A 57,671-nucleotide genomic window follows, 5' to 3' on the forward strand; every position below is an offset into this window, starting at 1 on the left:
AAACCACAACTAGCGGTGGAAATAATACAAGAGTTACAAGAGTGGGATTTTAACATTAAGTTGGTATTAGCAGATAGCTTGTATGGAGAGAGTGGAGATGTAATCAAGGTATTAGAGCAGCTAAAACTAGAATTTATCGTATGCTAGTTAATCTTCTCTCTATTTTTTCTTTACCTAAAGTAACAAAAGAGGGATTAGGCCAATCCTCGGGCGGAAAATGTCGGTGCCCTCGCGTTCCCACGTGGACACCGACATTTTATTTTCACCGAGATCCCAAAAAGAGCTTGGGTAACTACTCAATCACTTCAGCATTCATCCTTGAGCAAATTTAGCCCAGTTTGCAATGCTGCCGAAGACGTGTAATAAATCTTCTGCTCACCAAATATTCCACCTGTGCGGCTGATCATCCGAAACTGCCAGCATTGCCCAGGCGTGTAAAAAACTATTAAGATACTGCCCCCAACACAAATAACTTCATCTATTTTGATTTGCGACATTTGCTTCGATATCGTCTACCACCAAAACAAATAAGTCAATCATAATCTCAAACACTTGAAGTGGCGATCGCAATCCTCATCGATGACTCAATACAGCTATTCTAGGCAATGACAACAGGTGATAAGCGATCGCTCCTGCTGGCAGTAATGAGGCTGGATGCCTGAGTCTGCTGTTTTCCAATATACCCAATTTTGTCTGACTATTTACTGAAATTGCGATTACCAAATATACAGATATCAACTACGCTTGCTTTGCCCAGATGAAGACCAGCGTACAGGCAGCACCTTACTCACACTAGAGACTACAACTAACCCACCCATACCAAACACTATCCAAGATACCAACCCTTCAAACTGATTCACTACACGCGCGGTAGTTTTCGGTTGCTTAGGGTCGTAGCGCACAGTCAATATTTTGCCGTTGCTCAGGCGCGAAGACCCATAACTACCTGTAATACGAGTCCGTTCACCGTTGGCTACAAACTCAATTACTGGCGCATAAGTTTCTGTTTGTTTATCCTGACTATCGCGTTCACGACGACGGATGATATCAACCACCGTTCCCCGTGTTTCTGTTAGCGCTTCACGCTCATATGCCACTTGTTTTTGTACCACAAAACCACTCCCTATCAAAACTAGTCCAATCACTAATCCTATGATTGCGCTCAGTTTCTCCTCAAAGGTGCTTTGATAAGCTTTGAAATTCATGAGTTTGATCACTTTAAGAAGTTTTTTTGCACTCGTTGTTGATGATCGCTTTGCCGGTTAGCGATAGGAGTTGTTTGTCGAATTCTGTCTACAATGTCTTTGACTATCCGACCACAAACAACTTTACCACTAACTGACTGTGCTGAAGAAGTTTACACAGCACACAAGCACAAAAGTCCGCACCTATACGGACAAATACAGTTGCTCGGCATTGTGATTTGCCGACCAATGGTCGGCAAACATTTTTCGATATCCCCAATCGCACAGTGATCGCTCTCAACTGGTGGCTCCCGTTTCTCACTCGTTCCCATCCCATAGGTTCAAAGCTACCCAACTCAGGGTAAGAAAAGGATAACGAGCGCCCATAATGTTGTTTTATACTAAAAACGATAGTCTATCAGCCCGCAAATTATTGGAGATGGCATTGATGAATTACGCCTCACCGAATAAATATATTTTGCTGGTCACAGAACGCGAAATGGCAGATGCAGGTGCAACGATTTTTGGATGCAATCTCAATCAGGCAAAATCCAAAAAACACGCTACTGCCTATCTACAAAAGATGGCTAAATATCGCAAGAGCATCCGCCAGAATAACAAAAATTGGGTTGACATATTTATCAAATCTAGGGGCAAATATAAATTTGTTGTTACTGCCGATTGCGTGGAAGGATTTTGCGAGAATAAATATATCTTCAGCCCCGTAAGTGTTAAGAAAATTCAAGAGTATTTATCACAAAAGGTTTATAAAACTGAGTGCTGTTTCGATGTCAAGCGAGGTAATGCGGTACTATATGCTCGATTCACCAATTGGGAAGATGCAACTGAATTTGCCAGTTCCGCAAGCACGACTAGACCTAGAGTGTTACATAGATGAGCGAACCAGACATACTGCATGAATCCACCTCAACACAGTGATACATGCTCTCGCCATCAATTGACGTTTGACCTAGAGGTTTTGCGAGTTTGTCGCTTAGTAGTTTTGCTAGCTTTTGTTTGATTGACTGCTGTAGATTCAGCAACTGGCTGTGTTGACTCACTTTTGGGTGTATGTGATTGTAAGTCTTGAGTTTGTTTGGCATCCTCACCACTACCACCATCAGGCTTTTGAGGAGATTCCGTAGACAGACTTTCTGTTGATGTTACTGAGGAAGGTTGTAAATTCTCATTATTTTTTTCATCTGTCTGTTTAACTTCTGTCTGCTTAATTTTTGAAGCAGACTTCACTTGTTTTGACTTTGTCCGTTGCTTCCTTAAGCGTTTTTCCTTCTCAATCTCCCTTAAGTATTGTTTGAGAGTCGCTTCTGAAATACTAATTTCTTGTTGTGCAAGTATTTCAGATAAATCTTTATAACTATACCCTTTCTTCAATGCCGATTGCAGTTGCTCACGCAGAAAATAAATACTTTCTCGCAGTGATAAATCTTCTTTTGCCTTTTGTTCTAATTTCTCTAACTGTGCTAAAGTCGCTTCTACTTTTTCCAAAGCAATCTTTTGTCCAGGCTTAGTGCGTATCATTTGTTATGAATCTATTGGCTCAAGATTTCATTCATCCTATCACTACATACAAAGCCTGCCAATCATAAATATCACACACCTTAACAATTACTTGTTCCTAATATTATCTAGACCAACTTAGCCCTAATATTCTTTTTTCTAATAGCTTGCTATAACGCATGTGAACTCTGGTGCAGTCCACGTTGTAGCTAATCAAACTCTCGCATGATCGCATTTTTAAGAAGACAAATACTGTCCAATATCTGATTGAGTACGGCGCAGAATTTTTATTGCTTGCTCCTGTATTTGACGAACTCGCGCTTTACTGATATTCAGCTTCTGAGCAATTTCGGCGCAAGATAGTTCTTGCTGACCTAACAGTCCAAAACGCAAAATTAATACTTGACGCTGCATCGGTTTAAGCGATGCCAACAAATTAGTTAAATCCTGGTACAACAGTTGTTGAGTGATTTGCTCGTCAGGTGAGATGCCCTCACTCGCCAAAAGTTCACTTAATTGTGTGTCTTGATCTGGAGCCACTTTCATATCCAAAGAAGCTGTTCTACGAGCAAGACTAAGATATTCTCGAATTTGGCTTGGCTTTAAATCTAATTTCTGTGCAACTTCTGTGAGCGTGGGACGACGACCCAGTGTTTGAGATAATTGCAGCTGTACCTTCTTTATTTGATTGAGTTTTTCAGTAATATGAACCGGCAGCCTGACTGTGCGGGATTTCTCGGCAACTGCTCTTGTGATTGCTTGACTAATCCACCAATATGCATATGTTGAAAACTTATAGCCACGATTAGGGTCGAACTTCTCCACGCCTCGTTGTAAACCTATTGCCCCTTCTTGAATCAAATCTAAAAACTCCAAATTCCGGTGCTGATACTTTTTGGCGATCGAAACTACCAATCGTAGGTTAGCTGTTACCATCTTTTGTTTAGCGAGTTTCCCTTGCTCTAATATCTGAGTGATTTCAGTTTCGCTTTTGTTTACGAAATTCGCTAATTCTAAGCGCGTTGGTTGCCGACGCAATTGTTGAGCTAGAGTAAGTTCGTGCTGCTCAATGGCAATAAGAAGTTGTACTTCTGTTGCATAAGCAATTTCTTGCTCTGCTGTTAACAAGGGAAACTGGGCTATTTCTTGTAAATAAACCCGAACCATGTCAGTACTCATGGACATACAACTTTATTACTTCTCCCTACTTAGACGAATTTAAAAGCATAAATCAAATAGGTCAATAGATTTTTCTCCCCCGATAGCAGCAAACATCAACACCAAACTACTTTGCCGACTTCTTCTGCTTTGATGCTATGCTGTTGCTGACTTTGAGTGTTTCTTTGTAGGAGGCTTTCGTTTCTTCTTCAAGGCTGCAATCACTTTATCAGGCTTTGTGCTTTTGGGTTTGGCTGGTCGGCAGCTAGAGCAATACAGGGGTAAACAGGGATAGCATATGCGCTCACTCACCCGATTACATTCTTTGCAAACGAAGCGATAAATTTTTTGCTTAATGGTGCGTGTGTGGGCTTTGACAAAAATTTCTTTAGTTTCCACCGAAAGTAATTCCTTCCAAAATCGTCTACTCAGATCAAGATTACTTACTATTTAAACGATTGTCCTCAACCAACACAACTCGAAAAGCAACTGACGCACTCATCCATAATATGGCAATTACTCTTAATCAAATCCATGCCAAGTACCAATTGCGCCACAACGCTTACAAACTCGCGCAAAAATAATATAAGTTGGTAATACATTAAAGAAAACAAGTATGCCAGTCGCTTTTCAGGTGAAGAAAACAAATGACTTTCGATGAGCATGAATTTAAAAATGAGGCAACCTGTCTTGAAAAGGTACTCTTTGAGGGAAACCCTCAAGACCGCACTTTTCGCTTTTTTAAATTATTCGACAAGCCTCGTGATTTATCTGGGTGGTAGGACAGCGCTTTTAAGAGCGCTGTCCAAGGTTGCCTCATTTTTAAAAGGAGAAAGCTGTGACCCAAAACCAACCCAATCGACTAGACCGCATTGAAGCCACGCAAGCAGTCCATAGCCAAATCCTTAATGAATTAGCGCTCGCACACCGTGAACTAGCCGAATTTAGCACTAGGCAAGCCCAGAGGCAGCAACAACAGCTTGATCGCTATGATGAAGTTCTTAGTAGGTTAGAAAATTCTGTCAATCGCCAACAAGAAACACTATCGCGGATAGAGCGGAGTATCGAAGTACTAACCACATCCACGACAGAAACAATACAACTTGTAGCACAACAAGCGATACAGTCAGAACGTGATCGCCAAGCGTGTCTTTCTGAGATACGTGAAATCTGGCGTTACCTACGCTATGAACCCCGTAATGGCAACGGTCGCAGTGAAGAATGAGTAATACTATCAGCCTCCGCTTCATTTCCAACTTTTAATTCGGAATTGATAAAAGGGGAGTAAACACATAGTCACAGTTTTGACATCGAAAACGTTGGTGCTTAAACCCATCAGCTAATACCTGAAAACCATTTTTTTGAAGTTTCTTTGATTTGCAGTTTGGGCATTTTAGATTCGATGGGGTCGCCTGCACTTTCTGAGTACGAGGTTGTTTTGGCTGTTTGTTTTGTCTAGCATCAATTGCTTGACTTGTGGTATCAAAAGTGGTTTTAGTTTGTACGTTCAGGTACAAGGCGCTGGAATCATCAGGGCGAGCATGAAGATATCTACTGGTGGTTGCCACAGAACTATGACCAAGGGTATTCTGCACTAAATGCAATGGCGCACCTCGATTGAGAGAATGGGTTGCATGAGCATGTCTCAACCAATGGGGAGACACTTTTTTGTCAATACCCGCAGCTAGTGCCGCAGCCGCCACAATTCGATTTACTTGAGATTGGTCAAGAGTTCTGCCAAGAGAATCTTTTTCCCTGGACACAAACACAGGGTCTGACCCAACAGCATTATTTTTCAACTTACACAACTTTTTCCAAACAGGCTCCGGCAGAAGCACGATTCTGGTTTTTCCACCTTTGCCGAAGATTGTTATTTGTCCACCTGGTTTTCTTGCAGATAAATCCTTCCAACGCAAGGCGCATAATTCATTCACCCGCAAGCCACCAGTATACAGCAACAGCAATATCGCCTGATTTCTGGGATTTTTCTGTGCTGAAATCATCGCAGCCACCTCTTCTTCAGATAGGATGCGTTCATTAAGAGTATCCTTAATTTTTGGCTGCCTTAAACCCATACTCACATTTGTCGGCAACATACCAATTTTATGACCAAAACTCAACAGTGACCTAACCGCAGCCATCTTTAACCTTTGTGTGTGGGGGGCATAGCCAAAAAAGGTATCCTGCCAGTTTTGAAGGTCAGCTAAAGTGACACTATCGAGTGGTTTTTTTACCCAACACAGAAACTCACTTACGCAACGTTTGTACCCCCGTTGTGTATCACCGGACAAACCGTGCAACCAAATTTCAATCAGGCGATGATCTGTATCATAGCTTGTGACATCAGGCGTTGACAATTGTGAGCGTACCTCCATGAGTGCAAAGAGATCAAGATTATCTTGCACTCGATTTTATCAGATAGGGTGACACATATAGCAATCACAACTGATGATTTTTATACAGTCATCACGTCACTCTAATTGGCGCTGATCAGAGTTTGGAAATGACGCATTAAGGGATCTCCAAAAAATAAAATGCCCTACCGTCGAAGCGCGCCCAAGAGGCGAAAGCGCGCTCGAAGGTGGGAAGGCGCCAAAATATTTTTTAATACGGCGCTTGCTTTTATTTCGAGGATTGGCCTTTGGATATTGGCTCGGGAAAAAGAGGTTTGGAATTTGCCTAAAGAAATAGGGCAGGCTTGTGGGTGATGTCGTTCACCTAATTACTTGTTCGCCCAAGTGTTGTTTGGTTTATACTAGGCAAATAGAAAGTTAAAGTAAGACATCTACCTCAAGAAAGCTTTAAAACTTTGATTGAAGCCTACTGGTCAACTTTTAACTTTTGATTTGTCACAAAGCAATAATTTCTAAGATGAATTCCCTTTTATTGAGATAATGGGGGAGATTTTTGGTGTTTTTTTGTATTAGAAATAAACGTGCTCAACCTAAACCAGACAAGGATTTTGTCAATTTGAAAATAAGTTTGTATAAGTTAGCAAAATTTATGCAAAAAATATTCAGCAATATCTCTTTTAAAAATAGCCAAAAAATGCTAACCTGATCCCAGTATCTCTGCAAACATAAAGCAGGTTAACTACAAGGAGGTAAAAAAGAAAACATTATTTAGCTAGTCAGAATGGGGAGGCGAGCCGTTAGACAACAGTGTTGGCAGAGACTTGGCGGTTAAAACCAACGAACTGTATGGGACTAGCGGCATCTCACGACTCAGCCACTGCAAGCAATCTTGCCTTCTTTTTGAAGACAATACAGAGTTTGGCAACAGCGATAATGCTTTTGCCCGTTTTTCATTGCCTTTGTACGCAATATTAACATACAAGGGCAAGGGAAGAACAGACTTTTTTTTCAAAAAATTTGCTCAATTTTGAAAAAGTGTCTAGCTCTACAATTTCTTGTCTACCCTGATTGTGAGAAAGGACTTAGGCCAATCCTCGAAATAAAAGCAAGCGCCGTTGCTACGGGCAGAAAGGCGAAAGCCCCTAAATCCTTGGGTTTGACCAAAATATTTTTAATACGGCGTTTGCTTTTATTTTTTGGAGATCCCTTAAATCACTGCCCTGTAAAAAGAAATCGGCTGGCTACTCACAGGCAGACACAAGACTGGCAATCGCCAAGCACATGGTTTGCTACTCAAGCAACCAACCACTAAATCTAACCAAATTTAATTTAACAATGTCTGTGTGATCCAGGCAAAGCTAGTTCGTACTGTAATCAAGTGGCATGAAATGACTAAAACCTTTACTACGAGATCCCAAAGATTTCAGAAAAATCTAGTTTTTGGCAGAAGTTGAGAGAAAGGGAAAATACATCCTTTACCCCCTTTCCAAACAACTGCTACGAAGTCAACTAATGCCGTAGTACTTGAAGGCGTTACAGCGCTAGTATTGCTGGAGATTGTGAGTAGCCCCGATGAACACACATCGGAGTTACAAAAATGGACTACACCAGCGAAAACAATGTGTTTAACCCATTAATCCAAAAACATTGGCAGGAATGGGTTATAGGTTCAGCAGTTGACAATCAGCTTGCACAATTAAATGTTCGTTCTGTGATTGGTCAGGAAGTTTATGAATATTTACTTTATGCCCTAGACCAGACAGCAAGACGTAATGATGGACGACTGCGAGACTACTATTTAAGAAAATATGCCCACATCGAATTTGGGGGATGGTGGGTAAGCGGACTAGATCCACTTAACAACTGGGACATAATGGAATGGGGACGGTTGAAGCCTGATAATCCCCGGATTGACTTTGAAAAAGACAATAAGGGTCTGTTTGGTACCAATATTGTCGGGGGTAATGCAAAACCCATCAAATACGAATCTCCACCTAAGACCCCCAACCGCGTCACCTATTTTAATGTCCCAGAACACTTATGGAAGAAAGTTGCCCAAAAGTACAACATCAAGCGCTATCTTTCTCCCCTGGCGCTGCGTCTATTTGATAGATTGCATCCACGCTTATTCTGGGAATGGGTGCAGTTACATCCAGAAATCCCCGTAATAATTTGTGAAGGCGAAAAGAAAGCCGCTTGTTTACTAAGTCTAGGATATGTAGCGATCGCCTTACCTGGAATTTGGAATGGGCGAGTTGGGAAAAAGGACTTCGATGAACGCCTGCATCCTGACTTAATGCCACTGGCGCAACCGGGACGAAAGTTTATCATCCTGTTCGACTACGAAACAAAACCAAAGACCCGTTGGTCAGTTTACAGTGCGATCGTTCGTACAGGCAAGGCAATTGAAGCAGTTGGTTGCACCTGTGAAGTTGCACAACTGCCCGGGCCAGAAAAAGGGATTGATGATTGGGTTGTAGCACTAGGCAAAAGAGGCAAGGGGGCAGGGGGTAGGGGGCATGGGGGAGAATCTATCCCCCTGCACCCCGCTCCCTGCTCCCTTGCCTCTTCTGCTGTGGCTACGCTGATTGATGATACTTTCACGCTCGCTGAATATCAAAAATCATTTTTTCTCAATCAAAACAGAGGACTACGCAAATATAAACCTGATATTAAGGTCAACAGTCGCTTTCTCACAGATGCCATCAAAAAACTCCCCTCAACAGGACTGGTATGTTTGCTTTCTGATATGGGTACGGGAAAAACCGAATTTTTAGCACGGTGGCGAAAACAGCACCCACAACTGCGATTTTTAAACAACGGGCATCGGGTCAACTTGCTCAAAAACTTGAGTGAGCGGCTAACTACACAGATGTATTCTCAGATCACATGTGGAAAGTTAAGTTCCGCTGATGCTCTGAGCATTACTGTCGATTCTCTCTACAAAATGGCTAGCGATTTGCAAAAATATGATTGCATATTTATAGATGAAGCCTGCCAATATGTAGCCCATCTGCTGAAATCGAAAACTTGTAAACAGCATCGCGCTCTGATTTTAGAAGTTTTAGAATCTCTAGTTTATCAGGCTTCTTTGGTAGTGCTGGCAGATGCCCACCTGGACGACATAACGATTGACTTTTTCCGGGCGATGCGGAGAGAGGGCGAGAAACCCTACATTATTTTAAATGAGTGGAAATCTTCAGGACGCCAAGTTTACTGGTATGAGGGTCAAAACAGCAGCGCCCTGGTCGCACAGATTCACGCCGCAGTCATGTCAGGACAAAAATGCTATGTCGCATCTGATAGTAAGCGGTTTATTAAGAAGCTTGAGCGAACGCTATTGGATGCAGGGGGAGCGGGGGAAGCAGAGGGAGCAGGGGGAGCAGAGGGAGCAGAGGGAGCAGAGGAAGAAAGAGTTAATGGACAATTATTTTTTTCCTCCCCTGCCTCCCCTGCTTCCCCTGCTTCCCTTGCCTCCCCTACTCTAGAAGAAGCCCCAGAACCAGAAGGCGATCGCAGACTGAGGATCTGGGCAATTCACTCAGAAAATTCTGGCAGCGAAGAGAATGTCATATTTATAAAAGAAATCAACACTGCAATCCAAAATGTTGATGCGCTCTTTACCACTCCTAGTTTAGGAACAGGAGTTGACATCAGTGCGAAACATTTTAACGTAATTTTTGGAGTATTTCATGCTGTGTCCCAATCGGCAACCGAATGCGCCCAGATGTTATGGCGTGTTCGTGATCATCTACCAATGCATATTTGGGTAGCTCCACGCCCTCCATTTGGCTACGTCGAAACCAATGCTAGACGGATTAAAGAAAAAATTCTCCAAAAAAATGAGATGACCGCTTTTTTGCTCCGCATCGACAGAGAAACTGGTAAACGGGGAGCAGAAAAAGATTGGGCGTTAGATGCCAGCTGTCAAATCGAAGCCCAAAGAAATTGGTCTATTAATAATCTAAGAACTGACTTGCGATCGCTGTTAGAACAGATGGGGAATACCATAATCCCAATGGGGGATGGGGTAGATGAGGACGCTGCGGTGTGGATGAAGGCAGCTTCTGTTGCAATCGATACATTCCATTGTACCAAAGTTGCCAATGCACTAGATATTGATCGCTTGACCTACGAAATTAGGCAACACCAGGACTACCTGAAACCAGAAGAAAATTATGAGTGTGAAAAATTCCGCATTAGAGACGCCTATGGAATGGAAGTCACACCAGAACTGGTAAAAAAAGATGATGGGGGGCGACTAATCCGCAAGCTGGTCGCCCTGGAAGCCATTTTAGCCCAACCAGGAGAAGCGATCGCAGACTCACAGGGACGATTGTTTCCTACTCCACCACCAATGGTTGCACAACGTGATATCTCTGAACGAGAGAGATTAACTATTTGTAGTGATTGGGCGAACCACTCTACTAATTGGCTGATGCGTTATCGGCTAGGGCTAAGGGAAGTACTAATTGACTTGTTTGCTGGTCAACAGCTAAGAGGCGATGAACCAAGAATGCAAGCAATAGCAGAGCGTTCTAATGACTTGTCGCCTCACATTAAAGCGATATTGAATCTTACTATCCCCTCCGATAAATCCCCGATGTGGATTTTAGGGAAGTACTTGGAGCAGTTGGGGCTATCTACTGTTCGCAAGCGGCTTGGTTCACGCTCAAATCGAGTGAGTTATTATACGCTAAATCCTCTGGATTTAGCTTTCGCCCAACAAGTATTAGCCTACCGTCAATTCAATCGAGAACAAAACGAGCGCAAACGCCAACTAGAACAGCAGGCTCAGTCCAGGCGAGAAGCTACAATTGCCGCACAGTACGGTATAGAGGGAGCAGGGGAAGCAGAGGGAGCAGAGGAAGAAAGAGTTAATGGACAATTATTTTTTTCCTCTCCTGCTTCAGAAGCTTCCCTTGCCTCCCCTGCCTCCCCTGCTCCCCCTGCCTCTTCTTCCGTGTCCACATCCCCCCCTAATTTAAATGGAGAACATTTTAGGGGGGATGTGGACACCAATTCCCAACAGTCAAAATCTTGGCTGGAGTTGATCAAAGGGTTTGCAACTCTTGTGGCTGAAGGACTGCAATACGGAGTTGAAACAGTACTAGAACTACTCAGTGGACTAACTCTCGATGAGCGTTGGGGTGTGATATTTGAGTTTGAATCGGCTTACCCAGATAAATTTGGTCAGTTGCTAGCGATTGCCCCGGATTGGGTGCAGCGCTTTGGACTATGAGCTTTTTAGCAACATATGTAGTTGCATCACGGCAACGCCTGTCCATTTAATAATTAATGTACACCTGCTGGCTTGTTAAATACACTTGTTGTGCGTAGGTGGATAAACTTGCATAAAAGTGGGACTGCTGTCTCCTTGTAGCCTCTTTTTGAGACGACAGAAGCTTACAGACAGGGAAAAATCTAGAACCAAAAAAACGCTTAAGAACACAATCGCCAGTCCGACGCTGATTGCGAAAACGGGAATTTGTTTTTTTTGCATAAGATTCCAATTAAGACTTGACTAGAAAAGACACGGCTACAGCGCCGTAAAAAGTATCCAAATTAAAATCACCCTGCTCATCAACCGCTTTCCCTTGTCCTTTGACTAGGCGAGCGACTCGAAAGCGATGGTAGTTTTTGAGGAGGAGTGGCAGTGTCAAGCAGTAATTTTCTCTACCAGTGAATAAGTCTTTATCTAATTCATGAAGGTTGTACCAAGGACATTTCATAAATGCATGGTGAGCATTATGATAGCCAAAGTTCAACAGTAGCAAGTTCAACCACCAATAACGCCGAGAAATCAAAGTAGTAAAAGTATTCGCTTGCTCGTAAGTGCGATCGCGTTTGGGAATCGGTGAATCAATGGGAAATGTCTCATAGGTATGTTGGAAGCAATCCACTATCCGTAGCACTGTAGTCAGGCCAATGTAGGCAAGGAAGTACAGCATCAGTGCTTTGAGCGAAACTAATCCCAACAGGATAAACAACTGTGAACGCACGATAAGCAGGATGATTGTGCGTAGCCGTTGATCATGACGTTGAGGATTCCAAAAAGGAGCGGTGATTGCCCTCCATTGGAGAATAAAAGAAATTGCTGGAAAATATAGCCACTCTAACACTAATATCGAGCTACGAATTGGTGTCGGCACAAGCCTGCCCAAAACTTCGAGCGAAGTGAGTGACCTTGTTTTAAGTTTCGTCTCGAAAGGTTGGAATCTCCTCTAACCAGTTACCAAAGCTCATGCCACTTTTGCCATCGCAGCGGGTGACGACGAGAAATTGGATAGTGCCAACATCCCCCTTAACCGAATCTATCCTGACAGGTTTACCACTGCATTTGTTACAGAAATCCATGCTGACTGTATTAGCGATCGCTATATCTCCTACTTTCCAACCCTGCTTGTAGCGGTCTGTTGATATACCAGGGGTGTAAGTAAGAATACTATCTAAGATATTATTATTAACCTCTGTATGTAAATCCTCTGCTTGAGTTGCAGCCATGTTGAATTCAGAGTGGGATTGCAAATTCGCAACCAATTCCTCGGCTATGGTTTGGCAGTTAGATCTACTCTTTGAATGCATAGATTCTTGATACGGTTGCCCAGAGAACTCACGTCTAGATGAAACACCAGATGTTTGCGCGCTCGCCAAATTGCTACCTGTGTGTGCTGTCTCCTCGTATATGTCAGATCCTTGGCGGTGTTGATTCATCTCATTCGCCTTGCAGGTATTATCGAGTTGCTGACCTGGCTTATCGTCGCTAGAGCTACCCGTGCCTGCCTCCATTTCTTCGATTCGCCCCGTTAGTGTTGTCTGTTTAACAGATTGTGGCAATTGCTGTTGGATATTTGGCTGCTGATGAAATTCAAAATCGTAACCCTCCAGTAAACAAAAAGGAATCGCCTCTTCTTTTTCACTAAGGCGGGTATACGCCTTAGTTGGCTGCTTGTGTTGCTGTTGTAAGTTACGATGCTCCTTGATTTTCTGGGCGACTGTGATTTGCGTATCGTCGTTTTGGATCGCCTCAAGGGCATCTCGATTCTTCGGTTGCCCCAATTGCAGTATTTGATGCAATGCTAATTGTTGAGCAACCACAGTTGGAATTTCATCGGCAACAGAAGCTGCTTTGATCAACTTATTGACCTGGGTTTTTTCCAGTCCGACAGTTGATAAAAGATTTGTAAACTTACGCTTGGTAATAGCCTTGACTTCTTGGAACAGCCTGCCTGCTGCTAGGATATTCTCGATGCCCTCAGACCATAATTGGAATGCTTTAGCAATATCACTTTCTGGTGAAACTGGAGAAATACTTAAAGAAATTGATGAATTAGTTTGTGTCAGCATGATAAATTGAGAGTACTTTTTATTAGATAGCGCCTCGTTTATCGAGTGCGCTTTTTCTTTTGAGAAATTAACTTTGCTCTAAAAAATTCAAAAGTTTTTCTTCCAAGGGAAGCAAATAAGGTCTTTGTATAAAACCCAACTGCTTCAAAACACTAATCGCGGCTTCTTCTAAATTGCCACGATCATAAAGCCTGTTCAAGCGTACGCACAATAGCTGCATCTGCGATCGCTCAGTGTCCGAATAATTGAGCGACTTAAGGTGGTCAACGCTTAAACTGCATAGTCCATAGATAGTAGCAACTGTGCAACTGCAAGTAGTAGCGTCAATTTCTTTAACAATACACCAGCAACCGTTTTTATCTTTCAATTGGGGATTATTCTTGGCGATGATCTGACAAACTTCTCCTATGGAACAGGAATTTTGCACTTGACCATGTTTGATTAGAACATGGAGCAGGGCTTCCTTAACCATGCGACTAGAGGGAGAACGCCCTACTGCTAAATCTATTGCAGTCTGCCATACTTCACGCTGTAGTGTAGGTTCTAGGTTATAGAGGTCGCGGATTTGCCTTTCAGTTGTAGGTAAGATAACTTGTTGATTTTCCCTATTAGAGAATTTTAAATTATCGTATGTAGATGCAGCGTAAATGTATCTGTACACCCGGCTACGACCCAGGCGAAATCTTTCGAGGCAATACTCGTCAAAACTTGAGTGAGATAAACGGTAGAGCTTTTGCTTAAATAGCTCACTCAGAGCTTGGCCGGCGTCATAGAAGTATAAGGGTGTGTTTTTTTCTAAAGCTTTTTTCAACTTTTGCTCTAAAAGCAGCTGCCGTAGTTCTTGCCGTGTGAGTTTTTGAAGCTCGCCGACAGTAGCAAATTGTTGAAAACTCCTAAATTCAGTTATTTTTGCAGTTGCCGTCATGAAAACCCCTGTCGAATCGTGAATTCGAGATACTGCACCCTGGAGTTTTCCTTTGTGAAACCCTTCCCACACAGCAATTAGGAGCAAGAAGGAGATGTTCGAGATTTGTAAGCGTTTCTTTTTATATACAACAATTGGGTAACGGGTAGCAATCAAGACCAAATTAAGAAATGTAACAGATTACAGAGAGAACTCTTGTCTCATTAGTATTCTTAAAAATCAACGTTGGTGTAGGAATAGGGATCTCCAAGTAAGGCACTTCCAAGTAATAAAAGCAAGCGCCTTCCCAAGTATGAGCAGCGCTTTCGCCCTTGGGGCGCGCTTCGACTTAAGCCTTTCCAAGTAATAAAATGTCGGTGCCCTCGCGTTGCGCCCCCAGGCGCAACGCCCACCAGTCCTTGGGTTGAGCCGAAATATATTTGATAGGGCACGCTCCTTTTTATTTTCTGGAGATCCCTTAAGGGCATTTTATTATTTGGAAAGGCCATATAGAGATTACGGATGAAGTATAGTAGTTTTGAAATTGGAGTAATAAAAGTAGTTGCTATGAATTTTACACAAGAGGATTCTATACTAACTGAAGCGATCAAAATAGTAGATGAACTTCTTGCTACTAAAAAAGGTAAGCATTTGCGGGAACCTGAAATCGTTGTGATTAAAGGGGCATGGCGGGATGAAACCTATGAACAAATGGCGCAACAATCCATTTATAAAGATAAGTACCTACAACACTCAGTAGCTTCTGATTTGTGGAAACTGCTGTCGGAGCTACTAGGAAATGAAGTATGCAAAAAGAATCTACGTATCTGTTTACAAGAGCTTGTAAAAAAAAGAGATAGAAGGCTATCTGTACGACTATTGGGAGAACCACCATTAATTTCCCGCTTTTTTGGACGTGAGGCAGAACTAAGGGAGTTAAAAGCAGAAATTGTCCAAAAGCGTTTAGTTTTTGTGTATGGGGAACCAGGAATCGGGAAATCAGCCTTAGTAGCAAGGGTAGTAGCTGACATTAGCCAAGAATTTGATTTATTGGTTTGGAAGTCCGTTGCCCATAGCCCATCGCTTGAGGACTTGGTAGCAAATTTGCATAGGATGTTGAATCTAGAAGGCCAGCCAAGCCCTTCATGTTTGATAAATCAACTACGCTCCCATAGTTGCTTGCTGGTATTGGATGGAGTGGAAGCGATTCTAAGTAATTATAGCCAACGGATAGAATATATAAGATTCTTCTTGCGTCTGATTGATGAATTAGATAGGATTCGCTTGATTTTAACTAGCCGAGAATCTTTTACTGAAATAAATATATTATCCAAAAGTTGTCCAATTTTTACAAAAAAAATAGAAGGACTAGATATCAGAGCAGGAATACAAATTTTTCGAGATAAAGGTTTGACAGTTGAGCAAGAATCAACGCAAATAGTTGAATTAATTAAACATTACCGAGGCAACCCTTTGGAACTTGAATCAGTAGCAGATAAAATTTACGATTTGTTTGGTGGAGATATAAATGCTTTTTGGGAATTCAAAACTACTTTTATTAGTGAAGAACTAGAAGTGGCTCTGAACGAAATATTTGCACAACGGGATTTAAAATCGCTGCAACGGGAGATTTTGATTTATTTAGCAGAGGAATTATCCAAAAAACCTAACGAGCCAATAAAAATTTCGGATATACTTAAATCCTTCGTGCAAAACTTTGGTGCGGAAAAATCAACTGTGATTGACGCACTAGGAGATTTGGTGCGACGGCAGATAATAGAAGTCATTAAAAATTCATCAAATTCTCAAGCTTGCTACATTTTAGCGCCAGGGGTAAAGAAGTATATATTGTCAGACCCATTAAAATTAGTTCGTCTTTAGTACATAGAAAAAGTTGTGAGTTACTGTATTAATCCGTTCTGTACTCAACGCCATAATTCTGACGATGCTGAACAGTGTGCAACGTGCGGAACTCCTTTATTAATGAATGGACGTATTCGCCTCATTAGACCTTTGCGTCCCCTAGATCGCGACCCAGATTGCTATACAGAAGTGTTTCTAGTAGACGATCTCGGTAGCCGATGGCATCCCGTAAGAGAGACACGGGTAATGAAAATACTCAAGTGGAAAGAACCCAAGATGATTGAGCTAATGCGAAGGGAAGTACTTGCATTGCAAGTTATAAATCATCCTGGCGTTCCCAATTCTACATGGGATGATTATTTTATTTTTCCTCTGGAGAATAGTTCTTTAGAATTGCATTGCCTAGTAATGCAATATTTTGAGGGAAAAAACTTAGAGTCATGGCTCAAAGATTATGGAAAAATATCTCAAAAATTGGCACTTGATTGGTTAAAGCAATTAGTATCCATTCTTGATACAGTCCATCGTTCCACTTTTTTTCATAGAGATATCAAGCCAGAAAATATTATTGTTCAGGACAATAGTAAGTTAGCATTAGTTGACTTTGGAGGAGCTAGACAAATTACAGATACCTTTTTATTAAAGGTTGGCATTAACGGTGGAACTTCTACAGGACTTGGGAGCGAGAGAAAATACAAGACGACAATTTTGGGAACACCAGGGTATTCTCCGCTAGAACAGATAAACGGACAAGCTGTTATCCAATCTGATTTTTATGCTTTGGGTAGAACATTTGTTTATCTGGTTACAGGAATATCTGTAATTAAATTCAAAACGGACGAATTTACAGGAAGACTAATCTGGAGACATAAAGCGCCCCACATAGATAAACCTTTTGCAAAACTTCTTGACGACATGATGGCCCCCTTTCCAGGGGAGCGCCCGCAGAACGCTCAAGCGATCTTGCAGCGCTTAGAGCGCTTACCTTTGCAATCGAAACTAAACCGTATAGTTAAATCAAAACCATTTCAATTTAGTGCATTTATATTAATTTTGTTGTGCAGTTTTGGCATTTATAATACGTCGTCCTTGCCTTGGGTATCAAAAGTTTGGTTATCAAATTATTTTTTGAGTCAGGGTAAAAAGGCAGAGTTTGAAAATCGGTTTACAGATGCTCAGAAAAACTTTACTACAGCAATCAAGCTCAATAAGAGTGTAACCTACCAAATCTCTGCTTTTTATTTTGAGCAAGCTTCTCGTAATCTGCCTCGCCCCGAAGTAGCTAAAAAGTATTACCAATTAACCATTAAATTCAATCCCCAAGATGCCGACTCATACAATAATTTAGCGTTAGTATGCCAGCAGTTAAGCGATTTGAAATGTGTTGAGCGTAGTTATTCTTCAGCCTTGAAATTAAAGCCTAATAGTTGGGAAATTCATTACTCCTTGGGAAGCTTTTATGATGATCAAGGCAAATACTCACTAGCCGTGCAGCAATACCAATTAGGTATAAAAAAAGGTGGGAATGCATCTGTGGGAGCTATCAATAACCTTTCAAGATTAGAGAATAGAAATGGTGAGTATATTAAGGCTGAACTTTTAGCGCAGCAAGGTTTGCAAAAAACTTCTGACACAATGATGCAAGCAGCTCTTTACAAAAATTTGGGCTGGTCGCTTTTTGAGCAGAAGCTGTATGTTGAAGCTAAAAACAATTTAGAGAAATCTATAGAACTTGATCCTCAAAGGGCAGATGGTTATTGTTTGCTGGCGCAAACCCAAGAAGTATTGGGTGAACTTGATTCGGCCAAGTTATCTTGGGAAACATGCTTAATATTAAATTCGAGTCAGCCGGAAGTTCAACAATGGCGGCAGCAAGTGTTACAACGTCTATCTAAAATTTGGTGATGCTGCCTTCTTCAAGCTAAAACAATTTTTATGTAATCAGAGATTATTCCTGATTTTGGCTGTTTTTGCAATATAATGCTTGCAAGAGTTTCCAAGACGGAATTCACATGTTTGTTGCGAGAATTTTGGCGAATACATCAGCAGTGCTTCTTGTACTACTAAGTTACAGCAATCTACTAGTCCAACAGCAAACACTAGCAAGCACTTCAAGGGAGCAAAACTGCGATCCGATTGGCAGAGTATTGAGTGGGGGCGATCGCACTCTCCCCAAGGGAAGTTTGCTGTGCAAGGGGGATCGCCTCAGCCCCAGCAGTGGAAAAATAGTAAAGATTTTATGCTATCAGAATCAAAAAGTATTGCAACTGGGAAAGGGTGCGGTTGATGATTCTGGGGATAAATGCGTACCACAAACAATAGGGATGCAGCAGTGTACACCACAAAGTCGGAGTAAGTGTCCCAAACCAAAGAATCCAGGTTCTGACGAGCCAACAATAATTAGTCCGTACTCTAGCTTAATTTTAAACCCTCGTCCATCAATACGTTGGAATCCAGTTGGTGGAGCAACTAGTTACGTTGTCATCTGGAGAGGCGAAGGGGTGAGTTGGTCAAAAGTAGTTAAGGCCACAGAACTTGCCTACTCAAGAGAAGAAAAGGCTTTGTCAGTTGGAACTACCTATAAGCTAACTATTATTGCCAACTCAGGTGATTCTCCGGTTAGCGCTAGTTATTCTGCCGTGAACATGTTGCCATCTTCTACGACGCAACAGATTACAAGTTTGATCAAGCAAATTCAAAGCCTTAAGTTGTCCCCGGATGAGGAAGCACGTGATCTTGACAGCGTGTATATGTCGCAAAAATTGCTCACTGATGCAATTGAAGTATTGAAGGCGCGAGTTGATGCAAATACGACCAACCCAACTATTTATCGATTGCTGGGCGATCGCTATCTAGAAGCAGGGTTGCCTGCTGATGCAGAGAAAATGTACATTGAAGCGTCTGCCCTGGCTCAATCGGCAGACAATGCCAACGAGTTAGCAGCTTCCCGTACCGGACTAGAACGGTCAAAATTGGCACAGCAACCATAATTTGCTGAACTTGCTGTAACGCATTTGGCTAAGGCACTTCCAAGTAATAAAAGCAAGCGCCGTATTAAATATATTTTGGCCAAGCCCAAGAATTTAGGCGCTTTCGCCTCTTAGGCGAAAGCGACGGCTGGGCATTTTATTATTTGGAGATCCCTAAAGAAAAAGGGGAGGCTTCTATTAGGAGATCCAATGGGCCCACAGATAAATCACTTTGCTTTAAGCCTCCCCTTTTTCTGAGATTCGCCCCCGTAACCAGACCCCCTTGCCCCCTGCTCCCCTGCATGGTTCGGTCATCTAGTTATTAGTATAAAAGGCGACCAGTAATAGGGATGATTGTACTTAGGATGTTTTAAAAGAGTTAGTTGCGCTTGTCGCAGTGCTTCTGCTGTGGAAAGCCTATTGTTCAGTCCTTTATAAAATTCCCCCATCAATTGAGCGGTTGAGTCAGCATCAACTAACCATAGACTTGCAAGCGTACTCAAGGCTCCTGCTTGCACTGCTACCCCAGCAATCCCTAACGCCGAGCGTTTATCTCCCTTTGCTGTTTGGCAAGCACTGAGGACGAGTAATTCAATTGCCTTTTGATTGTTTCTCAATAAAAAATCAAATTCCCTTACATTGATTGGCTTATCCCAAGCCAAAATGAAAGTCTGTTCTGGATCTGAACTGAACTGTCCGTGAGTCGAGATGTGAAGAATGGGAAAATTAGTTTTTTGAACCTGTTTTTTCAAGCGCTCGCTGGTAAATTCGGCATTGAGTAGTTCTAATGTAGAAGTGGCATTTTGTTTAATCTTTGTTAGCTCTGTTTCTACTTCTGGTAAGGGAGTCAAATTTTTGGGAATCAAAGGATCTTTGAGATTGGGATTGATTTGAGAAATTCCAGCTGCTAAAAGCTTTAAATACTCTGGACTCAAAGCTACAGGTTGTGAAAAATCGGAACTTAAAGCTATCGAAATGCTGTATGACTCTACCAAGTATTTTTTGCCATCATGCAGCAGCGCAAAAGGAAAATTCTGAAAGTAGGTATCTGGGACGAAGACCAAGGTTCCTGATGTTGGTAAATAGTTTTTGATTGGTGTAATCAATAACTGATAAAGAGATTTAGAAAGATTAACAAGAGTTTGTGTATCTACGTCAACAAAGCGATCTGATTGTAAATTTATTAGCAAGGAATTAAAAGCATCAGTAAATAACTCTAAATCAATTATGTGCTGATGGATGGAACCCTTAGATTTGACAATCACATCTACTCGCTTCCCAAAATTAAATAAATAAATAGTAGTCGGTGAATTTGTTGATGGTTGAATATTCTGTTTAGGAATCATTGGCAACTGGCTGCATTGTAAAAAATTCTTTAATTCAGCTAGTTGCAACTTTTCTTTTGTCTGAATCGCTAGTTTGAAATCAGGTTTATTCTTGGATATAAGCAATTCTAAATACTCTTGATATATAGGTTCAATCTTTGACTTAAAAGAAAATTGAAACTCAGGATTAACTGATAAAATGCTATTTTGAACTTGGTCAAGGCTAACAATAGCTTCTGCATATAACTGAGTTGCCGCCGTACTGTTACCTGTTTGTTTATATAAGCGCCCCAATTGTTGCTGCCACTGATAAGCAATATCAGCTGCTTGTACTGATTTAGCTATGCCTAAAGCTTTTTGAAAATAATTTTCTGCCTTTGAAATTTGATCCAAATCGCTATAAATGCCGGCGAGAATTCCTAGAGCGAAAGATTCTGCCCTTTGATTATTAATTTTTTGTGCCACCTGCCAAGCGTCAAGCGCAGTAGATAGTGCTACTTCTAGTAAATTCTCTTTATTAACAATCTGGCTTAGTTTTTGCTCACTATTAATTTCTTTTAAGCTAATTGCAAAATTAAGTTGGGCATAAATAGATTCAATTGCTGGTAATTGTCGAAATTGAGTAGCTAGCAATTGTGTTACTAATGTCTTGAGACTATCTTGAATATTTAGTCCTTTAATTTCAAAATTTAAATCCTCTGGAGAGGAATGCATCTCTAGCAACAAATTCAATTGATTTAGTTGTGCTGGCAATTGTGTACCAACTTGTTGGTAAAGTTCTAAAGCTTTTTGAAATTTGGATTGCGCGCTATAAAGAGCTTTCTGCTTGCCGATCTCATCATCTGTCGATAGATATTTATTTTTCGCCTCATGATAAAGAGTACGCTCTGTGTTGGCTAAATATAATAGAATCTGATTGTTGAAGTTCGATTTTAAATTAAGACTTTTAGCAAAATCTATTGCTTTTTCAAGTATAATTTCTGAAGTATCTGGTTTCCCAATTAACCGTAGTACATTACCCAGATTTTGTAATCCGAGGACTTGCACTTTTAGCATCGGTTGCTTTTGTAGGGCGTTCCTTAATTGCTTTTCTTGTTCAACAGTAGCAGTCTGTTGAGCAGGACTAGTACAAATCTGTTCAGTCAGCTTTAAAGCTTGAGTAAGAGTTTGGCAAGCTCTCGGATACAAGCCTAAAGTTTGAAGGGCTAAACTTTGGTTAATCAGGGAGCCGTTCATGCCTTCTGAGTTACCTGATTGGCGATAAATTTGGTAAGCCGCTGACCAACTTTGTAGTGCCGCTTGCGCTTGCCCCTGCTGTAGTTGCTCATGTCCTTTCTGGGTAAGCCGAATGGCACTTTGATCTGGGTTTGCAGATAATACTTTGCCGTAAAACGAGATTATTAGCAACAAACTAAGCCCAGCATGTAATAAGAATTTCAAAAGGGTTGGTATCGGACGGAAAAATATAATCCTTGCTCTTGCCATGTGTTTGATTCAGGTGTATCAAGTGGAATTAGAGGGATTCCCCAATCGAGGCGGGCGTTAAAGCGCTCTCCCAATTGGTACTGTAGACCTAGACCGACTGATGCCAATGTTCCTTCCCCTGAAGCGTTGGTTAGTTCATCTGGAGAGCCATTATTCCAAGTTGTGCCAAGATCAAAAAAAGGAATTACCTGCAATTGAGATGTTTGTTCATTCACTATTGGAATACGCACCTCAGCCGAAAATAAAAAACCGTTATCAGTTAGGAAGGCATCTTGTCGATATCCACGTACAGTTTTTGCACCTCCCAAGCCAAACTGCTCCAAAGGAACCAGTGGTCTATCCGCTAATTGCAAATCCGCTCGTAGCAATAAGGATGCGTCTCCAAATCGACGCAGCCATCCGGCTTGACCTTGCCAAGCAAAAAAACGACTATCAGGTGGAGAATCATTAATTGTGGCATCCAATGCTCCAATGCCTAAGCTAAACTGCGATCGCGCAAATACAAGTTCTTGATTGCCTCTAGTAGACCATTCTTGAAAAAACCGCAGAGCGGATATGCGAGTACGCCCCGCCTCATCCGCCCCTCTTGATAAAGCAAAGGGAGTACCGAGTAACTCTGAATCGCTTTCTTGCCTTGATGCAGTGATACCCAGAGCAAATTCAGAGATGGAATTTTCATTTATTTGCAGTAACAAGGGTTGTCGGAAGGTTAGGTTGTAGGCACGGGCATCGCCAATAATATCTAACCGATTGAAAGGTCGTTGGATAACGTTGCTATTAACGGTTGTGTATCCGAGGTGTATAGTTCCTCCATCCGAGTTAATAGGAACAGAGTAGCCAACCTCAAAAGCATTACTACCATCGGTGTTGCGATATCCGAAGCTGAGGCTATCGCCCAGACCAAACAGGTTAGCGTGTGTTAATTGCACTCCCCTCTGGAAGCTACCGATTGCTGGTGAGCGAGAGTTGTCTGCAAAAACCTCAACCCGAAATGGCGGACGTGCTTCGACTTTAACATCTAAAAAAGACTTGCCTAATTGAGAGCCTTGACTTAATTGTGCAGAAATTTTTTCAATTAAAGGGTCGGTTTGTAACAATTGCAAAGTTTTCGCTAATTGATTAGTGTTAACAACTCCTGATGCTACTTTATGCAATTTTGAGCGAACATAATTACGAATATGCTTGTCTCCTGAAATTTTTATATCCTCTAACTTGCCTTCAATGATTTGGATGGTAACTACTGCCCCTTGAGGTTGGATGAATTGGTTAGAAGGGATAAAAGCACCAGATGTTGTATATCCTTTATCAATATAAAATTGAGTGACATCCTTGCGAGCAGCAAGCAATTCGTCAAAAGAAATATCTCTTTCTAAGTAAGGAGCTACAATTTTCTGCAATTGTTGGGAGCTAAATACCGTATTTCCTTTGAATATAATTTTTTTAACTCTAATTTTTGTAGAAAATTGAGCTTCTGTTGTAATTAGTTGACTTTCTTGATTTGGAGTTAACGTTTGTGCTTGAACTGAATTAAAGAATAATTCAATCGAAAAAATACAAAAAATAAATACCCAACAAAAGCTATTTTGATTGTAAATATTTACCATTACTATTCAATTTTTAAGGTAAGTCCCGGGAAATTAAGTATGTTTAATGACCTTGTTATTTTTATTCTTGTTGACCAACTTGATTGCAAGTTGGTGTTGCCTGCGGGGTGTAACCAGTCGTTTCTGGAGTCGGTTCATTAACCAGTCTGAGTGTACCATCCGGATTCCAAACCCAGCCTTGTGCTTCTATATAGTTGTCTTCCGGCTGGACTGGCTGAGATTCTTCTTGGGATGCAGGAATTTTTGATTCATTCGGATCATGCCACCCGATATAACTATAAAGCGGATCGAAAGGGCTAGGCGGAATGCCGCCAGAGCCGATGATAAAAAATTCCCCTGGCGCTGCAATGCTATTTTTTCCGCAAAGGGCCCCAGGTTTTGGAATATTTTCCCCTTCAACAACAACAGCAGTAAGAGTGAAATTCGGCTCGGGGGCGTTGATCTCGACAGTGCCGTTGATTCCTCTTTCGGAACTTGCCGTAATTTTACTGTCAGGAGATAAGAACACACCGGTAGCATTGATTTTGATATTCCCACCTCTTCCCTCGAAGGCATTGGCTGTGATGCCGCTATTTTCTAAGGCAGCTAATGTGTTTGTGTTGATGGTGATGTTGCCGCCGTTGCCACTACCCCCAGCGCTTGTAGTAATGTTGCTGTTACGTAATCGCAAGTCACTAGATTGCAAGTAGATGTTGCCTCCTTCACCAGAGGCTGAAGCTGCTGTGATGCTACCAGTATTATTCAAATTGATAATGTCGGCATTAATTTGCAGAAACCCCGCATTCCCGGCACCTCTGCCCCTTACGGTAACTAAGGCACCATCTCTAACCGACAGCTTTCTAGCTTCAATTGTTAAATTTCCAGATTTTCCAACCCCCCTAGATTGAGATGACAAACCACCTTGACCAAATCTAGAAGAACCCCCGATAATATCTACTGAATCTGCTTTCAGCGATAAATTTCCACCCGAACCCTTTCCAGATGTACCAGTTGAGATGAATGCTCCATCTCGAACAGTTAACCTCTGAGTTGAGAGAGTTATATTGCCGCCAGACCCCGTGGCTCCTGGTTCGACTGAACCTCCTAAGCTACTAGGAAACTTATTCGGTGCTGTTCCAATCACTTCTATCGAATCGGTAGCTGAAACTTCCAAGTTGCCCGCCGAACCTTTACCAAGAGTACCCGTTGATATATGTCCCCCATCTCGGACAATTAACCGTCCAGTTTTAATGATCAAATTGCCGCTATTACCTACAGCTGGTGAGAAACTGGTAGTGTATAAGCCGCTATCAGTGACTTCTGTAGAACCACTCACCTCCACCAACTCATCAGCTAAAACTTCTAAAGAGCCTGCCGCACCCTCGCCTACTGTACCAAGACTTACCTGAGCTCCATCTTTAACTGTTAATCTTCCAGTTTTAATGGTTAATTTGCTTCCAGTACCGCTAGCTCCTGGATAAACTTGAGCGCCCAGAGTAGTAGGAACTCCTTTAGAAGAGACACCACTCAATTCCACCGATAGAGAACCAGCCACTACAAACGTACCCCCCGCTTTTGTTCCCAGAGTATTGTTTTCAATCCGGGAACCATTAGTGAGTATCAAACGCCTTCCGTATAATTGGATATCACCAGCACCGTTTCCACTTGCATCAACTATTGCTTGTTGGGAAAGGTTAATATCTTGAAAGTTTTGGACATCCTCATAGCCTAAAGTCCACCCCATATCTGTCCGAGTCAGGTTGACTAAACCCTCAGCCACGCTGCCCAATTCAATCCGTCCCCCTGCTGTTGACAACCTACCATTTTCTAAAGCTATATCACCGCCCACCAAAGCTAAAGTTTGGTTTGGCTGTACGCGCAGACCACCTTGATCATCTATGTCCACTTTTAGTATTCTTTGTGCATCCCGCTCTGCACGTACAGCATTTTGACCATTTGAGAGTACTTGTATCCTTCCAGGATTAGCCCCAAACCCCAGACCAGTAGGCACACTTACTGTCAGCAGTGGTGTGCTTTGGGGAGTTAGAGCATTGAATTGAGTACCATCAGCAAAATTTAGACTACTTGCTGTACTCCCTATAAACGAACCGCCAATATTTAGGGAGGCATTAGGGCCAAAAATAATTCCATTGGGATTTATTAGAAACAGGTTAGCTGTGCCGTTGGTACGGATTAACCCATCAACGTTTGATACTGAACCACCCGTGACTCGACTAATAATGTTTTGAATGGCAGCAGCATTGTTAAAGAATGCCTCTCTACCAGTAGGAACAGAAAACTCTTGGAAACTGTGGAACAAGTTACTACCAGCTTGAGTTCCCCCTGTGATATTGAAATTATTGCTATCCAATTGAACGTTGGAATTATTTGGAAGAGTGTTGTCTGGGGTTATTTGGGCAGAAGAAGAATTTGTGCCCAAAGCGATCACACCACCAATCGTTACAAAACCTACTAGTTCTAAAAAAGTTTTTGGAAATTTTGAAGCAGGCATAAAGATGACGAACATTCGGGTTTAGTTAGCGGCTGTTTAGCTTGACATCACTGAAGTTCAACTCTGCCGAATCAATTACTTTTCCTCCTTGAAATGCACGAAGAACTTGTCTTTGTAGCAAGTAGTAATTGCCAAATTTTTTGTAAGTATCTTCCGATTCCTCCTCTCCTACAATTTGTTTGGTCTGGAGTTGACGAGAAGTTGTTCGGTAGCGCTTCGCCAAATAGCCTTCTGGTGTATTTTTTATATCTAAAGTATCTACAGTGACAGCACTATTCCCTAATGTGCGATTAATTTGTATTAACTGTCTGTTGAATATTTTATATTTAGCTTCCGTTTTCCCTCCCTGCTCAAAAATTTCCACAGTACCATTGTTATCGGTAGCACCCAGTTTAAAGGTTTTATTCTTATGTTCTTGCTCAAATGGCACTCGTCGGCGGTGAACAACCATCATGCGTAGTGAATTCTCTACATTCTGACGTGCTTGTTCATTACTAATGCCAGTTACCTCCACGCTCATGTCTGAATTTACACGAATATTTCCTTCGTGAGTTTCCTTTCCATGTTTGAACTCTACTGCCGCTGTATATCCTGGAAATTGAGGATTCCAAGTGTAACGATTTTCGTAGGCTTGACGAAAAAGTTCTTGAGCAGAGAGGTTTGGGGTTGAAGAATTGTTTGTCTGCTGCGATAAGAGGACACCCGAACCATATATAGATTCAGCCTTTATTTGAGTTCCAAAACTCAAACTGGCTAGCAGCATACTTACAAAAATACCTAATCGCCAAATTTGGTGCTTTGAGTGGTTTCTCATGGCCATAGTGGGGAATTATTTCAGCTAAAACAGCAGGAGCTTCACATCTACTGTAGAGAGGTGTGGGTTGTTGACTTTGTTAGTTTAGCTTGATTTCAAGCGTGAGTAGAAGCTTTTCTCTGTTCAGATGGAATTTAGTCTCTAGCAGCTAAAGTAGACCGCCCAACACATGCACCCCTAGTATGCCCAAAGCCGCCCAGAAGACGAATAAAAACCTTTGTTGAAAATTTTCTCATTCAAAAACTGTCTATTCCATTGAAAATCAGGACTTTAAGAGTGAATTTAAGCTTTTTTGTCCTTAATGGATTCCAAGAATTTAAAGCTTGGATTATTAGCTTTGAGGATTTATCTTGAGTGCGATCGCCACTCCAACGAACCCAACGTTCTCAAGCATGGTGATTGTGGTAAATGCGCCCCTGATTTTGGTTGAGAGTTCATGATTTGTCTGGCAGGAGCATCTGGCACTGATTCAAACTAGCAGGCTGACGGTGCTTGGCTAGATGCATTGGAGTCTCTGACGGGGGGATTTTGTGTACAAAATTATACCTTAATTTGTGATAATTTGGATCAAAAAAATTAGCTTTCATATGTTCCAATTCTTCTATTCTGAAGTCTACCAAAGGTTTGAACTGTTCTTCTAGACGCCGCAGCTGATTTTTGAGATTTAATTTATACCTATAGTCGGGACTTTGAGCAATTTCCTCCGCTATCAATTGAATCTGGATTTGGAAGCTGAGGTGATCATTGCCAAAGCAAGAATCAATCAGTCCAATTTCCTGAGTAACTTGCGTACTCATCGGCATACAAGTCTCAGTGATCTCAATGGCTTTTTCCTTCCCTACACGTTTTGGCAGTGAGTAAGTCCAGTACTCTGAACCGTATAACCCCATTCTTTTGTAGTGGGGATTCAAAACAATTCCATTACGCGCATATACTAAATAAATCAGCAGCCAGTGCCAGCATGACACCACCAGCAGCGGCGTTCCCTTGGAGAGCTGCAATTGTCAGATGTGTAGTCGTTGTCAGAATTTCGTGAACAAGATCATCCATCGCATTGATATTGTGCCAGGATATGAGTGCAGGATCATCAGCAGCCTCAATCACATTTAGATGGATGCCGTTTGAGAAAAAGTCTTGCCCTCCCATGAGGACAATCATTTTTGTCCGTTGAGAACGCGCGTAAAGGAATGCTTCTTTTAGCCTTTGGCATTGGTCGGTACTCATCGCACCATTGTAGAAGTCGAAGTGTAGATATCCCACCTCGTTCTTTTGTTCATACCAGATTTCTTTAAAAGTACGATGATTGGCAGGAACTTCCAAAGGCAAAGGAGATTCAGGAACATCTTTTAGAAGTTCACCCAACACCATAGCGGCTGGTAGTTTAACGGATGGCTCTTCTGTTTTCTTTTTTAGATGAGAGATCCAGACAGCGCCATTTACTGCTGCGCGACAAATAGCGCCATGACGTTGGGCGATAATCTCACCTGGATTGCCTCTTAAGGTATCTTCTTCCGAAGCGCCGTAAAGGTAATAGTGTTCACCAAAAATTGTATCGAGTAGGCCTGGTTGGCTATCAGCACTACAAATTTTTTTAACAATAGTAGAAATGGTGTCACGCTTCCAGTCAATTGCCCTATTCTTTTGCTTCATATAGGGACGAAGACAACCTTTGACGTCTTTTCGACTGTAATCCAAAGGCTCCGGTACAAACCATCCGTTTTGGAATTTCTCTATTGTTTCCAAAATAGCCTTGATAGCAGCTTCTGTAACTTCAGTTCTGTACAAACTACTCTTGGTAGCTGCTCGCATCTGAAAATCACATGACGCCCAGATGTCACCAGCATCAAACTCTGCGCTTGCCTGTAATGCTGTAACTCCCCACTCTTGTGCATCGGTCATGATCGCCCAATCTAAAGAAGAAGGCCCTCTATCTCCTTTAATGCCAGGGTGAATAATAATGCAAGTATGATTTCGCCAAACTTCCGGCGGGATTGCTGTTTTCAAAAACGGAGCGATTATCAAATCTGGTTTGTATAGCTCGACTGCTTCTATCGTCACCTTGTCGTTCAAAGCTAGTTCGATAGAAACTTCGTGACCTCGATAAACAAGTTCTACATGGGTTCGTTGAGTCAAGCTATTGTAAGCCGTTGCTAGCAAAAGAATTTTCACAATTACTCCGGATTAGATATTGAAGCTTTATCTAAAGATAGATAAATTAGAAAATCCCCGATAGATAAACTATCGGGGATTAAGTTTCCAATACGTTTCCTATACGTACTTCAGTGGTTGGTTTGTTGACCAGTAATTTCAAGCTAACATTTTTCTTTGTTTTGTGTAAAGTGACAATTCAAAATAATTTACTGAAATTGGAAAATTGAGTTGATATGAGAAATAGAAAAAGCCCGATATTCATCCATCGGGATTAACGTTTACAGGCATGGAGTTTCAACTAATTTCAACTAAGTTTAACTACATCTTGCTCATCGTCGCTACTAAATAAACATACTATATCTGAATAAAAAAGCAAAATAATTTGTGTAAATGTTGCCCATTGGGGAACATTTTGAATGTTGCCCATTGGGGAACATTCAAAAATGAGAGATATTGTCCAAAGGAAAAATGTTGCCCAATGGGGAAACATTTTTATAGTCTGATTATTTTCGCCCTGGACTCACGGGAGAAAAGGTGCTGTGACCTTCGATTCAATTAGAAAAAGAGCCAGGCTTGGCAGTGCAAAGCTTTGCGCTGCCCTCATATCAGATAAATCTGGAGGCTAGTCGATTAATTAATATAAATAGAAAAACCCCAATGATTTAAACATCGGGGTTCACGTTAACAATAGTGAGTTTAATTGATTTAACGTAAGCATGTTAGCTACTGAATACAATAAAATATTTCACTTAAAAATGCAAAATAATTTGTGTAAATGTTACCCACTGGGCAACATTATAATTCATACTTCGTAATTATTACCCCTAATTAAGAATTACGAATTAAGATATCTCTCAGTGGGAAATATTTTTATAATTTATGATTTTTCGTTAACAAGAGATGCTAATCTAAAATCTAAAGCAAGAGGTGTCATTTTATGTCACCTACTAGCTGACATAAAATGACACATGTTCCCCCGGCAGGGGGACACTTTCATAATTCTGATTATTTTTAGAAAATTTTTGTACCACATTTAGCGCTTAAAAAGGGGAGGCTGCGTTTGAATTCAAAATGCTGTCAGGCAAAATTCACGTATTGTTTCTTGAATTTTCCCTGACAGCATTTTGAATTTTGAGTTGAATTAATCGCTACATTTTTCCTGGAAAAAAACGGACAAACATGCGTAGTTTTTTGGCTCATTCCAAAGAAGCCAGCCCAAATGTCTACAATCGCCCCTCACCTGAACTAGAGGAGCAGCAGTCCAGTAAAGAACTTGAGCAAAAGATTTGTCTGTTGCGAAACAAGGAAGCAAAATTTTATGAGTTAGGAAAGGTCTTAAGAGAATTGAGGGACAAAAAACTCTATGCTGCCACTCACAAGACATTCAAGGACTACTGTAAGAGTTTTGGTCTTGGGAATCGGTATGTTTACCTGTTGATTGCAGCTGCAGCTGTTGTTGACAATCTTGCTCAAAGATGTCCGCCGGGGTCGCCATTGCCGACAAGCGAACGTCAGATTCGTCCTCTTTTGAGATTGCCACTTGAGCAACAGTGCATGGTCTGGCAAGAAGCAATTGCTCTTGCATCAGGTCAGGTTCCGACATGTCGCATCGTTGAGGAGGTTGTCCAGCAAAAAAAGCGTACAGTCGGTGAAATCTCTTCTTGCCTTACATCCTGGTAAAGACGAAAAATTTCGTGTCTCTACATTTTTTTGGAGAAGTTTATTTTTTTTGATGCCCGTGAATTCTAAACAACCGCATTCCGTTGAGTGTTACAAGCAACGATGTACCCGTATCTGCTAAGATGGCGATCGCCAGCCCAACAAAGCCAAAAGTTCCCAACCAAAGAAACACAGCCTTTGTCACCAGGGAAAAGATGACATTCTGTCGAATTATAGATAGAGTGCGGCGGCTTAAGTTTACTGCATAAGCAAGCTTTGTAAGATCGTTTCCAACTAGAACCACATCTGCTGTCTCCAGAGCAATATCAATTCCACCCACAGCAAAGCTGATATCGGCAGCAGCCAAGGCTGGAGCATCGTTGATACCATCCCCAACCATACCTACTACTCCTACTTGACGCAGCCGTTGAATTACTTGCAACTTGTCTTGTGGTAATAATTGCGCTCTTAAATCTGTGATTCCAAGTTCTTGGGCAATAGTCATCGCAACAGTGCTGCGATCGCCAGTTAGCATCATCAGCCGCTTGACCCCAAGGTTTTTTAATTGCCGCACAGCTTCTTTTACTTCTAGCCTTAATCCATCTGCCAGTGCGATGACTCCCAGTAGTCCGTGGTCACAACCTACTAGTACCGGAGTTAGACCCATCCGTTCAATATGAGACAAGAAAAATTCAGCTTGGACAGACAAGGAAATTTGCTGGTCTGCGAACAGGCGTTGATTGCCAACGAAGTACATTTGCTCGCCGAGGCTCCCCTGAACTCCTTTACCAGGCAGCACAGCAAAATTAATAGGTGTTTTCAACTCTATTTTTTGTTCGATCGCCTTCGCTACGATTACCTTGGCAAGCGGGTGTTCTGATTTTTGCTCCAGTGAAGCTGCGATCGGTAACACCAAACCCGAGCCAAAATCAAAAACCTTTTGGACAATAGGTTGTCCTTGCGTAATCGTACCAGTCTTGTCAAAGGCCAGTATAGTAAGTCGTCCGGCAGTCTCTAATGCATTACCGCCTTTGAACAAAACACCTTGGCGGGTTGCTGCACCGATGGCGCTGACAATCGAAACAGGTGTCGAAATAACCAAAGCACAGGGACAGGCAATCACCAGCAATACCAGCGCTCGATGGAACCAAACATTGAAAGGTTGGGCGAAAGCCAAAGGCGGGATTAGGGCGATCGCCATCGCGCTGATGATGACAATTGGAGTATATATGGCTGCAAACTTATCTACCCACTGCTGTGTGGGAGCGCGGCTTTCTTGGGCTTGCTCCACTAGATGAATAATTTTAGCAACGGTGGTATCGTCAACTGTGTGGGTAACTTTGATTTCCAGAAAACCAGTCTGATTTAATGTTCCCGCAAAAACGGTGTCGTCAGGAGCTTTATCTTCTGGAATTGATTCTCCCGTGATTGGAGATTGATCAATAGCGCTGCTGCCAGAAACAACTACACCATCCAACGGAATGCGCTGCCCTGGTCGAATCGTCAAAGTTTCGCCAACTTGGACGCTCTTTACCGGAACAGTCACCTCCTGACCATTTCGTTTGACAGTAGCTGTAGGGGGAGTCAAATCCATTAGAGCGCGAATCGCATTGCGGGTACGACCAAAAGTAAAAATTTGCAGTGTCGTGCCTAAAGAAAACAAAAAGACCGTCAACGCTCCTTCAAACCAATCGCCTAGAGCTACCGCCCCAACCACTGAGATAGTCATCAATAAGTTCATATCTGCGCGGCGCAGGCGTAACTCAAACAAACCTGCCCGTGCAATTGGATACCCAGCAACTGCTATGCCAACGCCATAAAAGGCTGGCCAAAGGGGTGAAGCTAAATATTGAGCAAGTAAGCCTAACGCTAACCCTATTCCTGCAAGAATAACACTCTGTCCTCGGTGGTTAGTAATCCAGAATTTCCAGCTTGTTGGATCGGACTTTTGGTTTGGCTTGTTTACCGCATTGTCCCCATTGTGATACGTGGAAGACCTTGTTATAGGTCTTCGATGGTGAGGATGTTCGTGGTCATGATCACAATAATCAGTGTGATGGTAGGAACTTGCCTCAACACTCTCTTCAACCGTATAACCCAAATCTTTAACCCGGTCAAAAATTGCAGTTTCACTCACCAGTTGCAAATCGTAGGATACTTGTAATTTTTCAGTTGCAAAGCTAACGGAGGCTTCTGTCACACCATGTAACTGCTGCAAGCCGACCTCAATTGTCTTGGCACAACCACCACAATCCATACCGCCGATTTTTGCTTGTAGGGATTTAACACAATCTAAATCTTGATTTACCATTTCTCGTCTGGGCAGCTAGAAGCCTCAAGATTTGCTTTGACCGTCATTAAACACCCGCAGATGATGCAACGCTTCTCGGAGGCATTAAACTTATCGCAATTAGCACAGCACTCTAACCTTTTTTCAACTGTACTTTTTTCTGCAAGAATTTTATCTCCACCTAATCCTTGCTTGGCAGTTTTATATGCTTCTGAAAGCAGATTTTTGAGCATTTGATGATGACTTGGATAGGAAGATGTAGTCTTTTCCATACGTATAAATAATTGTTTTAGATGGTAGTTGGATATCATTTATATTCTTTATATAGAGAGAATGAATATAAAGGAGTATCAGGGTGCTTAGTTTAAGAATTCAGAGATTGATGGACAAAAGTGCGATCACGCTTTCGACTGCATGTGCAATCCATTGTCTGTTGTTACCCCTTATACTCGTTGCCCTTCCGGCACTAGGAAGCACTTTTGTTGGCAGCGAAAGCTTTCATCGTTTTCTGATATGGTTTGTCTTTCCTATCAGTGTGTTAGCTTTAGTACAAGGTTGTCGTCGCCACAAAAACCGAATAGTTCTAGTGTCTGGTGTTTTGGGATTAGCGCTTCTAGTGGCAACAGCATTTTTTGGACACGAAGTGTTGAGTGAAGACGGTGAGCGTTTTGCGACAGTGCTAGGAGCAACAGTTTTAGCGTTTGGGCATTTTCATAACTACAGGTTGTGCCGTAAAAACAAATGCTGTCAGTAACATAGATAGTTCATCACTATCTGGTTAGGGATCTCCAAATAATAAAATGCCCAGCCGTCGAGGCGCGCCCTTCAGGCGAAAGCGCCTAAATCTTTGGGCTTGGCCAAAATATATTTAATACGGCTGGGCATTTTATTACTTGGAAGTGCCTTAGAGTCAATGGGCGGATGATACCGCTCATCGATTCTAACCAACAACACAGTTGACCTTACCGCATTGCCCCTGAATGATACTGGAAGACTTCGTTACTCAAACAAGATAGACAGTGTTCGGTACGATGGGAAAAAACGCATACTCATACCACATTGTCCAGACAAAACTACGAATCCATCTTTGACGTTTTTCGGGGCTTAATTCATACTCAAAAGCTCCTTGCGCTACATCAATCGAGGATAAGAACGAGTTACAGCCGCATCCGTGGTGATAGGTAAAACCGTATTTAGAAGCAATATTCTGGATCTTCATTTGTATAGCAAATACCTTGCAAGCGTGAAGGGCTGCATCCCAAGGGCGTTTGTGTTCGCGATCACGCTCGTCGAATCTTAAAGCACGTTCTTCAAACACATGATCCCGGTAAAACGGAGCTAGATGCACATGGTAGAAGCTTGCAGGAAGTTCGTAACCAAACTCTTGAAACAGATCCATGCCAATGCAAGCAACATTAAACGAATTAGTGTCCTCTACTTTTGATTCTAGAATTTCTCTGAAATTAGGATAGTTATGAATTTGAAAATCCTGCCCGTAAAATTCAAGAGTTTCTTTCGCTAACTGTGCAAATATTTGGGAGAAAGCTGGCTTGAGATGAGCTAAATCTTTTCGCTCGTTAAATAAATCAACGTCACCATGCTCCAACTTGTATTGGAACAACTGTGCCATTTCAACATAGCTTTGGGTGTCAGCAAGTCCGACATTTGCTCTTCCCTTGGCAATGTCTTGCCACACAGGAGGTAGTTGAGAAACATGAACTGCACTTTCAGAAGCAATTTCTTGAACAAGATTATCTGTATTATTTGGAGCATCAATAAGAAACATAGTCACCTTTGAGCAAAAAACTAGTAATTAAAATTGAGTTTATCCAAATATTTAATTATTGGCAATCGAATTTTTTAAAAATAATAAAAAAGTGATCCAATGGATCACTTTTGGCGTCTCTGTCGTAAATTACTCAAAAGTGATCCATTGGATCACTTTTGAGTAAATTTTTAGTAATATTTCAATTTTTCTGATGAAAATATGAGTTAAAATGCTGCTTGTTCGTTATCTTTTATGCTGCTTAAAAAAACAGGACAGCAAACCACGTAGTCTACTGGGTAAGGAGTGCGAAATAAAATAGGGAACTGAAGCAAGAAAATGTAAAAATGTTCCCCAGTGGGGAACATGATAATTCATAATTCGTAATTAGGGATAATAATTACTAATTACGAAACCCCAAATTATTTAGATGCTCTTGATTTTTCTTGTATGGAGTTTGAATTAGGTTGGAGACGAGTCATTGAACCAAGAAATGCAGGGGCGAACCCTCTATAACTCGACTAGCCCGCGCATTGTCCCCTCCCAAATTGGGTTTCATTCAGACTGGAAAATAAGCCCAGCCTTAATAAAATATGCGACATGCCTACTTGACTTATCGAATTAACCCAGAAGGCTGGGCTTATTTTTTGTATCACATCCCAAGGCAGGCTTGTATTACTATCATCCGGTTAGCCCGACGAGTTATCTTCCAACAGAAGCCTGCCCAATTTTGGTACATGGAAGCCCCTCGACCCCTGGATTTATCGATGGGGACAGCACCCATAAAGGGCGCTGTGCTTCCTTTCGCCCCTGCATTTCTAATCGTTTCATCCCAGACAGTTTCTATTTGAATTCACCCATTCACGCACGATTTCTGAAAATTTGAATTTTGAATTGAATGAAGCTGTTTGTTTCTTCGTTTCTCAAGCTTCTCCAAAAAGCCTCAGTTGGTTTCAATCTCATGAAGAATTTTAATTTCCTTCGTAGTCCCCGTAAGAACAGTTATACTCAAAAACTTTCAGGCAGTTTCCTAGTTCTATATTTGTGTGCAATAGGAGTAACAGTTGTTGGAATAGTTTTGGGTTTAATGCGAAATACTAGTCTTGCTGAGAATAGTTTTGCAGTATTTAGCTTGCTTGTACTGGGAACAGTAGAAATAATCTGGAAACACAAGCTCTCTAAGCGATTCAACAAACTATTGTTGACAGGGATTAGTACTTTTTACATGGTTAATAGGTTGTCAGCCCCAGCTAATGCACAGTTTTTTCAAAATGCAGAAACTTGGATGACTTCAAACTTTCAAGGTGCAGGACAAGCAATTCCTTTAGTATTCAATGTGCTGCGGGGATTGTTTTTACTTTACTTAGGAATTTCTTTAGTGAAGATCATTCAGGCAACCAGACAAGAAGAGGACTGGCAAAATTTGGCCAGAACACCAATGATTATTTTGGTTGCAGTAACGGTGGGAGATATCTTAACACAATTGATTATTGGCACAGGTGCTACTACCACTCCATGACCTTCGATTTAATGTGTTCCAAAAAAAGGAGACTGTGATCTGGGAAATTAACATGTCCGAGCCAAAACCTAAATACCGCACAGTTAACGTAACAGTTGGTAAACAACCGAATATAGGGCCATTCCCATCTGACCAAGTAATACCTTGGATAATTATTAGTGGGGTTTCCTATTTTTTAGGGCGTGGGCTGCTAAAACTCAACTGGATTTGGACTTGTGGAATAGCAGCTTGGGGAATATCCACTTGGTGGGTACTAACAGCCAATGGAGCTTGGCGAATATTATCTAAGTTTATTGATACTCCTAACTGGGTACGAGTACGAGTGCCTTACCAACGAATTTGTACCTGGAGAGGGAACAGGAAACAGGGAACAGGCAACAGGAAAGACTTGTAACTGTTAAAAGTTAAGGAGGCGAAAGTGACTGCAACTTCAAGAGGCAACAACAAACAAGGCAAGCGGGTAGTAGAGAACGGAGAGCGCAAAGTACGGCTTTCTCCCTTAGAAGATGGCTTTAGTTTGGTATCAATGTTGCAATTGAATCTGCAAGAGCGTTCTGTTGGTGCGTATGTACTTCGCAAAGGTATGAATAACTACCTAATTAACTTTGGCTTTGAGTGTAAAGGAATTCATAACTCGTTGCGTAGTGAGCAAATCTCACCGGTCTTCGATGCCATTGACGCAGGACTAAAAGATTTACCACAAGGAGAACGGCTGACAATACATTTAAGCTCGTTCACGGACGATAGGGAACGTCAACAACAGTTGAAATCCCTTATAAAACAAGCGCCCAACGAAGAATTGCAATATCTGCTTATGGGCTCACGCTCTCGTTTGAGTCAACTAACACAACAAGGTATTCGCAAACCCAAACAATTGAGGCTGTACTGTTCCTACACACTAGAGGGCCAAACACAGGGTACAACCGATGTCATAGAAAAGCTGATTGCCAAACTCGAACGAACTTGGAAGTCGTTTACTGGGCAATTGGAGGAAATTCAATTTACCCAGATTGAACGCCTGCTTTATACATCTTTCACCGATGGATTCCAATTGTGGGAACAGTTATTATCCAACAAAATGGGCTTAGATATCCGCCCGTTAAGCGCATCTGAGCTTTGGGAAACCCTGTGGCAACGGTTCAACGACACGCCTCCACGCCCAGTTCCCCAGTTGTTAGTTTTAGATGAAGACGGATTGCGTGAGGAAGTCTATTCAGAAGTCCATCCCACCTCTTTATTAATGGAAAGTTCCTCATCAGTTCCAGTTGCCGACAGACGTTGGGTACATATCAAAGGGAAGTACATAGGAGCGCTTACCTTTGTTGATAAGCCTGGTGGTTGGGCAGACAAAGAACATCAACTACGCTACCTGTGGGAGGTACTAAGCAGAGAACGAATTTATGACACCGAAATTTACGCACAGCTGACACGAGCAAACGATGCATTGGTTAAAACCAATATGCAGCGCCTGACCAAACAATCGCAAACAGCATCACAAATAGCGGCAGAAGGAAACTCGATAGACGTCAAAGCAACACTAAATATCAAGAAAAGCGTAGCCGCTCAAGAGGAATTGTACGAGGGAGCAGTTCCAATTCACACAGCTGTTGTATTTTTGGTACATCGCTCAAGCCGAGAACAACTTGATGAAGCTTGTCGTTATTTGGAATCTTGTTTTTTACGTCCTGCTTGGGTGGTGCGTGAGACAGAATATCCTTGGCGGGTATGGTTGCAGACTTTTCCAATCACCTGGGAACGTTTAATGGCAGTTCCCTATAATCGACGACTGGTTTATTTGAGTTCGGAAATTCCGGGTTTGATGCCCCTAGTCCGGACTAAAAGTGGTGATGATACAGGTTTTGAACTCATCGCCTCCGAAGGTGGCACACCCGTATTCGTTGATCTTTACACCCAGCACAAAAATTTAGGATTATTCGGTACAACGCGCAGTGGTAAGTCAGTAGCAGCGGCAGGAATTCTCACTTATGCCCTCGCAGTAGGAATGCCCGTCGTGGCAATGGATTATCCCAAGCCTGATGGCAGTAGTACTTTCACAGATTACACCCAATTTATGGGCAGTGATGGCGCTTATTTTGATATTGGTAAAGAGTCGAGTAATCTATTTGAGTTGCCTAACTTAGGTAATCTAGACCCGAAATTACAGCAAGAACGTTTTGAAGATTATAAAGATTTCTTGCAAACAGCCCTGTTGGCAATGATTGTTGGTTCCAAACGTGGTGAAGGAATGCAAGAAAAAATAGCAACTGATACAGTGCGCTCAATCCTAGCATTGGCAATTAAAGCATTCTTCAGTGATGACCAAATACGCGATCGCTATGCCGCAGCATTTACCTGTGGCTTTGGTTCCCCTGAGTGGGAAGCAATGCCTACGCTGGTGGACTTCTTAAGCTATTGTTCTTACTCTAGACTTAGACTAGAAGCCAACTCTAGCAATGTCAAAGCAGCTTTAGAACAAGTGAAATTACGTTTGCGCTTTTGGTTGGAGTCAAGAGTGGGGAAGGCAATCTCAAGGCCTTCTACATTTAATAGTGATGCTAGGTTGCTTATCTTTGCACTACGCAACTTGTCCAATGATGAAGATGCAGCAATCTTAAGTTTGAGCGCCTACAGTGCAGCATTGCGTCGGGCGCTGGCTGCTCCGGCGAGTGTCTTTTTTATTGATGAAAGTCCAATCCTGTTTGAGTACGATTCGATCGCAGCTCTAGTTGGTAGGCTGTGTGCTAACGGTGCAAAAGCAGGGATACGAGTGATAATATCCGCCCAAGACCCTGATACGATTGCCCAATCTCCTAGTGGGGCAAAGATTTTTCAAAACTTAACAACTCGCCTGATTGGTCGGATTCAACCGTCAGCAATCGATAGTTTTGTACAAATTCTCAAGTACCCCAAAGAGATTATCAGCCGTAATGCAACAGAGAGCTTTTTCCCAAAAAAGGAGGGTGTTTACTCTCAATGGCTTCTGGACGACAACGGTGTATTCACTTTCTGTCGTTATTATCCAGCCTTTAACTTGTTAGCAGTAGTGGCGAACAATCCTCATGAACAACACCAAAGAACAGCAGCCTTATCGCGCTATCCCGATAAGTTTATTGCGTTGACAGAGTTTTCAAAGCAATTAATCGCAACTAGATAAAATTATTCTTTTATGAACAAACTAAAACGACGAATTATATGTACTTTAGTAGGAGCGTGTGCCATTTCTACAATTGGAATCAATAGCGCTCATGCATTAGAGTTGGAAGGAGTCTTTGCTCAACTGCAATCTTTGTTGAATGATTGGAATAATTATGTCTCCTCTATTCTGAGTGAACAACTCGAGCCGCTAGTCAAATCTTTGGGAGAAGACTTGCAAGTAGCAATTGACGAGGCGATCGGTGAATTGGGTTTACCTGACCCGACTCAAACAAGAAAACAAATAGAAGAAATTGCAGCGAACTCTAATACATCTATCAATGAAGTTGAGCGGGCAACAAACGAAATTGACCGCCAAATTACCCGTGCAGTAGTTGATGGAACGTTGAGCAAAGAAGGTCAACAGCGAACTAAAGAGCAGATAAGCCAGACGCAAACTTCAATTCAACAAGTCCAACAGCAAGCTCAAGATGCCCAACAAGAGGTGGTGACTCAAAATATTATGAAAAAGATTGCGACTCAAAATGCTCAAATCGGTGAAATTTTAGGTTCACTGCGGGCAGATGGACTAAGGATGCAGCAATCTCAAGACTTAGCTAATGTCAACCTAACCAATATTTCTCGTTCGTTGGATGGGCAAAAATTAGGACAACAGAAAGAAACGGTAGGTCAAGGTTTCAATAATTTAAGGATTGCAACACAAGCAAGGTTGTTTTAAAAGAGGTTGTATCCAATATGTCGTTCCTGCTGTTGAAATTTGGACTCATCATTGCTCAAACCCAACAAAATCCGAACCCAGGGCAGGCAGCATCTACCATTACTAATGATGGTGTGACTGCCTCCGTTGCAGTAGCACAGGCAATGGATAAACTCTGGGACTCGGTACTTGATGGTGATTTGTACGGTGCGATCGCCAACGTTGGGGTACTTTTTGCACTGGGAACTCTGCTGATTTTTATGGTTCAGTGGGTACGGGAAATATTGGATGGTGAAAGTTCCAAAGCTTTTACGGATATGATTTATCCAATACTGGTAATTTACTTACTCTCCAACAATGCCGAACCATTAGCATCTGCTACAAAAGGTTTGAGAAGAATTATCAACCAAACAAATACAACGCTTCTAAAAACGACATCATCATCAATACAACTACAAGAAGCGTATCAAAAAGTTATGGCTAAAGGTGGGCGTGAAGATTTGATCGCAGCTTTGCAAGACCAATGTAAATCAATAGCAGATCCAAAAGAAGAATCTTCCTGTCTAGAAAAAGCTGCTAAACAAGCTCAAGAGATAGCAGGAGATGATAAAGGATGGTTCAATGGAGTCCAAGAATTCTTAAATACAAATATTTTTCAGCTATTCATCAGAGGGTTTTTGTTTACTGTTGGTCTTGGGTTTCAATGGATTGTAGAGATGTCATTATTGTTGACTGCACTCATGGGGCCTTTAGCAGTGGGTGGATCGTTGTTACCTGTTGGTAAAAAATCAATTTTTGCTTGGCTTGTAGGTTTCTTTTCAGTAGGGCTAGTAAAGCTTTCTTACAATATTATTTGTGGTTTAGTAGCAACTTTGATATTTCTTACAAACAATCCTTTACAAGACCCAATGCTTCTTCCAGTTGTAACAGGTTTGCTAGCCCCATTTTTATCAGTATTTTTAGCAACTGGTAGTGGCATAGCAGTTTTTAATAGTCTGTCTACTTTTAGTTTGAATGGAATATCTTTAGTTGCGAAAAACTTGTTGAAAGTAAGTAGATGAATCAGAGATTTATGCGGAAACAGAAGAGTAGATAATTATCCAAATAATCAGAGAATCAAAGATGAATGAGCATGAGAGTTTAACGAAATCAAAAATTAATGATGTGAAAAACAAAAGATTGCGGTTTTTAAATCGCTCTGAGCGAAAAGATTTTAATGTAGACACTTTAGCATTATTTGCAGTTAGTACTTTTGGATTACACATTCTTACCTTTTTTATATTAATTCTATTGTACGGTTCCTATTCCACTCTCAGTAAGAAAGAACCTCCCTCTTTAGTACAACTACAAGATGGGAAATCAATTAAAGCTATTCCATTGGGAAGCAAGGAGCGCACTGATCAAGTAGTAATGCGCTTTGTAAATGACACAATAATATTAATGATGAATGGCTCTGGTAGCTTAGGTGCAATTACGGCAGAAGAAGCACCTAGATCAAAGATAGATCCTGGTATTGATATTGACGTCGGAAGGAAAGTTACAACTAGTGCATGGCAAGCTGCTAATGCTTTGTCAGAAGACTTTAGAAAAGAATTTTTGAAATTGCTTGCTGATATGACTCCACCAGGAGTATTTAAGGGAACGGCTCAAATGGTGTTAATACCTCTTTCAATTCAACCACCAGAGAAAATAGGTTCAGGTAAATGGAAAGTAAAAATGGTCGCTAACTTAACAATATATAGCCAAGGAGATAATTTAGGAGAAGTGATTCCATTTAACAAAGAAATTTTTGTTCAAGCAGTAGAAGTACCAGACCCACCTGTAGAAATGACAGGACTAACAGCAGTAATTTATGGAGTGCGAAGTTCTGGCTTAGAAATTTATGCGATTCGGGATCTAAGAGAGGAGAATTTGTGATGAGTAATGGAGTAGATAAACAGCTAGATGAGGGTCTTCCACGTAGAAAAAACAGGCAGGTAAAAATTGAATATTCAATTGACCCATCGATTAATCAAGGGGTTTCTAAGCCTGCCTGTTTTTCTGGGGACAATGCTGATGAATCACAAAAATTATCAGCCCCCAGAGAATGGAATGAAGTAGAATTCGCTAATTTATTAAATGTTAAAGATGATAGTGTTAATGATGAAATAGAACAAGAGCAACCAACAGAACAGCAAACTTCATATATTAATCATAATGTCGTTGCTCAAAGAGAATTATTTGATGATCCTCACAGTGGCAAGACTCAGCCGACTTTAGCAAGTAATCCGTTTGCGAAGTTTGGCACGGTAGGTTTGGGCTTTGGAGTGATTTTCGTGATTGCGGCTTCAGTTGTTAGCAGAATTATGGGTACACCTAGAGTTGCACCCCCGATGGTGAAAACTACACCAGAAGCAAAACCGGAGGTTGTAGTAGCAGAAAAACAAGAAGTAGAAACTGGGAAATACAAAGCCCAAGTGGCTTTAGATGAACAAGCACGAACAATTAAAGTATTGAAAAGTTCTAAAAGTCTCAAAACTTCTGCAACCAAACCTAATTCTCAAGCTAAGAATGAGGTGAATAAACAAACTACGCTCCAGGCAACCTCACCTTCCCAAGTTAAAACTTCCCATAACAAACAGCGCATACCTCCAACAGAACTTTATCGTTATCAGCAAGCAACCATTTCTCAACCTCAACCCACAGTAAATCCAGTACCAACTCGTAAACAATCTACTTCCCCAACTACTGATCCACAGCAACAATGGTTGGCTGCTGCCAATGTTGGTAGTTTAAATCTGGGAAATAATGATTCGGTACAACCTACTAATAATACAGAAATACAAAATGCGGTAAGTCAACAAACAGATAATCAAACCAATACATTAAATCAAAATTATCATTATCAATATACAGGTAAACAAATTTTAGTAGGCAGCCGTACTTTGGGAGTTTTAGAAACTCCAATTGTTTGGTCTGTTCGTAGTAATAACATTGAACAGAAATATTTAATTAGACTGACTCAACCGCTCAAAGCTGATGATAACTCGGTAAGTATACCTGGTAATTCTTATATCGTAGTGAAGATAAATAACGCGACGACTGGAGAGTTAGTGCAACTCACTGCAATCTCAGCACTTGTGAATGAAAATGGTAGAGTCCAAGAAAAAACTATTCCTGAAAATACAATTTTAGTTTTAGGTAAAAAAGGAGAAGTCCTTAGAGGAAAAACTAAAAAAGGTAGCACACTTGCAGGAGATTTAATGGCTTCGGTACTATCAGGTGTAGGTCAAGCTGCTGAAATTTATAACAGACAGGATAATGAAATTAATATATCTGGAGATACTACTATAGTGACTTCATCAGATAGGCGTAATCTTGGGGCTGGTTTTGCAGAAGGTAGTTTTAAAGAAATGGTACGCAGAATGCAAACAGCAAACCAGCAAAGATTGCAATCAATGCAATCACAGCCAAAAGTTTATGTAATAGAACAAGGGACACCTGTGCAATTATTTGTAAATCAAACGGTTCTATTATGAAGTGCATAACTATGGGAGCAAATCAATGCGTTATATTATTAATCATCAGTTTAACTTACGTTTGGGCTGGTCGAGTTAGCGCTCTGCCAATTAGAGAAGTCTACTCGCAGGATGCTCAGGGAATTAGTGGATTAAATGTTGAATTAAAAGTGCATCCTGGATATGGATTAACTATCAATTTTATTCCTACGAATGAGAAAATTAACCAGGTATGGATTGGCGATCCTTCTCACTTTGCGTTTACTTCTAATGGTGGTTGTACACACACAAACGAAGTAAATCAGGAATGCTCAAATGAAAACGCAACAGTTTTATTTCTTCGCCAAATCAAGCCTATAAATTTCCCAAATCTTATCGCTAGCAAAGACGGAAGTACACAGTTAACAGTAATCACAAGTGATGATAGTGGTCAACAAAAACAATATCTGTTCCGTCTGATTCCAGCATCAGGTAAACCTGCGTATACAAGTTTAGTTATTAAGCCAGATTCAGAAAAGCCTAAACCATTATTGTTAGAAACTAATATCAAAAATGGGAGGAATAGATGAGAATTATAAGAATATTAGCTGTTAGTACTATTTTAACGACATTTTTTTCTGGAAATCCTTTAGTTTATGCGGATGAAACAATTCCAACTGTGACTAGAAATAATGGCGATTATCAATTAAAAACAGTCGATTGGTCAAGAATCAATTGGGCGAATCTATCACCTGTAGAGCAACCAGGCTACATCAAAGTTCCCCAAAATGTAGCACAGAAAATAGGGTATGACCCTTCTCGTTCATGGTCGGCAGGTCAAAAACTGGACTCAATTATCATGCTTGGGGACGTAGATGATGCTTTTAAGCTTAGTTCTGTAAGTCTCAAAAATATATCTGCAATTGTGCCAACCAACTACTCACAGCAAAAACTAGAAGATTTTGGACTAATGAAGTGGCAGACAATAGCAAGCTTAGTCAAAGCAATTCCCCAGTTGGGGAATCTCGATGTCAGTCAGGTTAAGCCAATAAAGGATTTGTTGGCACTCTCTGGCATTACAGGCAATGGTGATCTCGCATCATATCTACAATCCAATCCAACAGCAGCCAATCTCCCTTTTAGTAAACTAGATTTGAACCGATACTCCATCAATTCAATTCCTGGGTTGGCTACAACGCAGCTTGATGAATTTAAAGACTGGCAACAAAGCCTCATAAAAGAAGTACCTGGACTCAACCAAGTTCCATTTGACCGAATGCCACAACCAATCTCAGATGGAAATGATGTAATTGGTGTTGCATCTTTAGTTTTGGGACAAGTTGAACATGGAGATCCAATGGTAGGTTCTGGTCAATTCGTCTCTGGCAGAGTTAATAGCAATGATGTTACAGTTTCAATTCCTTGTAATGTTGGTGCAGAATGTTCCTATCTAGAACTTGGTGACTTAGCAGGTTCAAGCGGGGGTTTGTATGGTAAGCGTTGGGTTAGTGGTTCATCCCAGAAGGTAAAAGGTGGATTCGGAATTTTAGCTAACGTCAACGGTGGATTGGAACCGACAGGAAGGCTAGTTTATGGTAATGCATTCAAAGTTGTACTGACTGGAGTTTCGGAATCTACTGGCACAGCAGACTTTGGGTTGTATTTCAGATTCTGCACCCATATCCCATTCAGTGGTAAAACTTGCACCCCCTATTTCATTGGCCCAGTACCCTGGATAACAGTTAAAGAGAATGATCTTGTGGTCGTAGGAACTGGTCAATGAAGAAGGCAGAAGTACGAAGGGTGCGACTCGTTCTAGAGCAAATACATAACTCTAGGTGAGAACGTCAAGGACAGAACCTTGAAAAGCTCATAACTGATTTACGGATGGAGGTGTAAGCCCTCCTCTGTAAGGGACACAGTAACTCCCAATCTGCCCACAATGACTAGACTCGGAATTCTAGAGGTTGAAGCTGGGGTCAGGGCGCAATCAGAGCCAAAGCAGATAAGGCACACTGGCGCTAAAGGGGAGACGGCATGGTTAAACATAACCTAAAAAAGCGTCTTAACTTCATTCGGCAATCTGAATCAAAATGCTGAAATTACATCCTAATCTCGCGGAGGTATCCTTCGGCTATCCGCTATCCCTATGAGATGGATGTAGGCGAAGTGGCTAAACCTAACCCGTCAAAACAATCTGTAAATCGGAACGAGGAAAAACGATGGTGAAGTCTTGGGACAGGTCGAAACCCAAGTAGGCGAGACGAGACGCGGAAATCTTCACATCGGGTAGGACGAAGCGTAACTGCTTCGAGGCATTCAGAACACAGGAAGTAAAGTAGAGCATAGTTAGACACATGACTGACACCAGACATAGTGAACTTTGGAAGAATTTACCCTGGCGCAAGCTGAGGAAAAATCTTTTCCGCCTACAATGCCGACTGTGGAAAGCTATTCGAGAAGGCGACCGGAAACGGGCGGCGAACTTGCAAAAGCTAATACTGAAGTCTCGCAATGCTAGATTACTGGCTATTCGACAAGTGACTCAGTTAAATGCTGGCAAGAAAACGGCTGGCATTGATGGCAAAGCATCCCTATCCTTCAAGGAAAGGTTTGAACTCGAAGAAAACCTGAAAGCCACTGCTCATCAGTGGAAGCACGGAAAACTTAGAGAAATTCCCATTCCCAAAAAAGATGGAACCAAGAGAATACTCAAGATTCCAACCATTAGAGACAGGGCTTGGCAATGCTTAATCAAATACGCACTCGAACCTGCACACGAAGCGTTGTTCCATGCAAGAAGCTACGGATTTAGAGCAGGGCGCTCTGCCCACGATTGCCAAAAAATGGTGTTTCAAAATCTTAACTCAACCAGCAATGGCAAAAACAAGAAAATCCTAGAACTTGATATCGAGCGATGCTTCGACAGAATCGGACACACTTCGCTAATGTCCATGATTATCGCTCCACAGAGCATAAAAACAGGACTTTGGAAATGCCTGAAATCGGGGACAAATCCTGACTTCCCAGACCAAGGCGCGCCACAGGGCGGAGTGGTCAGCCCATTACTCGCCAACATTGCGCTAAACGGGATAGAACATATCCACTCCTCGGTAAGATATGCCGACGATATGGTGTTCTTTCTTAAGCCTAATGATAACGCAGAGCTAATACTTGACAGAATAACCAAATTCCTAGCAATACGAGGACTAAATGTAAAAGCAACAAAGACAAGGCTTGTATCCGCGACAGATGGATTTGACTTCTTAGGCTGGCATTTTAAAGTTCAGAAAAAATGGAAAGTTTAGATGCGTTCCCTCTGAGGATAACTTCAAAGCTTTTAAAGCTAAGGTCAAAACCATCGTAAACAACTCGAATTATGGAGCCAAGGTCAAGGTAGAAAAGCTTGCCCCTATCATTAGAGGATGGAGAAACTATCACCGCTTCTGCAAAATGGACGGTTCTCGTTTCTCCCTTTGGTTCATAAGCAACAGAACGTTCAAGGCGTTTCTAAAAGAATCTAAAATGAATCGGTATGAGGCGGAAAGACTGATTAAACGGGCATTCCCGGCAGTACCTTACGCCGAAAATCGATTCGTGAACGTTAAAGGCGATATCTCACCGTTTAACGGGGATATCGTCTACTGGAGCCAACGTGAGTCAAAGCATTATGACGGCACAACTGCCAAAGCCTTATTAAGGCAAAACCATACTTGTGGACACTGCGGATTAAAATTCGCAGACGGTGAAAGGATACACCTCCACCACATGAACGGAAAACATGACGATTGGAAACCTAAGAACCTCCTAGCCATCCACCAGTCATGTCACCAATATATCCACATGAGCAAACGCAAAAGCGCGCGAATGTCGAAAGCTGGGTGCGAGGAAAACTTGCACGCCCAGATTGAACAGAGAGGTGCGGCGGGTAAGCGCGACCTGAAAGGTCGTTTAGTGCGGGAAGCCCACTTCCCTAGAGGATTCACACCCTCTACCCTTGTGTAAAAGGACTCTCATGAGTTCGGTCACGCCCAAGTAGGTAACGAAAAAGGCGGAGTGCAGACCACAAACGTAGCCGAAACTGGTAGCCGAAACCGGTTTTGGAGCTAAAGGGAGTTCTCCCAAGATGAACGAACGTGAATTGACGATTAAACTGCGTCATCGCACAAAGAGCCAAATAAGGCTGAAAGGCTCTAACCAAAAGGTAAGTGGGTAGATTTATAGCTTTATCTTCTATGAATCGTGTGAATAAAATCCCCACCGCAGAAAAGTCAACATCTAAAGGAGAACATACACTAAACGATACAACAGGGTAAGCCCTATAGAGTCTATAGGATGTCGATACCAATAGTAAGCCAACCGCAAGGAAAGCATAATCCTCTGGAGGGTAAAGGATGGAGTAAAAAGCAAAAGCTCGTTTGTAATGAACGAGATAGGGGTTCAAACTTTGCCCCTGACCGAAAGGAATAGCAGACTTACTCTGGGTCTTATGAGAAAGAGAAACTCACAAAGAAACTTAATTCAAGGACAAGTTAGATGTCGTACCCTGGTACAACAAACGGACTAAGAAAACCACTAGAAGATTGGAGCCAAATCAACTGGCGGAAAATCAACAAAGCGGTTAGGAATCTGCGTCAAAGAATCTTTCTCGCGAGAAAACTTGGTAACTGGCGGAAGTTGAGAAACCTCCAAAAGTTAATGCAAAGAAGCTACGCAAACTTATTACTCTCTGTTCGGAAAATCACTCAGACCAATAAGGGTAAAGCAACGGCAGGAATTGACAAAGAAATAATCAATACCCCAAAGCAACGAGTGAAGCTGGTAAACAACTGGAGTGGAGGAAATCAAGAACCTACAAAACGGGTAATGATTCCCAAAGCCAACGGTAAGAAACGACCGCTCGGAATCCCAACCGTGCGCGACAGAATCGAACAGGCAATAATAGTCAATTCACTAGAACCCGAATGGGAAGCCGTATTTGAACCAAACTCCTATGGATTCAGGTGCGGTAGAAGCTGTCATGATGCCATAGCACAAAATTGGATAAGATTAAATGCAAGTCCAAATGCTAGAAATAACTGGGTTCTAGAAGCTGATATTCAAGGATTCTTCGACAATATTGCCCATGAATCTATCCTTAGACAACTAGGTAATTTCCCAAACAAAAACCTAATCAAAGGATGGTTAAAAGCTGGATTTATCTTTGAAGGGATATACAGCCCGACAAAAACGGGTACACCACAAGGAGGGGTATGCTCCCCGCTCCTAGCCAATATCGGATTGCATGGATTAGAAACCTTTATAAAATCCACCAATCCAAAACTTGGAGTGGTTAGGTACGCTGATGATTTTATAGTCACAGCTAGAGACAAAGGAAGCCTCGAAAATGCCCAAATCCAGATTCAGCAATGGTTGTCAGAAAGAGGTTTGAATCTCAGTACGGAGAAAACGTTTATAACGTCAATGGCAGATGGTTTTGACTTCCTCGGCTTCAATCACCGCCATTATAATGGCAAACTGCTTATCAAACCCTCGAAAAAGAAAGTCTTAGACTTTTGTAAACGAATCGGTCAAGAAATAAAAGCAATGAACGGATGTGAACAAGAGGTAGTCATCAAAAGACTGAACCCAATTCTCCGAGGTTTTGCTAATTATTACAGAGGTGTGGTTAGTAGAGAAACCTTTGAATATGTCAAAAGTAGAATATGGCAATACCTCTGGCGTTGGGCTAAGCGTCGCCATCCCAACAAGAACACAAAATGGATACGGAAACGTTACTTTCAGACCATAAATCGCAATAAATGGACGTTCGCTACATCTACTAGCGACCGCCGAGGGAAACAAAAGGATTTAATCCTATACCCGATAGCGTACACGCCCATCGAACGCCATGTAAAGGTCAAGGGGGAAGCGTCACCGGATGACCCTTCACTCAAAGAATATTGGGAAAAACGTCACCAGAAACAGGGTAAGAGCTACTGGGAACGCAACTCGCATAACTCTAAAATAGCTCAAAACCAAAATTGGAAATGTCCCATTTGTGGCGAACCACTATTCAACGGGGAGGAAATAGAAACCCACCACATAATACCTGTTGCGAAAGGGGGACTAGACGACCTAGAAAACCTTCAGCATTTGCACAAAGCGTGTCATCAACAGGTACACACTAAATCCAAGTCAACTCGCTTGAAGTAGGACTTGAGCCGTGTGAGCGCGAAAGTCTCATGCACGGTTCTTAGGGGAGGGGAGAGCGGCGACGCTCGAACCTTACCCGACTACTGCCCATCGACTCTAACCAAAAGGCAGAAGGTAATCAGATGGGGATTCTGACCCCACCTGATTAAAGACCGCTCGTAGGAGCGGGGGTCTTAAACCCGGATGGGCAAGGCAAAAAGCAAAACCTAAAACTTTTTCCTTCCTTCTGCCCTCTGCCTTCTGCCTTGCCCGAAGGGCGATAATACCAATTCAAAATTCATCCATTGTTTCTTAAATGAATGAATGTTTCAACTTAGTAGAGGTAAATAGATATGTACTCAGCAAAAACATCAGGTTTTGACATCAGTTCAAGAACCCAAAAATTAGAGGAAAAAATCACCATAGATTGTGGAGAACGTTTGCCAATAGAAATCTACCTGGTGGCTGAACTTCCTCCAGGACTAGGAAATGTGATTGTTCGCAATGGCTTACAAAGACAACAAAAACATGAAAATTTTGTAGAGGAATACAATGTTTTGAGTGCAAGAATAATAAATGTAGATTTATCTAGAGATAACTTGACAGCGATATACACCTTTGGGATTGAAAAAGATTTGGTCTTCCATCGGCATACAGGGCAAAGGGCAATCACTGCTATTAGTGGGAGTTCGGGTGTATTACTCAAGTTTAGTAGTGCAACTCCTGAAGAAGTAGAGCAAAATCCTCAATTGTTTTTGGAGAAAATGTCTTTTGTGGAAATTCCTCCAGATGTTATTTTTATTCTTCGTTTTTATGGAGGAACTTGGCATCAATTCTGCTCGCATGGAGGACAGGAAGGGTTGTTTGCTGTAACAGTTCATGTGGACGAGATGGAGGGATTAGAAGAGGACGAATTTTTGAGGAATGAAGTCTTGTCTGGCAATTCTTCAATTCCTCTGTTGACTGAATGCGTTCCCTTAAATATTGAAGAGTTGTTGAAGGTAGAGAACATTATTTGATGGGGGTTCTCATAAAATTATAGAAATTGGCTCTGCCAATTTCTACAGGTTTATCCCAAGGGCGGTTCGTTTTTCAGGTGGATCTACTAAAAGCTTCAACAAGATAGAAGATTATATAAGTGTGGGTACAAAATTTACCAAGAAGCGGAGGCGCTCTTGCTGGGGCGGAGTAACAAGCTCCATCTCAGCTTTCCCCCTTGCGCCCTGCCGCCTGCTCCCCTGCCTCTTTTGACCCACACATTTAAATTTTCATTTTTAGTTGATAGCTACTGTTCACCTTATCCAAGTTAGAGAATGATTACTCAATTACTGTTAGTCGGTGTAATAGCTGGCATCATCGGTGGAATGTACGGAGGCGGTGGATTTGTTATTGTTCCAGCAATGACATTCTTAGTTGGAATTAGTCAAAAATCAGCAACGGGATTATCTTTGGGGGTGCAACTTTTCAGTATTTTAGGAGCTGTTGTCTATTACCGCGAAGGCTATTTGAGTATCAAGTACGCAATATTTGTGGCTGTGGGAATGATTTTAGGAAATTTTTTGGGGGCGAGTTTAGCAACTCAATCATTCGTCTCTGACACATTTATCAAAAAAACCTACGGTCTTTTTTTGCTATTTGCTGCTGTTAAATATTTATTTTTACGCTCATAGAAACAAATGCGTAACTCAGTTCAATACATAGCTACAAATAATAACTCAAATAATGCTGTATTTAACACAAGCCAACAGCTTGGTGTATTGCTTAAGTCTCAATCTGGCTTAATGCTGCTAGGATGCTTGATTGTAATTGGTATTTTCTCATGGTTAAGTTCACACCACAAAAAAGGCAAGGTTGCAACGAGTTATTGGGGTGGTGCTTCTCAGAAGGCAACAGCTCGAAAAAAAGCCACTGAACAAATGAATAACACCACCCGCAACAACGTGGCGTTGTATGTGGGTATGCCGGAGAAAATGCGTGACAAGCTCCAGGCACAGTGGCGTTCTCAAGGGCTGCTGAAAAATTATTCTCATCAAAAATGGAGTAAAGAACTCAGAAAACTTAATGCAAGTCCCACACTGTATGTAAGCGATGCTCAAAGGGGAATTGCTGCCATTGGTGCAGCCGGCTCAGGTAAAACCTTCAGTGTGATTGATCCCCTGATTCGTAGTGCTTTTGATCAGGGTTTTCCCGTGTGCCTCTATGATTTTAAATATCGTGCGACTCGTTGGCTAGAAATCACTCTCTAAAAAGTGAAGGATTAGCCGCTAGGTAAAAATCTGAACCTAGACAACTTGATATTCGTGAAGGTGAAATTCCTTCCCCCTCTGGTGAGAGGGTGACAGCATATCCCCCACGGTAGCGACTGACTATCAATCCGTGAAGCGGGGATAAAGGATGAAAACCGAAAGTCCTATTCGGTATCTCATCTTGCATAGTTGTATACGGACAACGTAAGTGAAGGTACATCTGAACTGTCGTGAAAGTCAAATAGCCAAACGGGACTGATAGGCTATCGCCAAAAGGCAATGGATAATAGAACTGGCAATGGTATTTTGACCAGTATTCACCTCTAATAAACCCGGCAGAGAGTACCGTCCTACATACAACGTCAAACGAATATCAGGAACGAGATAACTCTCATGAGTTGCTCTCAAAAGTAAGGTCGAAACTTTGAGTAGGTGTCAACCGCAAGCCTCATGAGAGAAGGATTGTCTCAAAAGCAAATGCCTTGAGTAATGCCAAGGATAAGCCGACAGAGACACGACTGAATGGAAGGTAAAGCTACGTGCGTAGAGTATAAAAGTCATGAACACGGACAACGTACCGATGTATGAATGGAACAAACTGCCCTGGCGAAAGTTAGAGAAACAGGTGTTTAAGCTCCAAAAGCGGATTTACCGAGCCTCACAGCGTGGTGATGTTAAGACAGTCCACAGACTCCAAAAGCTGTTACTTAAATCTTGGTCTGCCAAATGCTTGGCTGTCAGAAAAGTGACCCAGGATAATCAAGGCAAGAAAACAGCAGGTGTTGATGGAATCAAAAATTTGACTCCACAACAACGCCTTTTAATGGTTAATAAGTTAAAGCTCACGAACAAAGCCTCTCTAACACGCCGAGTTTGGATTCCCAAACCAGGAAAGGCAGAGAAGCGACCATTGGGTATACCTACTATGGAAGATAGAGCCAGACAAGGGTTAGCCAAACTTGCTTTAGAACCTGAATGGGAAGCTCGTTTTGAGCCAAATTCATATGGCTTTAGACCAGGCAGAGGATGCCATGATGCAATAGACGCAATTTTTAAACTGACCAACCGTAAACCAAAATACGTTTTGGATGCTGATGTTGAAAAATGCTTTGACCGCATCAATCATGAAGCTCTTGTGAAAAAAATTGGTACATTTCCACTGTTGCGACGCGCCCTTTGTGCGTGGTTGAAAGCAGGAGTGCTAGATGGTGATAGTATCTTTCCTACACAAGCAGGAACCCCTCAAGGGGGAGTTATTAGCCCACTCCTGGCTAATATCGCCTTGCATGGACTAGAAACAACCATTCAAAACGCATTTCCAGCTACAATTAAACGTGACGGACAGATAATTCAACCCTGGAAACCACAAGTCATCCGATATGCTGATGATCTAGTAGTTATCCATCAAGATTTGTCTGTCATCCAAAAATGCCAAGAAATTATTAATCAATGGCTTCATGAAATTGGTCTAACCCTCAAACCAGAGAAAACCCGTATCACCCATACTCTCGACCCTATTAATGGTCAAGTTGGGTTTGATTTTCTTGGTTTCAATGTTCGTCAGTATCGAACCACGAATAAAAGAAATAATAAAGGGTTTCATGTCCTGATCAAACCCAGTCAAGAAAGCATAAAAAGGCACTATCATAACTTAAGCGTCATAGTGGAACGGCATAAAGCGGCTCCACAAAGGGCTTTGATAGACCACCTGAATCCTGTGATTCGCGGATGGTGTAATTACTACTCTACTGCCGTGAGTAAGCGCTTATTTGCCAAACTCGACCATATGCTTTTCAATAAGCTTAAAAGTTGGGCGAAACGGCGACATTCACAAAAATCTTCTTACTGGGCTATGGATAAATACTGGGGAGTCAATCGAGGTTTGGGATGGACGTTTTGTACAACAGATAAAGCAAAACTCCTCAATCATTCAGACACCCCTATTATCAGGCATATTAAGGTTAAAGGAACAGCTAGTCCGTATGACGGAGATTGGAGCTATTGGGCATCCCGTACAGGTAAACATCCTGAACTCCCTTCACGAGTAGCTAAACTACTTAAACAACAAAAAGGGAAATGTCCTTTCTGTGGTCTGTATTTTGGCATGGATGACTTAATAGAAGTTCATCATAAAGACCAGAATCGCTCTCATAATCAATGGAACAATCTGGTTTTGCTTCATCGTCACTGCCATGACCAAATTCATGCCGGACATAACATCCAACGCCAAAGGTACTCATGACAAGAGCCACTCAGTTGAGGAGCCGGATGAGGTGAAAGTCTCAAGTCCGGTTTTGAAGACGAGTAGCAATGGCGACATTGTTGCTTAGTTTAACCTGCCCAAACGAAACGAGCTGTTGCATATGCAATGAAGCGTGGCTACACAGTGCGAGTCTTTGCGCCAGGATTTGCTGAGAGTGAGTCTTGCAATCCTCTGGACTTGCTCAAAGATGAAGAAGATGCGATCGCCGCCGCCCAGATGACTTCTGTGATTTCTCGTAATTTTGATCGTGGCGGCAATAACAATGGCGACAAATTCTTTGAGGAAGCGGGTGAATCACTGGTAGAAGGTATTTTGTTAGTTACCAAAGCGATCGCTACTCTCACAGGTGATGACCAATATTGCGATTTAATGACGGCCCAAGCGATTCTCAGCTTACCCGATTTGGCAGTACGCTTAGAAGCCGCATCCAAGTCCAAGTTGAAGATATGGACAACTCGTCCGCTTTCTCAGCTCATTAGCGTCAAACATTCAGAAAAGACAGCTGCTTCTATCATTGGTAATGCTCAAAGGATGTTTCAGCGCTTTCTCAAGAAAGATTTTGTCGGTGGATTCTGTGGTAAAACCACATTACCACTGGATTTGGATGGAAAGCAGCTAATTATATTTGGGTTAGACCGAAATAACCGCGATATTGTTGGGCCACTGCTAGCTGCCATCTTGCACATGATTGTCAGCCGCAACGTATCGCGGACTGTGCCACGTAAAGACCCTTTAGTGGTAGCGTTGGATGAATTGCCGACGCTGTATCTACCGTCGTTGGTGAATTGGCTGAACGAGAACCGCGAGGACGGATTTGTAGGTATATTAGGATACCAAAATATTTCACAGTTAGAGAAAGCTTACGGTAAGGAATTAGCCAGAGCTATTTTAGGAGGAACAGCAACCAAATTTATCTTCAACCCCCAAGACCCAGAATCTGCAAAACTGTTCAGCGACTACCTTGGTGAGATGGAAATTCAATTTAATTCCAAATCGCGCAGTACGGGTAAAGGAGGTGCATCGCACAGCAGGAACGAACAGCGCCAAAAGCGTCACTTATGGGAACCAGCGCAGTTTGCCAAGATGGGTACAGGTAAAGCAGTGATTATCAACCCAGCTTACACTTGTGGTAGCGAAGCTTATGTCCCGTTGCTGCAAAAACTTAAGGTTCCTCGATCTGATATTGAGGAAATGAATTGGTCAGAAAGTAAGTGGGATATGATTCGCTCACGACTAGTTGCTCAAAACTCCCCAAGCATTGTTAGCGATGCAGAGCGCTCCCAACAATTTCTCGAACGGCGCTCTCTAGTTGAAAAATTGTTCCCAATACCAGAACAGGAGCAAAAAGAAGTACCGTCTCCAGAAGAACTTTCCAATGTGTTTTGAGATTTAGGTATGGAAACATTACGAATAAATTTTAGCGATCGCGTGTCTGAAGTGTTGATCTGCTACCCTGAGTGGCAACAGATAGTAAATGATGCTGTTAACAAATCTCCTTTTGACGAGAACTATTGCCCGGTCAGTGTAGAAGTATTTGACCAGCATGGTTTATTAGTTGGTAGAGTTTGTGATTCTTATCCTTATGAAACTACGAGAAATGTTAATGAAAAAAGTGAGTTTTTTGCATGGTTAGTTGATGGAGAATTAGCAGTATTTTATGTAGATTCAGAGATTGTTATTAATCGATTGCAATTCTTACCATCTATACAGATTGAAAGTTAGGGGATCTCCAGAAAATAAAATGTCCCGCCCTATCAAATATATTTTGGCTCAGTCCAAGGATTGATGAGCGTTCCGCCCCAAGGCGGAACGCGAGGGCGGGACATTTTATTATTTGGAAGTGCTTAGTAAAAACAACTTAACCTAACTGGAGAATTAGTTAATGCCTGAAGTCTTTACGGTTTCTGCTGGTGATGCATCTACAATGCAGCGCCATTACGAACAAATGATTGAAACATTGCTGCGAGCTTTGTTAGATGCTAAACAGGATAAGAATAATGAATATCAAGGATTGAAAATATTCGATAAAGACAGACTCGTTTACGGGCGTGATCAAAACCAATTTCGTGACGCATATTGGCTAGAGAAAAAGAGGGAGGCTTCTATCGATAAAATCGATTGGCCCATAGATAAATCAAGGGGCATCAAGCCTCCCTCTTTTTCTGAGATTCGCCTCGGTGATGAGGTTTCAGGATTATCAGGACAGCTTTTAAATCCTCAACTCATTGTGCAGCTCCAACGATTACGTTCTACGCCTGTTGGAGGCATCGTGGAGGGAGCAGCTAATAAAACAGTTGAATTAGATGGTCGAATTGTTTTGCAATCTGATGAAAACGGTCGAGTAACTGTTAATACTTTGGAATCGCAAAACACTATTCAAAATACAAATCCTCAACCAGTAAATCAAGTTCAAGAAAAAGAAGTGCAAAAAAATAATAATTCCAGCACAATCAATGGAAGTGAGCGAGTAATGTCATCACTGCAATCAATAGAAGATAGCCCTTTAAAAGCACTATTATTAAGTACACTCCAGCAGTTGCAAAATGAAAGAAAGGCATTAGAACAGGAACGTGCTTTGTATCGAAATCTAATTGAGAGAAGGCTTCAACAGCCTCAAAATAGATCATGGTGGCAGCAAGTCAAGAACAATGTATTAATTGTGATTGGTAGTGTAGATGCTGCTTTTAAGATGGCAGTGCAAGAGTTTAGAGAACATTCTGCAAAACACAAAGGTGCGGCATCACTGAAAGCTTTATTTCATAGCCAAACACGTCCGGGAGAGAGGGAGTACCAAACACCTGCGTATCAGATTTTTTACAATGGTTCATCTTATGAAGTTTTAGATTTGAATAGTAACAGAAAAATTATGCAGTTTCGCTCCACACCTTTAGGTGTGAAGATTGAAAAAGAAAACTTGAACCCAACACATATCAAAGATATTGACGATTTACGACATTCTCTGGAGCAAAATGAACCTATTCCTACCTCTTTCAATTCTGTAGGAAAACAGGAAGCAGAATATTTAAACCGTGTTAATAATGTTGTGAATGCTCTGATACAGTATGCTCTTGCTCGGCAAGAAGATGTTGAAATTGATGGAGCTTTATCTTACAAATGGAAGGCTAGTCAAGATGGAAGTGTAAGCATTGTTGCAAAAGATGGACGTGGAACATTACTTCAAAAAGAAAAAGGAAGTATTACCAGTTCTATGAATGAGAAGGATTTGGCTCATTTTGAGCAAGTGTTTTCTCATTATAGATTT

At 41.7% G+C, this 57,671-nt stretch carries 46 protein-coding genes and 1 pseudogene (1 of these 47 running past the window's edge); 29 read left to right on the top strand and 18 right to left on the bottom strand.

The annotated features are described in order from the left end of the window. Window positions 1-147 (top strand): transposase (locus ACE1AT_RS21670; RefSeq protein ID WP_374872188.1); only part of this gene is annotated, 147 nt, incomplete at its 5' end. Between the two features lie 158 nt (window positions 148-305). Here the strand turns inward: ACE1AT_RS21670 and ACE1AT_RS21675 are convergent. Both ACE1AT_RS21675 and ACE1AT_RS21680 read right to left on the bottom strand, forming a co-directional pair. Beyond that, on the bottom strand, window positions 306-497 hold the full coding sequence (locus tag ACE1AT_RS21675; protein ID WP_374872077.1) for a hypothetical protein: 192 nt from the start codon (window positions 495-497) through the stop codon (window positions 306-308). Window positions 498-734: 237 nt separating this feature from the next. After that, entirely contained in the window at window positions 735-1,205 is a 471-nt protein-coding gene (locus ACE1AT_RS21680) for a DUF3592 domain-containing protein (protein ID WP_374872079.1), read from the bottom strand. A gap of 367 nt (window positions 1,206-1,572) precedes the next feature. Between ACE1AT_RS21680 and ACE1AT_RS21685 the strand changes: the two genes are divergently transcribed. Beyond that, window positions 1,573-2,082, top strand: coding sequence for a hypothetical protein (locus ACE1AT_RS21685; protein WP_374872081.1), 510 nt, complete (start codon window positions 1,573-1,575; stop codon window positions 2,080-2,082). Between the two features lie 56 nt (window positions 2,083-2,138). Here the strand turns inward: ACE1AT_RS21685 and ACE1AT_RS21690 are convergent, their stop codons facing one another. Next, a complete protein-coding gene (locus ACE1AT_RS21690; RefSeq protein WP_374872083.1) occupies window positions 2,139-2,723 on the bottom strand; it encodes a hypothetical protein in 585 nt (194 codons plus the stop codon). Window positions 2,724-2,939: 216 nt separating this feature from the next. Beyond that, window positions 2,940-3,881 carry an RpoD/SigA family RNA polymerase sigma factor gene (locus ACE1AT_RS21695; protein WP_374872190.1) on the bottom strand — a complete coding sequence of 314 codons (942 nt, stop codon included), beginning with the start codon at window positions 3,879-3,881 and terminating at the stop codon, window positions 2,940-2,942. 817 nt (window positions 3,882-4,698) lie between these two features. On the opposite strand from ACE1AT_RS21695, the gene ACE1AT_RS21700 reads away from it, so the two are divergent. Beyond that, window positions 4,699-5,085 (top strand): hypothetical protein, encoded by a 387-nt coding sequence (locus tag ACE1AT_RS21700; RefSeq protein ID WP_374872085.1) that lies wholly within the window; start codon window positions 4,699-4,701, stop codon window positions 5,083-5,085. 34 nt (window positions 5,086-5,119) lie between these two features. On the opposite strand, the gene ACE1AT_RS21705 is transcribed toward ACE1AT_RS21700, so the two are convergent. Next, on the bottom strand, window positions 5,120-6,265 hold the full coding sequence (locus ACE1AT_RS21705; protein ID WP_374872087.1) for a tyrosine-type recombinase/integrase: 1,146 nt from the start codon (window positions 6,263-6,265) through the stop codon (window positions 5,120-5,122). A 1,546-nt stretch (window positions 6,266-7,811) separates the two neighbouring features. On the opposite strand from ACE1AT_RS21705, the gene ACE1AT_RS21710 reads away from it, so the two are divergent. Next, the gene (locus tag ACE1AT_RS21710; RefSeq protein WP_374872089.1) at window positions 7,812-11,456 is read left to right on the top strand and encodes a DUF3854 domain-containing protein; all 3,645 of its coding nucleotides are present in this window, start codon (window positions 7,812-7,814) and stop codon (window positions 11,454-11,456) included. A 271-nt stretch (window positions 11,457-11,727) separates the two neighbouring features. On the opposite strand, the gene ACE1AT_RS21715 is transcribed toward ACE1AT_RS21710, so the two are convergent. From ACE1AT_RS21715 to ACE1AT_RS21725, 3 genes are all read right to left on the bottom strand, one after another. Beyond that, window positions 11,728-12,366, bottom strand: coding sequence for a fatty acid desaturase (locus ACE1AT_RS21715; protein WP_374872090.1), 639 nt, complete (start codon window positions 12,364-12,366; stop codon window positions 11,728-11,730). 40 nt (window positions 12,367-12,406) lie between these two features. Then, on the bottom strand, window positions 12,407-13,561 hold the full coding sequence (locus ACE1AT_RS21720; protein ID WP_374872092.1) for a hypothetical protein: 1,155 nt from the start codon (window positions 13,559-13,561) through the stop codon (window positions 12,407-12,409). Window positions 13,562-13,628: 67 nt separating this feature from the next. Next, entirely contained in the window at window positions 13,629-14,486 is an 858-nt protein-coding gene (locus ACE1AT_RS21725) for a hypothetical protein (RefSeq protein ID WP_374872094.1), read from the bottom strand. 546 nt (window positions 14,487-15,032) lie between these two features. On the opposite strand from ACE1AT_RS21725, the gene ACE1AT_RS21730 reads away from it, so the two are divergent. The 3 genes from ACE1AT_RS21730 to ACE1AT_RS21740 all read left to right on the top strand — a co-directional run bounded on the left by ACE1AT_RS21730 (window position 15,033) and on the right by ACE1AT_RS21740 (window position 19,318). Further along, window positions 15,033-16,346 carry an NB-ARC domain-containing protein gene (locus ACE1AT_RS21730; RefSeq protein WP_374872096.1) on the top strand — a complete coding sequence of 438 codons (1,314 nt, stop codon included), beginning with the start codon at window positions 15,033-15,035 and terminating at the stop codon, window positions 16,344-16,346. A 15-nt stretch (window positions 16,347-16,361) separates the two neighbouring features. After that, window positions 16,362-18,233 carry a 4-Cys prefix domain-containing protein gene (locus ACE1AT_RS21735; protein WP_374872098.1) on the top strand — a complete coding sequence of 624 codons (1,872 nt, stop codon included), beginning with the start codon at window positions 16,362-16,364 and terminating at the stop codon, window positions 18,231-18,233. Between the two features lie 107 nt (window positions 18,234-18,340). Continuing rightward, window positions 18,341-19,318 (top strand): tetratricopeptide repeat protein, encoded by a 978-nt coding sequence (locus ACE1AT_RS21740; RefSeq protein ID WP_374872100.1) that lies wholly within the window; start codon window positions 18,341-18,343, stop codon window positions 19,316-19,318. A gap of 290 nt (window positions 19,319-19,608) precedes the next feature. Here the strand turns inward: ACE1AT_RS21740 and ACE1AT_RS21745 are convergent, their stop codons facing one another. The 4 genes from ACE1AT_RS21745 to ACE1AT_RS21760 all read right to left on the bottom strand — a co-directional run bounded on the left by ACE1AT_RS21745 (window position 19,609) and on the right by ACE1AT_RS21760 (window position 26,965). Continuing rightward, entirely contained in the window at window positions 19,609-22,032 is a 2,424-nt protein-coding gene (locus tag ACE1AT_RS21745; protein ID WP_374872102.1) for a CHAT domain-containing protein, read from the bottom strand. Between the two features lie 26 nt (window positions 22,033-22,058). Then, window positions 22,059-23,711 carry a ShlB/FhaC/HecB family hemolysin secretion/activation protein gene (locus ACE1AT_RS21750; protein WP_374872104.1) on the bottom strand — a complete coding sequence of 551 codons (1,653 nt, stop codon included), beginning with the start codon at window positions 23,709-23,711 and terminating at the stop codon, window positions 22,059-22,061. A gap of 61 nt (window positions 23,712-23,772) precedes the next feature. Continuing rightward, complete coding sequence (locus ACE1AT_RS21755) at window positions 23,773-26,202, bottom strand: filamentous hemagglutinin N-terminal domain-containing protein (protein ID WP_374872106.1); 2,430 nt, start codon at window positions 26,200-26,202, stop codon at window positions 23,773-23,775. A 25-nt stretch (window positions 26,203-26,227) separates the two neighbouring features. Further along, on the bottom strand, window positions 26,228-26,965 hold the full coding sequence (locus tag ACE1AT_RS21760) for a DUF3386 domain-containing protein (RefSeq protein WP_374872108.1): 738 nt from the start codon (window positions 26,963-26,965) through the stop codon (window positions 26,228-26,230). Window positions 26,966-27,317: 352 nt separating this feature from the next. Here ACE1AT_RS21760 and ACE1AT_RS21765 point away from each other — a divergent pair, with 352 nt between their 5' ends. Next, window positions 27,318-27,446 (top strand): hypothetical protein, encoded by a 129-nt coding sequence (locus ACE1AT_RS21765; RefSeq protein ID WP_374872110.1) that lies wholly within the window; start codon window positions 27,318-27,320, stop codon window positions 27,444-27,446. 4 nt (window positions 27,447-27,450) lie between these two features. Here ACE1AT_RS21765 and ACE1AT_RS21770 read toward each other — a convergent pair whose 3' ends face one another. Together ACE1AT_RS21770 and ACE1AT_RS21775 are read right to left on the bottom strand one after the other, a co-directional pair. Continuing rightward, window positions 27,451-27,984: an enoyl-CoA hydratase-related protein gene (locus tag ACE1AT_RS21770; protein WP_374872192.1), complete on the bottom strand. Its 534-nt coding sequence runs from the start codon at window positions 27,982-27,984 to the stop codon at window positions 27,451-27,453. Continuing rightward, the gene (locus ACE1AT_RS21775; protein ID WP_374872112.1) at window positions 27,938-29,185 is read right to left on the bottom strand and encodes an enoyl-CoA hydratase-related protein; all 1,248 of its coding nucleotides are present in this window, start codon (window positions 29,183-29,185) and stop codon (window positions 27,938-27,940) included. The genes ACE1AT_RS21770 and ACE1AT_RS21775 overlap by 47 nt, the downstream gene beginning before the upstream one ends. Window positions 29,186-30,346: 1,161 nt before the next feature. On the opposite strand from ACE1AT_RS21775, the gene ACE1AT_RS21780 reads away from it, so the two are divergent. Continuing rightward, entirely contained in the window at window positions 30,347-30,847 is a 501-nt protein-coding gene (locus tag ACE1AT_RS21780) for a hypothetical protein (RefSeq protein WP_374872114.1), read from the top strand. A gap of 40 nt (window positions 30,848-30,887) precedes the next feature. On the opposite strand, the gene ACE1AT_RS21785 is transcribed toward ACE1AT_RS21780, so the two are convergent. Both ACE1AT_RS21785 and ACE1AT_RS21790 read right to left on the bottom strand, forming a co-directional pair. Continuing rightward, window positions 30,888-33,137 carry a heavy metal translocating P-type ATPase gene (locus ACE1AT_RS21785; protein ID WP_374872116.1) on the bottom strand — a complete coding sequence of 750 codons (2,250 nt, stop codon included), beginning with the start codon at window positions 33,135-33,137 and terminating at the stop codon, window positions 30,888-30,890. Then, window positions 33,131-33,427 (bottom strand): DUF6171 family protein, encoded by a 297-nt coding sequence (locus ACE1AT_RS21790; protein ID WP_374872118.1) that lies wholly within the window; start codon window positions 33,425-33,427, stop codon window positions 33,131-33,133. The genes ACE1AT_RS21785 and ACE1AT_RS21790 overlap by 7 nt, the downstream gene beginning before the upstream one ends. A 44-nt stretch (window positions 33,428-33,471) precedes the next feature. On the opposite strand from ACE1AT_RS21790, the gene ACE1AT_RS21795 reads away from it, so the two are divergent. After that, on the top strand, window positions 33,472-33,870 hold the full coding sequence (locus tag ACE1AT_RS21795) for a MerC domain-containing protein (RefSeq protein ID WP_258001301.1): 399 nt from the start codon (window positions 33,472-33,474) through the stop codon (window positions 33,868-33,870). Window positions 33,871-34,119: 249 nt separating this feature from the next. On the opposite strand, the gene ACE1AT_RS21800 is transcribed toward ACE1AT_RS21795, so the two are convergent. Continuing rightward, window positions 34,120-34,902 (bottom strand): hypothetical protein, encoded by a 783-nt coding sequence (locus ACE1AT_RS21800; protein WP_374872120.1) that lies wholly within the window; start codon window positions 34,900-34,902, stop codon window positions 34,120-34,122. A gap of 877 nt (window positions 34,903-35,779) precedes the next feature. Between ACE1AT_RS21800 and ACE1AT_RS21805 the strand changes: the two genes are divergently transcribed. From ACE1AT_RS21805 to ACE1AT_RS21845, 9 genes are all read left to right on the top strand, one after another. Beyond that, window positions 35,780-36,400 (top strand): hypothetical protein, encoded by a 621-nt coding sequence (locus tag ACE1AT_RS21805; protein ID WP_374872122.1) that lies wholly within the window; start codon window positions 35,780-35,782, stop codon window positions 36,398-36,400. A gap of 52 nt (window positions 36,401-36,452) precedes the next feature. Further along, complete coding sequence (locus ACE1AT_RS21810; protein ID WP_374872124.1) at window positions 36,453-36,794, top strand: hypothetical protein; 342 nt, start codon at window positions 36,453-36,455, stop codon at window positions 36,792-36,794. Window positions 36,795-36,818: 24 nt separating this feature from the next. Further along, a complete protein-coding gene (locus ACE1AT_RS21815; RefSeq protein WP_374872126.1) occupies window positions 36,819-39,554 on the top strand; it encodes a hypothetical protein in 2,736 nt (911 codons plus the stop codon). Between the two features lie 12 nt (window positions 39,555-39,566). Beyond that, complete coding sequence (locus ACE1AT_RS21820; RefSeq protein ID WP_374872128.1) at window positions 39,567-40,271, top strand: hypothetical protein; 705 nt, start codon at window positions 39,567-39,569, stop codon at window positions 40,269-40,271. Between the two features lie 17 nt (window positions 40,272-40,288). After that, on the top strand, window positions 40,289-41,311 hold the full coding sequence (locus tag ACE1AT_RS21825; RefSeq protein WP_374872130.1) for a hypothetical protein: 1,023 nt from the start codon (window positions 40,289-40,291) through the stop codon (window positions 41,309-41,311). 61 nt (window positions 41,312-41,372) lie between these two features. After that, complete coding sequence (locus ACE1AT_RS21830) at window positions 41,373-42,167, top strand: hypothetical protein (RefSeq protein WP_374872132.1); 795 nt, start codon at window positions 41,373-41,375, stop codon at window positions 42,165-42,167. Continuing rightward, window positions 42,167-43,768, top strand: coding sequence for a hypothetical protein (locus ACE1AT_RS21835; RefSeq protein ID WP_374872134.1), 1,602 nt, complete (start codon window positions 42,167-42,169; stop codon window positions 43,766-43,768). The genes ACE1AT_RS21830 and ACE1AT_RS21835 overlap by 1 nt, the downstream gene beginning before the upstream one ends. Window positions 43,769-43,779: 11 nt before the next feature. Continuing rightward, a complete protein-coding gene (locus tag ACE1AT_RS21840; protein ID WP_374872136.1) occupies window positions 43,780-44,316 on the top strand; it encodes a hypothetical protein in 537 nt (178 codons plus the stop codon). Beyond that, the gene (locus ACE1AT_RS21845) at window positions 44,313-45,509 is read left to right on the top strand and encodes a hypothetical protein (RefSeq protein ID WP_374872138.1); all 1,197 of its coding nucleotides are present in this window, start codon (window positions 44,313-44,315) and stop codon (window positions 45,507-45,509) included. Before ACE1AT_RS21840 ends, ACE1AT_RS21845 begins: the two co-directional genes overlap by 4 nt. Before the next feature lie 396 nt (window positions 45,510-45,905). Here ACE1AT_RS21845 and ACE1AT_RS21850 read toward each other — a convergent pair whose 3' ends face one another. Then, a complete protein-coding gene (locus ACE1AT_RS21850; protein ID WP_374872140.1) occupies window positions 45,906-46,085 on the bottom strand; it encodes a hypothetical protein in 180 nt (59 codons plus the stop codon). Between ACE1AT_RS21850 and ACE1AT_RS21855 the strand changes: the two are divergent. The 10 genes and pseudogenes from ACE1AT_RS21855 to ACE1AT_RS21900 all read left to right on the top strand — a co-directional run. Next, window positions 46,072-47,587, top strand: a pseudogene (locus tag ACE1AT_RS21855) (group II intron reverse transcriptase/maturase); the annotation flags it as partial. The gene ACE1AT_RS21850 and the pseudogene ACE1AT_RS21855 overlap by 14 nt on opposite strands. A 6-nt stretch (window positions 47,588-47,593) precedes the next feature. Next, on the top strand, window positions 47,594-47,731 hold the full coding sequence (locus ACE1AT_RS21860; RefSeq protein WP_374872194.1) for a hypothetical protein: 138 nt from the start codon (window positions 47,594-47,596) through the stop codon (window positions 47,729-47,731). A gap of 531 nt (window positions 47,732-48,262) precedes the next feature. Beyond that, window positions 48,263-49,921: a group II intron reverse transcriptase/maturase gene (gene ltrA, locus ACE1AT_RS21865; protein ID WP_374872141.1), complete on the top strand. Its 1,659-nt coding sequence runs from the start codon at window positions 48,263-48,265 to the stop codon at window positions 49,919-49,921. Window positions 49,922-50,253: 332 nt separating this feature from the next. Further along, complete coding sequence (locus tag ACE1AT_RS21870; RefSeq protein ID WP_374872143.1) at window positions 50,254-50,919, top strand: hypothetical protein; 666 nt, start codon at window positions 50,254-50,256, stop codon at window positions 50,917-50,919. A gap of 294 nt (window positions 50,920-51,213) precedes the next feature. Further along, window positions 51,214-51,570, top strand: coding sequence for a TSUP family transporter (locus ACE1AT_RS21875; protein ID WP_374872145.1), 357 nt, complete (start codon window positions 51,214-51,216; stop codon window positions 51,568-51,570). A 6-nt stretch (window positions 51,571-51,576) separates the two neighbouring features. Then, entirely contained in the window at window positions 51,577-52,146 is a 570-nt protein-coding gene (locus ACE1AT_RS21880; protein ID WP_374872147.1) for a hypothetical protein, read from the top strand. A gap of 559 nt (window positions 52,147-52,705) precedes the next feature. Continuing rightward, a complete protein-coding gene (ltrA, locus tag ACE1AT_RS21885) occupies window positions 52,706-54,388 on the top strand; it encodes a group II intron reverse transcriptase/maturase (RefSeq protein WP_374872149.1) in 1,683 nt (560 codons plus the stop codon). Window positions 54,389-54,514: 126 nt separating this feature from the next. After that, the gene (locus ACE1AT_RS21890) at window positions 54,515-55,795 is read left to right on the top strand and encodes a type IV secretory system conjugative DNA transfer family protein (protein WP_374872151.1); all 1,281 of its coding nucleotides are present in this window, start codon (window positions 54,515-54,517) and stop codon (window positions 55,793-55,795) included. A 9-nt stretch (window positions 55,796-55,804) separates the two neighbouring features. Beyond that, window positions 55,805-56,131 (top strand): hypothetical protein, encoded by a 327-nt coding sequence (locus ACE1AT_RS21895; protein WP_374872153.1) that lies wholly within the window; start codon window positions 55,805-55,807, stop codon window positions 56,129-56,131. Window positions 56,132-56,291: 160 nt separating this feature from the next. Beyond that, window positions 56,292-57,671: the 5' portion of a hypothetical protein gene (locus ACE1AT_RS21900; protein WP_374872155.1), read on the top strand. Its footprint extends 57 nt past the window's final position; only the first 1,380 of its 1,437 coding nucleotides appear in the window; its start codon is at window positions 56,292-56,294; its stop codon lies beyond the right edge, outside the window.

Origin of the sequence: Pelatocladus sp. BLCC-F211, assembly GCF_041928655.1 — a bacterium.
Classification (GTDB): Bacteria; Cyanobacteriota; Cyanobacteriia; order Cyanobacteriales; family Nostocaceae; genus Pelatocladus.

Bases quoted from the DNA above. Each gene is read 5' to 3' on its own strand.
- ACE1AT_RS21820 (WP_374872128.1), top strand. From the start codon at position 39,567: ATGAACAAACTAAAACGACGAATTATATGTACTTTAGTAGGAGCGTGT.
- ACE1AT_RS21750 (WP_374872104.1), bottom strand. From the start codon at position 23,711: ATGGTAAATATTTACAATCAAAATAGCTTTTGTTGGGTATTTATTTTT.
- ACE1AT_RS21675 (WP_374872077.1), bottom strand. From the start codon at position 497: ATGTCGCAAATCAAAATAGATGAAGTTATTTGTGTTGGGGGCAGTATC.
- ACE1AT_RS21845 (WP_374872138.1), top strand. From the start codon at position 44,313: ATGAGAATTATAAGAATATTAGCTGTTAGTACTATTTTAACGACATTT.
- ACE1AT_RS21710 (WP_374872089.1), top strand. From the start codon at position 7,812: ATGGACTACACCAGCGAAAACAATGTGTTTAACCCATTAATCCAAAAA.
- ACE1AT_RS21840 (WP_374872136.1), top strand. From the start codon at position 43,780: ATGGGAGCAAATCAATGCGTTATATTATTAATCATCAGTTTAACTTAC.
- ACE1AT_RS21785 (WP_374872116.1), bottom strand. From the start codon at position 33,137: ATGGTAAATCAAGATTTAGATTGTGTTAAATCCCTACAAGCAAAAATC.
- ACE1AT_RS21690 (WP_374872083.1), bottom strand. From the start codon at position 2,723: ATGATACGCACTAAGCCTGGACAAAAGATTGCTTTGGAAAAAGTAGAA.
- ACE1AT_RS21680 (WP_374872079.1), bottom strand. From the start codon at position 1,205: ATGAATTTCAAAGCTTATCAAAGCACCTTTGAGGAGAAACTGAGCGCA.
- ACE1AT_RS21760 (WP_374872108.1), bottom strand. From the start codon at position 26,965: ATGCTGCTAGCCAGTTTGAGTTTTGGAACTCAAATAAAGGCTGAATCT.
- ACE1AT_RS21835 (WP_374872134.1), top strand. From the start codon at position 42,167: ATGAGTAATGGAGTAGATAAACAGCTAGATGAGGGTCTTCCACGTAGA.
- ACE1AT_RS21720 (WP_374872092.1), bottom strand. From the start codon at position 13,561: ATGCTGACACAAACTAATTCATCAATTTCTTTAAGTATTTCTCCAGTT.
- ltrA (WP_374872149.1), top strand. From the start codon at position 52,706: ATGAACACGGACAACGTACCGATGTATGAATGGAACAAACTGCCCTGG.
- ACE1AT_RS21880 (WP_374872147.1), top strand. From the start codon at position 51,577: ATGCGTAACTCAGTTCAATACATAGCTACAAATAATAACTCAAATAAT.
- ACE1AT_RS21890 (WP_374872151.1), top strand. From the start codon at position 54,515: ATGAAGCGTGGCTACACAGTGCGAGTCTTTGCGCCAGGATTTGCTGAG.
- ACE1AT_RS21830 (WP_374872132.1), top strand. From the start codon at position 41,373: ATGAATGAGCATGAGAGTTTAACGAAATCAAAAATTAATGATGTGAAA.
- ACE1AT_RS21725 (WP_374872094.1), bottom strand. From the start codon at position 14,486: ATGACGGCAACTGCAAAAATAACTGAATTTAGGAGTTTTCAACAATTT.
- ACE1AT_RS21685 (WP_374872081.1), top strand. From the start codon at position 1,573: ATGTTGTTTTATACTAAAAACGATAGTCTATCAGCCCGCAAATTATTG.
- ACE1AT_RS21730 (WP_374872096.1), top strand. From the start codon at position 15,033: ATGAATTTTACACAAGAGGATTCTATACTAACTGAAGCGATCAAAATA.
- ACE1AT_RS21860 (WP_374872194.1), top strand. From the start codon at position 47,594: ATGTCGAAAGCTGGGTGCGAGGAAAACTTGCACGCCCAGATTGAACAG.
- ACE1AT_RS21850 (WP_374872140.1), bottom strand. From the start codon at position 46,085: ATGTGTCTAACTATGCTCTACTTTACTTCCTGTGTTCTGAATGCCTCG.
- ACE1AT_RS21810 (WP_374872124.1), top strand. From the start codon at position 36,453: ATGTCCGAGCCAAAACCTAAATACCGCACAGTTAACGTAACAGTTGGT.
- ACE1AT_RS21870 (WP_374872143.1), top strand. From the start codon at position 50,254: ATGTACTCAGCAAAAACATCAGGTTTTGACATCAGTTCAAGAACCCAA.
- ACE1AT_RS21825 (WP_374872130.1), top strand. From the start codon at position 40,289: ATGTCGTTCCTGCTGTTGAAATTTGGACTCATCATTGCTCAAACCCAA.
- ACE1AT_RS21740 (WP_374872100.1), top strand. From the start codon at position 18,341: ATGTTTGTTGCGAGAATTTTGGCGAATACATCAGCAGTGCTTCTTGTA.
- ACE1AT_RS21765 (WP_374872110.1), top strand. From the start codon at position 27,318: ATGGATTCCAAGAATTTAAAGCTTGGATTATTAGCTTTGAGGATTTAT.
- ACE1AT_RS21780 (WP_374872114.1), top strand. From the start codon at position 30,347: ATGCGTAGTTTTTTGGCTCATTCCAAAGAAGCCAGCCCAAATGTCTAC.
- ACE1AT_RS21875 (WP_374872145.1), top strand. From the start codon at position 51,214: ATGATTACTCAATTACTGTTAGTCGGTGTAATAGCTGGCATCATCGGT.
- ACE1AT_RS21800 (WP_374872120.1), bottom strand. From the start codon at position 34,902: ATGTTTCTTATTGATGCTCCAAATAATACAGATAATCTTGTTCAAGAA.
- ACE1AT_RS21805 (WP_374872122.1), top strand. From the start codon at position 35,780: ATGAAGCTGTTTGTTTCTTCGTTTCTCAAGCTTCTCCAAAAAGCCTCA.
- ACE1AT_RS21755 (WP_374872106.1), bottom strand. From the start codon at position 26,202: ATGCCTGCTTCAAAATTTCCAAAAACTTTTTTAGAACTAGTAGGTTTT.
- ACE1AT_RS21790 (WP_374872118.1), bottom strand. From the start codon at position 33,427: ATGATATCCAACTACCATCTAAAACAATTATTTATACGTATGGAAAAG.
- ACE1AT_RS21695 (WP_374872190.1), bottom strand. From the start codon at position 3,881: ATGAGTACTGACATGGTTCGGGTTTATTTACAAGAAATAGCCCAGTTT.
- ltrA (WP_374872141.1), top strand. From the start codon at position 48,263: ATGTCGTACCCTGGTACAACAAACGGACTAAGAAAACCACTAGAAGAT.
- ACE1AT_RS21895 (WP_374872153.1), top strand. From the start codon at position 55,805: ATGGAAACATTACGAATAAATTTTAGCGATCGCGTGTCTGAAGTGTTG.